Source organism: Acidovorax sp. 106 (assembly GCF_003663825.1).
GTDB lineage: Bacteria > Pseudomonadota > Gammaproteobacteria > Burkholderiales > Burkholderiaceae_C > Acidovorax.
This window is the reverse complement of sequence record NZ_RCCC01000001.1, coordinates 1977082-2034331: the sequence shown is the minus strand read 5'-3', so window position 1 is coordinate 2034331 and position 57250 is coordinate 1977082. Positions and strand designations below refer to the sequence as shown.

General features: G+C 65.6%; 49 protein-coding genes (2 of these 49 running past the window's edge). 24 read left to right on the top strand and 25 right to left on the bottom strand.

Annotation, left to right across the window (positions count from 1 at the left end; all coding sequences use genetic code 11):
- Nucleotides 1-932 carry the 5' portion of a DNA repair protein RadA gene (gene radA / locus C8C98_RS09015; protein ID WP_121453997.1) on the bottom strand. 451 nt of this gene lie to the left of the window's left edge, so only the first 932 of its 1383 coding nucleotides appear in the window; the start codon lies at nt 930-932; the stop codon falls past the left edge of the window.
- A gap of 133 nt (nt 933-1065) precedes the next feature.
- Between radA and C8C98_RS09010 the strand changes: the two genes are divergently transcribed.
- The 3 genes from C8C98_RS09010 (at nt 1066) to C8C98_RS09000 (ending at nt 3614) form a co-directional block, all read left to right on the top strand.
- The gene (locus C8C98_RS09010; protein WP_121453996.1) at nt 1066-1896 is read left to right on the top strand and encodes an aldolase/citrate lyase family protein; all 831 of its coding nucleotides are present in this window, start codon (nt 1066-1068) and stop codon (nt 1894-1896) included.
- Between the two features lie 47 nt (nt 1897-1943).
- Nucleotides 1944-2921, top strand: coding sequence for a 2-dehydropantoate 2-reductase (locus C8C98_RS09005; RefSeq protein ID WP_121453995.1), 978 nt, complete (start codon nt 1944-1946; stop codon nt 2919-2921).
- Between the two features lie 69 nt (nt 2922-2990).
- Nucleotides 2991-3614 (top strand): glutathione S-transferase family protein, encoded by a 624-nt coding sequence (locus C8C98_RS09000; protein WP_121453994.1) that lies wholly within the window; start codon nt 2991-2993, stop codon nt 3612-3614.
- 205 nt (nt 3615-3819) lie between these two features.
- Here C8C98_RS09000 and C8C98_RS08995 read toward each other — a convergent pair whose 3' ends face one another.
- Complete coding sequence (locus tag C8C98_RS08995; protein WP_121453993.1) at nt 3820-5400, bottom strand: ABC transporter substrate-binding protein; 1581 nt, start codon at nt 5398-5400, stop codon at nt 3820-3822.
- A gap of 74 nt (nt 5401-5474) precedes the next feature.
- Complete coding sequence (locus tag C8C98_RS08990; protein ID WP_121453992.1) at nt 5475-6083, bottom strand: LysE/ArgO family amino acid transporter; 609 nt, start codon at nt 6081-6083, stop codon at nt 5475-5477.
- A gap of 77 nt (nt 6084-6160) precedes the next feature.
- On the opposite strand from C8C98_RS08990, the gene C8C98_RS08985 reads away from it, so the two are divergent.
- On the top strand, nt 6161-7051 hold the full coding sequence (locus C8C98_RS08985; RefSeq protein WP_121453991.1) for a LysR family transcriptional regulator ArgP: 891 nt from the start codon (nt 6161-6163) through the stop codon (nt 7049-7051).
- A 22-nt stretch (nt 7052-7073) separates the two neighbouring features.
- On the opposite strand, the gene C8C98_RS08980 is transcribed toward C8C98_RS08985, so the two are convergent.
- Nucleotides 7074-7880, bottom strand: a complete 807-nt coding sequence (locus C8C98_RS08980) for a siderophore-interacting protein (protein ID WP_121453990.1) — start codon at nt 7878-7880, stop codon at nt 7074-7076.
- Between the two features lie 91 nt (nt 7881-7971).
- Between C8C98_RS08980 and C8C98_RS08975 the strand changes: the two genes are divergently transcribed.
- Nucleotides 7972-8406, top strand: coding sequence for a MarR family winged helix-turn-helix transcriptional regulator (locus tag C8C98_RS08975; protein ID WP_121456157.1), 435 nt, complete (start codon nt 7972-7974; stop codon nt 8404-8406).
- A 30-nt stretch (nt 8407-8436) separates the two neighbouring features.
- Here the strand turns inward: C8C98_RS08975 and C8C98_RS08970 are convergent, their stop codons facing one another.
- A complete protein-coding gene (locus C8C98_RS08970; RefSeq protein ID WP_199726649.1) occupies nt 8437-10281 on the bottom strand; it encodes an ABC transporter ATP-binding protein in 1845 nt (614 codons plus the stop codon).
- A 338-nt stretch (nt 10282-10619) separates the two neighbouring features.
- Here C8C98_RS08970 and C8C98_RS08965 point away from each other — a divergent pair, with 338 nt between their 5' ends.
- From C8C98_RS08965 to C8C98_RS08945, 5 genes are all read left to right on the top strand, one after another.
- Nucleotides 10620-11993 carry a sigma-70 family RNA polymerase sigma factor gene (locus C8C98_RS08965; protein ID WP_121453988.1) on the top strand — a complete coding sequence of 458 codons (1374 nt, stop codon included), beginning with the start codon at nt 10620-10622 and terminating at the stop codon, nt 11991-11993.
- 217 nt (nt 11994-12210) lie between these two features.
- Nucleotides 12211-14592 (top strand): TonB-dependent receptor, encoded by a 2382-nt coding sequence (locus C8C98_RS08960; protein WP_233574500.1) that lies wholly within the window; start codon nt 12211-12213, stop codon nt 14590-14592.
- A gap of 462 nt (nt 14593-15054) precedes the next feature.
- On the top strand, nt 15055-15357 hold the full coding sequence (locus C8C98_RS08955) for an iron uptake protein (RefSeq protein ID WP_121453987.1): 303 nt from the start codon (nt 15055-15057) through the stop codon (nt 15355-15357).
- Between the two features lie 14 nt (nt 15358-15371).
- Complete coding sequence (locus C8C98_RS08950) at nt 15372-17072, top strand: PepSY domain-containing protein (protein WP_121453986.1); 1701 nt, start codon at nt 15372-15374, stop codon at nt 17070-17072.
- A complete protein-coding gene (locus C8C98_RS08945) occupies nt 17065-17388 on the top strand; it encodes a DUF3325 domain-containing protein (RefSeq protein ID WP_121453985.1) in 324 nt (107 codons plus the stop codon). The genes C8C98_RS08950 and C8C98_RS08945 overlap by 8 nt, the downstream gene beginning before the upstream one ends.
- Before the next feature lie 107 nt (nt 17389-17495).
- Here C8C98_RS08945 and C8C98_RS08940 read toward each other — a convergent pair whose 3' ends face one another.
- The 3 genes from C8C98_RS08940 to alr all read right to left on the bottom strand — a co-directional run bounded on the left by C8C98_RS08940 (nt 17496) and on the right by alr (nt 21452).
- Entirely contained in the window at nt 17496-18248 is a 753-nt protein-coding gene (locus tag C8C98_RS08940; RefSeq protein ID WP_121453984.1) for a hypothetical protein, read from the bottom strand.
- Between the two features lie 182 nt (nt 18249-18430).
- Nucleotides 18431-20155 carry a methyl-accepting chemotaxis protein gene (locus C8C98_RS22175; protein ID WP_121453983.1) on the bottom strand — a complete coding sequence of 575 codons (1725 nt, stop codon included), beginning with the start codon at nt 20153-20155 and terminating at the stop codon, nt 18431-18433.
- 190 nt (nt 20156-20345) lie between these two features.
- Nucleotides 20346-21452: an alanine racemase gene (gene alr, locus C8C98_RS08930; protein WP_121453982.1), complete on the bottom strand. Its 1107-nt coding sequence runs from the start codon at nt 21450-21452 to the stop codon at nt 20346-20348.
- Nucleotides 21453-21588: 136 nt separating this feature from the next.
- On the opposite strand from alr, the gene lplT reads away from it, so the two are divergent.
- From lplT to C8C98_RS08915, 3 genes are all read left to right on the top strand, one after another.
- The gene (gene lplT / locus C8C98_RS08925; protein WP_121453981.1) at nt 21589-22893 is read left to right on the top strand and encodes a lysophospholipid transporter LplT; all 1305 of its coding nucleotides are present in this window, start codon (nt 21589-21591) and stop codon (nt 22891-22893) included.
- 140 nt (nt 22894-23033) lie between these two features.
- Complete coding sequence (locus C8C98_RS08920; RefSeq protein WP_121453980.1) at nt 23034-23918, top strand: DMT family transporter; 885 nt, start codon at nt 23034-23036, stop codon at nt 23916-23918.
- Between the two features lie 103 nt (nt 23919-24021).
- The gene (locus C8C98_RS08915) at nt 24022-24510 is read left to right on the top strand and encodes a glutathione peroxidase (protein WP_121453979.1); all 489 of its coding nucleotides are present in this window, start codon (nt 24022-24024) and stop codon (nt 24508-24510) included.
- 15 nt (nt 24511-24525) lie between these two features.
- On the opposite strand, the gene C8C98_RS08910 is transcribed toward C8C98_RS08915, so the two are convergent.
- The 10 genes from C8C98_RS08910 to C8C98_RS08865 all read right to left on the bottom strand — a co-directional run bounded on the left by C8C98_RS08910 (nt 24526) and on the right by C8C98_RS08865 (nt 34120).
- Nucleotides 24526-25239 (bottom strand): YafY family protein, encoded by a 714-nt coding sequence (locus tag C8C98_RS08910; RefSeq protein WP_121453978.1) that lies wholly within the window; start codon nt 25237-25239, stop codon nt 24526-24528.
- Between the two features lie 71 nt (nt 25240-25310).
- A complete protein-coding gene (locus C8C98_RS08905) occupies nt 25311-25706 on the bottom strand; it encodes a DUF3592 domain-containing protein (protein WP_158236356.1) in 396 nt (131 codons plus the stop codon).
- Nucleotides 25707-26065: 359 nt separating this feature from the next.
- Nucleotides 26066-26566, bottom strand: a complete 501-nt coding sequence (locus tag C8C98_RS08900; RefSeq protein ID WP_121453976.1) for a GyrI-like domain-containing protein — start codon at nt 26564-26566, stop codon at nt 26066-26068.
- 158 nt (nt 26567-26724) lie between these two features.
- Nucleotides 26725-27642 carry a ProQ/FINO family protein gene (locus C8C98_RS08895; protein ID WP_121453975.1) on the bottom strand — a complete coding sequence of 306 codons (918 nt, stop codon included), beginning with the start codon at nt 27640-27642 and terminating at the stop codon, nt 26725-26727.
- A gap of 242 nt (nt 27643-27884) precedes the next feature.
- Nucleotides 27885-29156: a glycolate oxidase subunit GlcF gene (gene glcF / locus C8C98_RS08890; RefSeq protein ID WP_121453974.1), complete on the bottom strand. Its 1272-nt coding sequence runs from the start codon at nt 29154-29156 to the stop codon at nt 27885-27887.
- 75 nt (nt 29157-29231) lie between these two features.
- On the bottom strand, nt 29232-30059 hold the full coding sequence (locus C8C98_RS08885; RefSeq protein WP_121453973.1) for a YoaK family protein: 828 nt from the start codon (nt 30057-30059) through the stop codon (nt 29232-29234).
- A gap of 11 nt (nt 30060-30070) precedes the next feature.
- On the bottom strand, nt 30071-31198 hold the full coding sequence (gene glcE / locus C8C98_RS08880) for a glycolate oxidase subunit GlcE (RefSeq protein ID WP_199726575.1): 1128 nt from the start codon (nt 31196-31198) through the stop codon (nt 30071-30073).
- A gap of 228 nt (nt 31199-31426) precedes the next feature.
- Nucleotides 31427-32974: an ammonium transporter gene (gene amt / locus C8C98_RS08875; protein ID WP_121453972.1), complete on the bottom strand. Its 1548-nt coding sequence runs from the start codon at nt 32972-32974 to the stop codon at nt 31427-31429.
- A gap of 31 nt (nt 32975-33005) precedes the next feature.
- Nucleotides 33006-33344: a P-II family nitrogen regulator gene (gene glnK / locus C8C98_RS08870; protein ID WP_099658948.1), complete on the bottom strand. Its 339-nt coding sequence runs from the start codon at nt 33342-33344 to the stop codon at nt 33006-33008.
- A gap of 44 nt (nt 33345-33388) precedes the next feature.
- On the bottom strand, nt 33389-34120 hold the full coding sequence (locus C8C98_RS08865; protein WP_121453971.1) for a TorF family putative porin: 732 nt from the start codon (nt 34118-34120) through the stop codon (nt 33389-33391).
- 213 nt (nt 34121-34333) lie between these two features.
- On the opposite strand from C8C98_RS08865, the gene C8C98_RS08860 reads away from it, so the two are divergent.
- A complete protein-coding gene (locus C8C98_RS08860) occupies nt 34334-35878 on the top strand; it encodes a YifB family Mg chelatase-like AAA ATPase (RefSeq protein WP_121453970.1) in 1545 nt (514 codons plus the stop codon).
- 30 nt (nt 35879-35908) lie between these two features.
- Here C8C98_RS08860 and C8C98_RS08855 read toward each other — a convergent pair whose 3' ends face one another.
- Nucleotides 35909-36715 (bottom strand): SDR family NAD(P)-dependent oxidoreductase, encoded by an 807-nt coding sequence (locus C8C98_RS08855; protein ID WP_121453969.1) that lies wholly within the window; start codon nt 36713-36715, stop codon nt 35909-35911.
- Nucleotides 36716-36836: 121 nt separating this feature from the next.
- On the opposite strand from C8C98_RS08855, the gene C8C98_RS08850 reads away from it, so the two are divergent.
- Nucleotides 36837-37739, top strand: coding sequence for a LysR family transcriptional regulator (locus C8C98_RS08850; RefSeq protein WP_121453968.1), 903 nt, complete (start codon nt 36837-36839; stop codon nt 37737-37739).
- A 155-nt stretch (nt 37740-37894) separates the two neighbouring features.
- The gene (locus C8C98_RS08845) at nt 37895-38422 is read left to right on the top strand and encodes a MarR family winged helix-turn-helix transcriptional regulator (protein ID WP_121453967.1); all 528 of its coding nucleotides are present in this window, start codon (nt 37895-37897) and stop codon (nt 38420-38422) included.
- Nucleotides 38423-38705: 283 nt separating this feature from the next.
- On the opposite strand, the gene C8C98_RS08840 is transcribed toward C8C98_RS08845, so the two are convergent.
- From C8C98_RS08840 to C8C98_RS08830, 3 genes are all read right to left on the bottom strand, one after another.
- Nucleotides 38706-40280 (bottom strand): acyl CoA:acetate/3-ketoacid CoA transferase, encoded by a 1575-nt coding sequence (locus tag C8C98_RS08840; protein WP_121453966.1) that lies wholly within the window; start codon nt 40278-40280, stop codon nt 38706-38708.
- A gap of 82 nt (nt 40281-40362) precedes the next feature.
- Nucleotides 40363-41616 (bottom strand): thiolase family protein, encoded by a 1254-nt coding sequence (locus C8C98_RS08835; RefSeq protein ID WP_121453965.1) that lies wholly within the window; start codon nt 41614-41616, stop codon nt 40363-40365.
- 2 nt (nt 41617-41618) lie between these two features.
- On the bottom strand, nt 41619-42833 hold the full coding sequence (locus C8C98_RS08830) for a thiolase family protein (protein WP_121453964.1): 1215 nt from the start codon (nt 42831-42833) through the stop codon (nt 41619-41621).
- 160 nt (nt 42834-42993) lie between these two features.
- Between C8C98_RS08830 and C8C98_RS08825 the strand changes: the two genes are divergently transcribed.
- The 7 genes from C8C98_RS08825 (at nt 42994) to C8C98_RS08790 (ending at nt 53699) form a co-directional block, all read left to right on the top strand.
- Nucleotides 42994-43782 carry a crotonase/enoyl-CoA hydratase family protein gene (locus tag C8C98_RS08825; protein ID WP_121453963.1) on the top strand — a complete coding sequence of 263 codons (789 nt, stop codon included), beginning with the start codon at nt 42994-42996 and terminating at the stop codon, nt 43780-43782.
- A 44-nt stretch (nt 43783-43826) separates the two neighbouring features.
- Entirely contained in the window at nt 43827-45695 is a 1869-nt protein-coding gene (locus C8C98_RS08820; RefSeq protein ID WP_121453962.1) for a feruloyl-CoA synthase, read from the top strand.
- A 23-nt stretch (nt 45696-45718) separates the two neighbouring features.
- Nucleotides 45719-46504, top strand: coding sequence for an SDR family NAD(P)-dependent oxidoreductase (locus tag C8C98_RS08815; protein WP_121453961.1), 786 nt, complete (start codon nt 45719-45721; stop codon nt 46502-46504).
- A gap of 69 nt (nt 46505-46573) precedes the next feature.
- Nucleotides 46574-47563 (top strand): Bug family tripartite tricarboxylate transporter substrate binding protein, encoded by a 990-nt coding sequence (locus C8C98_RS08810; RefSeq protein ID WP_121453960.1) that lies wholly within the window; start codon nt 46574-46576, stop codon nt 47561-47563.
- 357 nt (nt 47564-47920) lie between these two features.
- Complete coding sequence (locus tag C8C98_RS08800; RefSeq protein WP_121453958.1) at nt 47921-49708, top strand: acyl-CoA dehydrogenase family protein; 1788 nt, start codon at nt 47921-47923, stop codon at nt 49706-49708.
- Nucleotides 49709-49833: 125 nt separating this feature from the next.
- The gene (locus tag C8C98_RS08795) at nt 49834-51600 is read left to right on the top strand and encodes a tannase/feruloyl esterase family alpha/beta hydrolase (RefSeq protein ID WP_121453957.1); all 1767 of its coding nucleotides are present in this window, start codon (nt 49834-49836) and stop codon (nt 51598-51600) included.
- A 317-nt stretch (nt 51601-51917) separates the two neighbouring features.
- On the top strand, nt 51918-53699 hold the full coding sequence (locus tag C8C98_RS08790) for a tannase/feruloyl esterase family alpha/beta hydrolase (RefSeq protein ID WP_233574499.1): 1782 nt from the start codon (nt 51918-51920) through the stop codon (nt 53697-53699).
- Between the two features lie 181 nt (nt 53700-53880).
- On the opposite strand, the gene C8C98_RS08785 is transcribed toward C8C98_RS08790, so the two are convergent.
- The 3 genes from C8C98_RS08785 to pobA form a co-directional block, all read right to left on the bottom strand.
- The gene (locus tag C8C98_RS08785; protein ID WP_121453955.1) at nt 53881-54921 is read right to left on the bottom strand and encodes a hypothetical protein; all 1041 of its coding nucleotides are present in this window, start codon (nt 54919-54921) and stop codon (nt 53881-53883) included.
- 332 nt (nt 54922-55253) lie between these two features.
- Nucleotides 55254-55421, bottom strand: coding sequence for a hypothetical protein (locus C8C98_RS21895; RefSeq protein ID WP_199726574.1), 168 nt, complete (start codon nt 55419-55421; stop codon nt 55254-55256).
- A gap of 260 nt (nt 55422-55681) precedes the next feature.
- Nucleotides 55682-56854, bottom strand: coding sequence for a 4-hydroxybenzoate 3-monooxygenase (gene pobA, locus C8C98_RS08780; RefSeq protein ID WP_121456154.1), 1173 nt, complete (start codon nt 56852-56854; stop codon nt 55682-55684).
- A gap of 103 nt (nt 56855-56957) precedes the next feature.
- Between pobA and C8C98_RS08775 the strand changes: the two genes are divergently transcribed.
- Nucleotides 56958-57250: the beginning of a helix-turn-helix domain-containing protein gene (locus tag C8C98_RS08775; RefSeq protein ID WP_121453954.1), read on the top strand. It continues 604 nt past the right edge of the window; the window shows 293 of its 897 coding nt (coding positions 1-293); it begins with the start codon at nt 56958-56960; its stop codon lies off the right edge, out of view.

Here is a 57250-nt window from a genome sequence, read left to right as displayed (position 1 = left end):
AGCAGCGGGCGCGTGCCCTCCAGCGTCACCATCACGCAGCTGCCCGGCACGGGCTCGCTGTGCTGGCTCAAAAAGATGGCGCTGGGGTTGCTCACGCCCTTGAGGCCCTTTTCCGTCATGGCAAACACGCCGATCTCATTCACCGCGCCAAAGCGGTTCTTGATGGCCCGCACCAGGCGAAACTGGCTGTGCGTGTCGCCTTCAAAGTACAGCACCGTGTCCACCATGTGCTCCAGCACACGCGGGCCAGCCAGCGCGCCCTCTTTGGTGACGTGGCCGACCAAAATGACCGCAATGCCAGTGCCCTTGGCCATGCGCGTGAGGTGCGCCGCGCATTCGCGCACCTGGGCGACCGAGCCCGGCGCGCTGGTGAGTTGGTCGGAATAGGTCGTCTGGATGGAGTCGATGACGACCACGGACGGTTGCGTGGCCTCGACCGTGGCCAGAATCTTTTCCAACTGGATCTCGGCCAGCAGCTGCACCTGGCTGCCCTCAATGCCCAGGCGGCGCGAGCGCAGTGCCACCTGGGCGCCGCTTTCTTCACCTGTCACATACAACGTGGGCAGGCCCGCGCGCTGCAGTGCGTCCATGGCCTGCAGCAGCAGGGTCGATTTGCCAATGCCCGGATCGCCCCCGATGAGCACCACGCCACCTTCCACAATGCCGCCGCCCAGCACACGGTCCAGCTCGTCAATGCCGCTGGGGGTGCGCGCCACATCCTGGGCCTCGATGGCAGCCAATGGCGTCACAGCCTGCGCGCTGGCCAGGCCGGCGTAGCCTTGCGGTGTGCTCAGCCGGTTTTTGCCAGCGCCCGCCTCTGCCACGGTTTCCACCAGCGTGTTCCAGGCGCCGCAAGATGGGCATTTGCCCAGCCAGCGCGGGCTGGTGCCGCCGCATTCGGAGCAGGTGAAGGTGGTTTTGTCTTTGGCCATGGCGGGTGTCTGTGAAATGCCCCGGCGCGCAGCAGAACTCTGGCCACGGGGAAAGCGACTATAGCGACCCGCCTGCAACCCCCGACAACTGCCCGTACGATGGTGGGCTTGGCACCGCCGCACGGAGTTGACATTGCAGACCCCCATCAACCGTTTCAAACAGGCCATGGCCCAAGGCCAGGCGCAGATCGGGCTGTGGCTCGGGTTGGCCGACGCCTACAGCGCTGAAATCCTCGCGGGCACCGGCTACGACTGGCTGCTGGTCGACGGCGAGCACGCGCCCAACGATGTGCGCAGCATCCTGCACCAGCTGCAAGCCATTGCCAGCGCGGCCAGTGCATTGCCACCGGGCGCGCCAGCGCCCCACCCCATCGCCCGCGTGCCCGTGGGCGACACCGCGCTCATCAAGCAGTACCTGGACCTGGGCGCGCAGACGCTGCTGGTGCCCATGGTGGACACCCCAGAGCAGGCCCAGGGGCTGGTGCGCGCCACGCGCTATGCGCCCGAGGGCGTGCGAGGCATGGGCAGCGCCCTGGCCCGCGCGTCGCGCTGGCAGGCCTACCCCCAGTACGTGCGCGAGGCCAACCAGCAAGTCTGCTTGCTGGTCCAAGCCGAGACGGTGCAAGCCATGGCCCACCTCGATGCCATCGCCGCCACGCCCGGCGTGGACGGCGTGTTCATCGGCCCGGCTGATCTATCGGCCTCCATGGGCCACCCCGGCAACCCGGGGCACCCAGACGTGCAGGCCGCCATCCACGACGGCATTGCACGCATCCTGCGCGCGGGCAAGGCACCGGGCATTCTGGCCACCACCGAACCCCAGGCGCGCCAATGGCTGGCGGCCGGTGCGCTGTTTGTAGCGGTGGGCGTGGACACCATGCTGCTGGCCAGCGCTGCGCAAGACTTGCTGGCACGCTTTCGCACAGAAGCCCCCACCCCGGTGATCCGCCCAGCGGGCTACTGACACCGCCACGCATTCAAAACACAACGGAACACAAAGGCTCTATCACCATGAAAGCATGTATTTACGGCGCCGGCGCCATTGGCGGCTGGATGGGCATAGCCCTGGCGCAGGCGGGCTGCCAGCTCAGCCTGGTGGCCCGCGGCGCCACGCTGGTAGCTTTGCAGGCCGAGGGCTTGCGCCTGCGGCGCCCTGATGGATCGGTGGCGCAAACGGCCGTGACCGCCCACGCCGACCCCGCCGCGCTGGGCGTGCAAGACCTGGTCGTGCTGGCTGTCAAGGCGCCCGGCCTGCCCGATGTGGCGCGCGCCATCGCCCCGCTGATCGGGCCAGACACCATCGTGCTCACCGCCATGAACGGCGTGCCGTGGTGGTTTCTGGACGGGTTTGGCGGCGCCGCCGAGGGGCATGCGCTCCAATCCGTGGACGCAGGCGGCGTGATCGCCAGCGCCATCCCGGGGCGCAACGTGCTGGGCAGCGTGGTGCACACCAGCTGCTCGCTGGAAGCCCCGGGCTTCGTCCGGCAGCACTTCGGCAACCGCCTCATCGTGGGCGAGCCCAACGGCAGCCGCAGCCCACGCCTGCAGGCGCTGGCCGACACGCTCCAGCGCGGCGGCATCGATGTGGAGGTGAGCGACTGCATCCAAAAGGACATCTGGTTCAAGCTGTGGGGCAACCTGACCATGAACCCCATCAGCGCCCTCACCGGCGCCACCACCGACCGCATCCTCGACGACGACCTGGTGCGCGACTTTGTCAGCGCCGTGATGCTCGAAGCCAAGGCCATTGGCAACAAGCTGGGCCTGCCGATTGACCAGCAGCCTGAAGACCGCCACGCCGTCACCCGCAAGCTGGGCGCGTTCAAGACCTCGATGCTGCAGGACGTGGAAGCGAACAAGCCCCTGGAGATCGACGCCCTGGTGGGCGCCGTGCGCGAGCTGGGGCAGATCACCAGCACCCCCACGCCCCACACCGACGCCCTGCTGGGCCTGGTGAGGCTGATGGCGCGCACACGCGGCCTGTACTGATTTTTCAACCAAAACAGCCTCTAGCGCTTACAAATCAAGCGCAGCAAGCTATCAACTTAATAGCAACCTATGACCACACTCACGCTCTACTACACCCCCGGCACCTGCGCACAAGCCGTGCGCATCGCTTTGGAGGAGGCCGGTGCCGCGCACCAACTGGTGCGCGTGGACTTTGCAGCGGGCCAGCAGCGCACGCCCGAGTACCTCGCCATCAACCCCAAGGGCCGGGTGCCTGCCCTGGTCACGCCCCAAGGCACCTTGACCGAAACGCCCGCGCTGCTGGCCTATGTGGCGCAAAGCTATCCGGCAGCGCAGCTGGCACCCACCGACGCCTACGGCTTTGCGCGCCTGCAAGAGTTCCACAGCTACCTCGCGTCCACCGTGCACATCGCCCACGCCCACCGCCCCCGCGCCAGCCGCTGGGCCGACGAGCCCGAGGCCCAGGCCGCCATGCAGCGCAAGGTGGCACAGAACATGACGGAGTGCTTCAACTTCATCGAAACCCACTATCTGGCGCATACGGATCAAGGCCCCTGGGTGATGGGCGAGCAGTACACCGTGGCCGACGGGTATCTGTTCACCATCGGCACCTGGCTGCAAAGTGATGGGGTGGACATTGCCCAGTTCCCCAAGGTGTTTGCGCACACGCAGCGCATGCTGCAGCGGCCTGCCGTGCAGCGCGCACTGGCCTGAGTTTTTGCTGGGTCACTACATCAACGCCGTCTGGATGCGCGGCGTTTGAAACTGGCGGGGCCGAGGCGAGGGCCGCCGCACAAGGGCCGCCATGCTGCGTAGGCAGCGCATGCGCGTGCATGCGCTGGCGGCGTCCCCCTTCCCGAATGGCGCAGCAATTCGAGAGAAGGGGGAAGGCACGAAGTGCCTCAGGGGGTTGTCACTCTCAATTCACCTTCAAATAGCGCCAGTCAATCCGGTTGTCCGCACGGTGGATGATGTCCACCTTCTTCGTCGCGGCCCACGGGATCACTTGGTTATACAGCGGGATGTGCGAGACCAGCTCATGCTCCTTGATCAGCGCTTGCTCGATCAATTGGTTGCGCGTGGTGGCATCGGTTTCCTTCTTCACGCGCTCGACCAGGGCGTCAATTTGCGGATCAGAGAAACGGCCCAGGTTGAAGTTGCCATCGCCGCCCGCACCGGTCGTGCGCACCAGCGACTGCAGGCTGTAGAACGCGTCGAACGTGGGCACGCCCCAGCCCAGCAGGTAGATGCTGGCTTCGTTGCGCTGGATCATCGGAAAGTACGTGGCAAACGGCAGTGAACGCAGCTTGGCCTTCACGCCCACCTTGGCCCACTGCGAGGTGATGGCCTGGCACAGCTGCTCGTCGTTGATGTAGCGGCCTGCGCTGCACGCAAAGTCCACTTCAAACCCGTTGGGATAGCCCGCATCGGCCAGCAGCTTTTGTGCGGCCTTGGCGTCGTAGGGCCAGCGTACGTCGGCCTTCTTGGTCCAGCCATTGACCTGGTTGGCAATCAGCGTGCCGGTGGGCTGGGCCAGTCCGCGCAGCACCACGCGCTGTATGGACTGGATATCGATCGCCTGGTACAGCGCCTTGCGCACGCGCAGGTCCTTGAGCGGGTTCTTGCCCTTCACGTCCGAGCCGGGCAGCTCATCGCGGAACTGGTCGAGGCCCAAAAAGATGGTGCGGTACTCCGGCCCTTCCAGCACCTGCAGGTTGGGCGTCTGCTTGATGCGCGAGAGGTCTTGCAGGCTGGGGTCGATCACAAAATCCACCTCACCCGACAACAGCGCCGCCGTGCGCGTGGCGTCTGCCTTGATGGGGGTGTAGATGATCTCGGTCAGGTTGGTGGGGTACTTGCCCTTGCCCCACCAGTTGGGGTTGGGCTCCAGCACCACGCGCTGGTCGGGTGCCCACTGCTTGAGCTGGTAGGGGCCGGTGCCCAGCGCGTTGCGGTGGGCATAGGTCTCGTCCTTGGTCTTGATGTCCTTGGGCTCGACCGACTTGTTCTTTTCGGCCCAGGCTTTGCTCATGATGCGCAGCTCGGTCAGCTGGTTCACCAGCACCGGGTTGGGCAGCTCAGAAATGATGTCAATGGTGTAGGCATCGACCTTCTCCACGCGGTCAATGCCCTGGGCGTACACGGCGTAGTTGGAGCTTTTGGCCTTGGCCCGCTCCAGCGAGAATTTGGCGTCGTCGGCCGTGAACTCGCTGCCGTCGCTGAACTTCACGCCCTTGCGCAGCGTCAGGCGCAGCTGCGTGGGCTTGATGAGCTTCCACTCGGTGGCGAGCGACGGCTCGGGCTTGAAGGTCTTGCTGTTGTATTCGACCAGCGTGTCATACACCGCGCCGTGCATGGTGTTATTGGGGCCCACGTTCTGGGCATGGATATCCCAGGTGGAAATGTCTACCGAGCGGGACCAGCGGAAGGTGGCGGACTGTGCGGCCAGGGGCAGGGCAGCGGCCACGGCAGCCGCGAGCATCAGGGTTTTGAAACGCATGGGGAATCACTCCAGATCAGTCAATTCCCCCACTATGAACCAAACCGCCGGGCGTTGTAACGAACTTATCGTTCTTAGCTTAGACCCATGGCCACCGCCAAAGCCATCATGCAAGCCGCAGTGACGCCATCGAGCACCCGCCACGCCTGGGGCGAGGCAAACAGCGGGGCCAGCCAGCGCGCACCAAAGCCAATGGCGGTGAACCACAGGGCACTGGCCAACGCGCCCCCGGTGGCAAAGGCCGCCCGCCCCCACATGGGGTAAGGGCTTGCCATGGTGCCCAGCAGTACCACGGTGTCCAGGTACACATGGGGGTTGAGCCAGGTCAGCGCCAGCAGCGTGAGCACCGTACTGCGCAGCGGGTTGCCCGGCCCGCCCGCTGCCACCAGCAGCTGCCCTGGCCGCAGCGCCCGTGCCCCGGCCTGCAAGGCATAGGCCAGCAAGAAGGCCGCCCCTGCCCAGCGCATCCATTGTCCCCACTCGGGCCGCGCTAGCAACACGCCGCCCATGCCCCACACCCCGGCCTGCAGCAGCACGGCGTCTGACAACGCACACAGCACCACCACCGGCAGCACATGTTCGCGGCGCAAGCCCTGGCGCAGCACAAACGCGTTTTGCGCGCCAATGGCCATGATGAGCATGGCGGTGGAACTGAAGCCGTGGACAAAAGCAGTGGTGGTCATGGCGGCCGATTCTCGGCATCACGCACCAGTCACGCCAGCTATACTTTTTAACGATCCGTCAATTTGGCTAACCACCCATGCAACTCGACTCTGCCCAGCTCAACGCCTTTGCCACGGTGATCGACGAGGGCAGCTTTGAGCGCGCCGCCGCCGTGCTGCATGTCACCCGCTCGGCCGTGTCGCAGCGCGTCAAGCTGCTGGAAGAACGCGTGGGCCAGGTGCTGGTGCGCCGCGCCACGCCCTGCACCCCCACCGATGCCGGGCAGGCCCTGTACCGCCATGCCCGCGAAGTGGCCCTGAGCGAGGCCGACGCGCTGGCCACCATTGGCGGCGGCCAGCGCAGCGCCACGCGCCTGGCCATCGGCGTCAATGCAGACTCGCTGGCCACCTGGTTCCCTGCGGCCATGGCTCAAGCGGCCGAGGGTCAGCCCATCACCTTCGACATCCATGTGGAAGACCAGGACCACTCGGCCAACCTGCTGCGCGAAGGCCGGGTGATGGCCGCCGTGACGGCCGACCCCCAGCCCGTGCAGGGCTGCAAGGTGCTGCCCCTGGGCACCCTGCGCTACCGCGCGCTGGCCAGCCCGGCCTTTGTGCAACGGCACTTTGCAACGGGCGTGACGGCGGCAACCCTAGCGCTGGCGCCCATGCTGGTGTTCAACCGCAAAGACGCATTGCAAGAGCGCTTTGTACGCCGCATCACCCGCCGCGCCCTCACTCCGCCCGTGCACTGGCTGCCCGAGGCGCACGCCTTCGTCAAAGCCACCGAGGCCGGGCTGGGCTGGGGCATGACGCCAGACCCCATGGTCGACAGCCACCTGCGCGCGGGCACGCTGGTCGAGCTGATTCCGGGCAAGCCCGTGGACGTGGCGCTGTACTGGCAATACTGGCGGCTGAACGTGCAGGCCCTGGCCCACATGACCGCCGCCGTACAGGCCCAGGCGCGCAGCGCGCTGCCTGCACGCTGAAGCGTTCAGCTTCCCTGCCGGTTCAAGCCGTCAGGTTCTCGTGGTGGTCGGCCTCGCCGCGCTTCCAGTACGCGGCGATGCGCATGCGCTTGGCGTCCACACCCGGCTTGGAGGCCAGCACGCCACGCAGCGCGGCCATGTCGTGGTGCTCGCCTGCCGCCCAGATGTAGCCGGTGCCTGCGGGCACGGCCAGCGCCTGCGCAGCCTCGGTCAGCGAATTCACCCATTGCACGTCCAGCTGCGCTGCCGATGCCAACGTGCGCTGGTCTTGCGGGTTGCGCAGCTGCACACGCACCACGGCGCGGGTGGCGGCGGGTAGCTCGGCCAAGCGGCGGGCCATGGCGGGCAACGCGGTTTCATCGCCCAGCAGCCAGTGCCAGTCAAACCCCACCGGGATCACCAGGCTGCCGCGCGGCCCCGCAATGCCCGCCCACTGGCCCACCTGCACAGCGGCCGCCCAGTCTGATGCGGGGCCGGCATCGTGCAAGGCCACCTCGATATCGAGCGTGCCCTGCACCGCATCAAAGTGGGCGGGTGTGTAGTCGCGCAGCACCGGGCGGGGTTCGCTGAACTGCGGCCGCCCGTCCACCAGCTGCGGCAGGCTCGCGCGTTCTTGCCCCGGCGCGGGCAAGATGAGTTTCACATGGTCGTCAAACCCGGCGCTCACAAAATCGGCCATGTCGGGGCCTGCCAGCGTCAGCCGCACAAAGCCGGGGCTGATTTGCGTACGGCGCACCACCTGCACATGCCGCCCCTTGAGGGGGTGGCGCACACGCTGCACGACCAAAGGGTCGACCACGTCTGCGGTGGCAGGAGTCGATAGAGTCAAAGAGGGATCAGAATGCTGGGTCACGATTTAAAATTGTTGATTAAGTCAACCAAATATCATGCATTTGGTTGACTTTGTCAACAACAAAACTATGCCCACGAACCGCCCCGCCCAGATTTTTGAAGCCATGCACGACCTGGTGCATGTGTACCGCGCCCGCATGATGGAGGGGGTGGCCTCCATCCACCCCGAGCTGACGCACAACGAGGTGCGCGCCCTCATGTTCGTGGGGCGCCACCCCGGCGCCACGCAAAAAGAACTGGTGCAACACGCCAGCGCCGACAAAGCCCAGATCGCCCGCCTGGTGGCCCTGCTGCTGGACAAAGGCTGGCTGCAATGCGCCCCGCACGAGCACGACAAACGCAGCCGCTGCCTGCACCTGAGCCCCCAGGGCCAGGCCCTGTTCAACGCCGTGCGCCAGGCCCGCAGCACCGTGGCTGCGGACCTGCTCCAGCCCGTGCCCGCCGCAGCGCAGGCCCAGTTGATGGAACTGCTGGAGCAGTTGCGGGGGCAGTTGGAACGCTAGCCCCTACTGCCCGCTGGGCACTTCAGCGCCTCACTCCTCGCCGCGCTGCGCCTCTCCCAAGAACCCGCCACTCTGGTGCGCCCACAGGCGGGCGTAGATGCCGCCCTGGGTCAGCAGTTGGGCGTGGGTGCCTTCTTCGACGATGCGGCCTGCGTCCATTACGATGAGGCGGTCCATCGCTGCGATGGTGGACAGGCGGTGGGCGATGGCGATGACGGTTTTGCCCTGCATCAGGCCGTCCAGGCTTTGCTGGATGGCGGCTTCGACCTCAGAGTCGAGGGCGCTGGTGGCTTCGTCCAGCAGCAGGATGGGCGCGTCTTTGAGCATGACGCGGGCGATGGCCACGCGCTGGCGCTGGCCGCCCGAGAGCTTGACGCCGCGCTCGCCCACATGGGCCTCATAGCCCCGGCGGCCTTGGGGGTCGGTCAGGGTGTCGATGAAGGCGGCGGCCTCGGCGCGTTCGGCGGCGGCGTGCAGGTCGGCCTCGGTGGCGTCGGGGCGACCGTACAGGATGTTGTCGCGCATGGAGCGGTGCAGCAGCGAGGTGTCTTGCGTGACCATGCCGATGGCGTGGCGCAGGCTGTCTTGCGTGACGTGGGCGATGTCCTGCCCGTCGATCAGCACGCGCCCGCCTTGCAGGTCATGAAAGCGCAGCAGCAGGTTGACCAGCGTGGACTTGCCCGCGCCCGAGCGGCCGATGAGGCCGATGCGTTCACCGGGACGGATGGTGAGGTTGAGCGCGTCGATGACGGGGCGCCCTCCCTCTTGATAGGCAAAGCGGGCTTGCTCAAAGCGCACCTCGCCCTGTGTGACCTGCAGGGGCTTGGCGCCGGGGGCGTCCAGCACGGCGCGGGGGCGGGTCAGGGTGTTGATGCCGTCCTGGATGGTGCCCACGCTTTCAAACAGGCGCGTCACTTCCCACATCACCCAATGCGCATGGCCCGCCACGCGCAGGGACATGGCCGTGACGGCGGCCACGGCGCCTGCGCCCACCTGGCCTTGTGTCCACAGCCACAAGGCGGTGCCGCAGGCGCCCAGGATCATGCCCACCACCAGCACTTGGTTAACGATTTCAAACAGGCTGACCAGGCGCATCTGCGCGTAGCCGGTGAGCTTGAAGGCGTCCATGGCGGCGCGGGCAAATTCGGCCTCGCGGTGGGTGTGCGAGAAGAGCTTGACGGTGGCGATGTTGGTGTAGGCGTCGGTGATGCGCCCGGTCATGAGGGCGCGGGCATCGGCCTGGGCACGACTGACCCGGCCCAGGCGCGGCACAAAGTACCAACAGGCCAGGCCGTAGCACACCATCCAGGCACCAAAGGGCAACAACAGCCGCGCATCAAAGCCCCCTGCCAGCAGCAAGATGGTGACGAGGTACACGCCCATGCCCACGACCACGTCGGTGGTGGTGAAGAGCATGTCGCGCACGGCCAGGGCGGTCTGCATGATTTTGGTGGTGATGCGGCCCGCAAACTCGTCGGCATAAAAGGCCATGCTCTGGCCCAGCATCAGGCGGTGAAAGTTCCAGCGCAGGCGCAGCGGCAGGTTGATGGCCAGGGCCTGGTGCTTGACGCTGGTTTGCAGCGCCACCAGCACGATGCTGGCGACCATGGCGGCAGCCACCCACAGCATGGCATTGCCCCGCTGGGCCCACAGCGTGGCGGGCGTGGCGCCGGCAATCCAGTCCACCACGCGGCCCAGCACGGCAAACAGCAGCGCTTCGTACACGGCAATCAGGGCCGACAGGCCCGCCATGGCCAGCACGTAGCCGCGCACACCGCGCGCGCAGGCCCAGACAAAGGCCACAAAGCCCTTGGGCGGCAGGGTGGGCTCGTGGGCCGGGTAGGAAAGAACGCGTTTCTCGAAAAATTTGAACAGCACAGGCAAGGGTCTCCAGAGGCCGCGATGTTAGGGGCGGCGGTATGACATTGCAGCCGCTACGGCATGCGCCATGGCAGCAAGCCCGCACCAACCCCTGCACCTTGCGCCAGCCACGGCTGCACACTCACTACAAAATCAATAGCATCTTGCGCAATCTCCATGCTCCATGGCGGCCAATTTGAGCTGAAATTTTCGGGCTGCAGCGGCATCTGACCAGCACCAGATGCAAGCGCTCGCGCAGGTGAGTGTCCGGGCGAACACCGCACCCGAGCAAGGCGTCGGCACGCCCAATGAACAAGAATGATTCTTGTTTATGAAGATAGAATGACACACCTATGTCCCTGCCCGCCCGCTTCACGCAGTCGCTGCTCAACGAGTTTGAACCGGCGTATGCGCACCTGCTGCGGGTGGCGCGGCGCAGCACCGGCTGTGCGGAAACCGCACGCGATCTGGTGCATGACGCCTGGGTGCGGCTGGCCGAGCAGAAGCGTGGCATGCCTGCCCCGATGGCAGACGCGCCGCAGGGCGCACCGCCCCAGGCGCTGCGCAACCCGACCGCCTACCTGACCACGCTGGCCCAGCACCTGGCCATGGACCAGCACCGCAAAGACCGACTGCAGGCGGACTATCTGTACGACGCTGCCACGCGCCAGCACCAGTCGCCGCGGCGGGTGCCCGATGCGGCCGAGCACCTGATGTACCGCCAGGCCCTGCAGGCGCTGGAGCAGGCGCTGGCCACGCTGCCCGAACGCGCCCGCACGGCCTTTGTGGCGCACCGGGTGCATGGCGAGGCGCAGGCCGACATTGCACTGCGCCTGGGCGTGGCGCTGAACACTGTAGAGCGCGACCTGATGCTGGCCCACGCCTGCGTGGAGGACGCCTTGCACCGCTGGCGCGGATCGCCCCCCGCAGGTGCCGGAGCGACCAGTGCCAACGCTACAGGTCGCGCAATGCACCGGCGGCGCAGCCTGACGGCCCTGCTGGGCCTGGCCGGGCTGGGCTGCAGCGGCACGCTGGCCTGGCAGCTGTGGCAAGCGCAGCGTGCGGATGCCGCCCAGTGGCAAGCCGCACAGCGCAGTGGACGCGGGCAGTTGCCGCGCTATACCTTGCCTGACGGCAGCACGCTGCAATTGGACGCCTTGAGCCACACCTCGGTCACGCTCACCGCCCGCACGCGCACGGTAGCGCTGCACGAGGGCGCCGCATTTTTTGCAGTGACGCGCGATGCCGAACGCCCCTTTGTGGTCGATGCCGGGCCCGTGCGCGTGACGGTGCTGGGCACGCGCTTTGGGGTGGAGCGCCTGCCCGGCACCGGTGGCGTGCTGGTGCAGGTGGAATCGGGCCGTGTGCAGGTGCAGCCCGGCCCAGGCTGGGCTGCCGAAGTCTTGGTTGCTGACGAAGCCCTGCGCATTGCGCCCGATGGGCTGGCGCGGCGCGAGCTGGCCACCGATGCCGTCGCCCCCTGGCGCCGGGGCGAGCTGGTATTTACCGACACGCCCCTGGGCCAGGCGCTGGAGCGGCTGCAGCGCTATTCGCCCGCGCACTTGTCGGCCACGGGTGCGGCAGCCCATTTGCCCGTGAGCGGGCTGGTGCGCATTGCCAACGCGCAGGCCTGGCTGCGCGCACTGCCCCAGGCGCTGCCCGTGCGGCTGCACCCCCAAGGCGACGGCGGCATGCGCGTAGAGATGGCGACAGGCGCCCCTGCCTGAACCCGCCCAAAGCCCTTCGTGGCTTACGCCGCAGCGCACGCGCACAGGCGTTGCGCGGCTTTCTTCAGATTTTTTTCAGGGTTTTGCAACGCCATCCGTCAAACACACAGACGGCTGCAAACCCGTGCGCTGGAGCACAGGCCACCCACGGGCTCAGCCGCAGAGCGGCGCGCCATGGCGCGCCGTCTTTCTCGTTGCACCCCCTCAAGGACTTTCGATGCAGGTTTCCAAGTTTCACGCTTCCCGCCCACGCACGCTGGTGCTGGCCCTGTCGGGCTTGGCGCTGGCCATGCAGGTGCAGGTGGCATCCGCACAGCCAACCCGTTTTGACATTGCCGCCCAGCCGCTGGCCACGGCGCTGGAGCAGCTGGCCCGGCAAGCCCAGCTGCAGTTGGTCTTCTCTCCCTCGCTGGCGCAGGGCCGCCAAGCACCAGCTGTGCAGGGCACACGTGATGTGCAGCAGGCGCTGGATGCGCTGCTGCAAGGCTCGGGGCTGTCTGGCAGGGTGGGCAATGGCACGGTGACGGTGGCGCGCATCGCCGCCGAAACCAAAACCCTGTCGGAGGTCACCGTGGTGTCCAACCAACTGGGAGAGGTGACCGAGCACTCGGGCTCGTACACGCCGGGCGCTATCGCCACGGCCACGCGCTTGGTGCTGACCCCGCGCGAGACGCCCCAGTCCGTCAGCGTGGTCACGCGCCAGAAGATGGACGACTTTCAGCTCACCTCTATCGACCAGGTGATGGCCCACACGCCCGGCGTGAGCACGGTGACCTATGACAGCGAGCGCACCGAGTACTACGCACGCGGCTTTGCCATACAAAACTTTCAGTACGACGGCATTCCGATGATGCGCGACTCGTCTTACTCGGCGGGCAACACGCTCAGCGACATGGTGATGTACGACCGCGTGGAGGTGCTCAAGGGCGCCACCGGTCTGCTCACGGGCAGCGGCACGCCGGGCGCCACCATCAACCTGGTGCGCAAAAAGCCCACGCGCGACTTTCAAGGGCACGTCACGGCCAGCGCGGGCCGCTGGAGCCAGTACCGCAGTGAGCTGGACCTGAGCGGCCCCGTCAACGAAAGCGGCAGCGTGCGCGCACGGGGCGTGGCCGCCTACCAGGACGGCAAAAGCCATCTGGACCACTACCAGCGCCAGACCGGCGTGTTCTACGGTGTGCTGGAGGCCGACCTGGCCCCGCGCACGCTACTGACCCTGGGGATGGATGCGCAAAACAACAGCCCCGAGGGATCGACCTGGGGCGGCATTCCGCTGCTCAACGCGCAGGGCGACTTCAACCGGATGCCACGCGACTTCAACAACGGCGCACGCTGGAGCCATTGGGACCAGTACACCCGCACCGGCTTTGCCACGCTGGAGCACACGTTTGACAACGGCTGGGTGGCCAAGGCGCAGTTCAACCACCAGATCAACGGCTACAACGCCAACCTGGGCGCAGCAGCCAGCGGTTTCCCCGATCCAGCCACCGGCACCGGTGTGAGCATGTGGGCGGGCCAGTACATTGGCCGCACCACCAGCAACGCGGGCGATGTGTATGCCAGCGGCCCGTTTGAGCTGGCGGGGCGCGAGCACGAACTGGTGCTGGGCGGCAGCATCGCCAACCGCCGCTGGAAGAGCAAGGCCTGGTGGGAGGGCAATGGCTACGACCTCGACGTATATGACTACTATCACTGGGCGGGCAATGTGCCAGCCCCTGCCTGGAACGCGACCCCAGAAGACACCGACGACGAAACCACCCGCGAGCGCGGCCTGTACGCCGCCGCGCGCTGGAACCTGGCCAGCGACTGGAAGCTGATCACCGGCGGGCGCTGGTCCCGCTACACCAACCGAGAGGCTGGACAGCGCGAGTCGGGCGTGCTGGTGCCCTACCTGGGCACGGTGGTCAACCTGAACGACACCTATTCGCTGTACGCCAGCTACACCGGCATCTTCACGCCGCAGTCGTTGCAAGACGTTCAAGGCCGCACGCTCGACCCGCTGCGTGGCAAGAACTACGAGCTGGGTGCCAAGATGGCCTTGCTGGACGGGCGCATGAATGCCTCTGTCGCCGTGTTCAAGCTGGAGCAAGACAACTTTGGCGTGGAAAGCGGCGGCAAGACGCCCAGCGGCGGCACGGCCTACCGCGCCGTGCAAGGCATGAAAACGCGCGGCTGGGAGCTGGAGGTGTCGGGCCAGATCACCCCCGCCTGGCAACTGCAGGCAGGCCTGTCGCACAGCGTGTCCCACAACCAGGGCAAGCGGGAGTCCACGCTCACGCCGTCCAACCAATTCAGCCTGTACACCAGCTACAAACTCAGCGGCAGCCTGGCGGGCCTGACACTGGGCGGCGGCACGCGCTGGCAGGACAAGACCTGGGGCGACATCAGCACCCCCAGTGGCGGCACCATGCAGCACACCGTCAAGGGCTACTGGCTGGTGGACCTGATGGCGCGCTACGACTTCAGCAAACAGCTGTCGGCGTCGGTCACGGTGAACAACGTACTGGACAAGAAGTACTACACCATCTTCAGCTGGTACAGCACCTACACCTGGGGGGCGCCGCGCAGTGTCAACCTGAGCATGACGTACCGGTTCTGAGCCCCGTCAGCCCCGCTTGGCCATCGACTGATATTATTTTGATAGCAGGCAGCGCCCGCTCCAATTGCCCTGGCGGCCACTTTGCCTGAATAGGTACGTATCTCAGATGGCTCAGAGGCTTCTCACACCCTCTCCCCTTGCGGGAGAGGGCCGGGGAGAGGGGTGAAACGGGCGCGGCGCTTATGCAGGCCCCCTCTCCCCAACCCTCTCCCACGAGGGGAGAGGGAGCCATACCCCGCGCAACGACTGATGTTCCTCTCTGCGGTATGCACCGAATCAAGCCATTTCGATACTGAATTTACCCAGTGCGAACGGCCCGGGCAGCGGGGTCAGGATCGCGCACAGGTATCGCCACCGGGGTGCTTATCCGCGCTGGCGGGCAGGGTTGCGGCTTGGCGAGAGCCGGGCATAAATAGATAATCGCTAATCATTCTCATTAATTTTCACCCGCTGACCCACACCATGAGCACCGGAACTCTTTCCAACCCTCGCAGACATGTGCTGCTGCGCATTGCGGCCGCCGTGCTGGGGGGCTACGCCTTTTGCTGGGGCTTTGTGGCCCTGGGCATGGCCGGCCTGTTTGCGCTGGGCATGTCGTTCCACGACGCAGAGCACCTGTGCGCCATGCTGGCCTTTTTGCTGTACGTCACGGTGTTTTGCTGGGCCTTTGCGACCCGCAGCTTGGCGCGCGCTTGGGCGGTGCTGGCGGGCGGAGCGGCGCTGATGGCGGGTGCAGCGTCGCTGCTGCAGATGACTTTGGTCTGATCAGGGAGATCACGATGTTTCAAAACGCTCGCCAGGCGCTGACCTGGCTGCACACCTGGTTCGGGCTGGCGCTCGGGTTTGTGTTGATGGTGGTGTTCTTCTTTGGTGCACTGTCGGTGTTCGACCGCGAGATCGACCGCTGGGCCATTCCGCAGTCGCGCTTTGCGCCGCAGCCCATGCCCTCGTTCGACAAGGTGCTGCGCCCAGTGTTTGACAGCATGCAGCCCACGCCCGAGAGCGTGGAGGCCCTGCGCGCCAAAACCGGCCTGCCCATGCCCGAGCGGTTTGAGACCATGCAGCGCATGGGTGCCTACACCACCCACCGCGACCCGGTGCTGAGCCTGTTTACTGCCCACGAGCCGCCTGGCATCAAGGACCACGACGACGTGGCCTGGGGCCAGCGCACCATCGACCCACGCACCGGCGCATCGCTGCCTGACGACCGGCTCAAGGTGGGCAGCCAGTTCTTCTACCCGCTGCACTACAGCCTGAACCTGAATTGGTACAACCTGGGCACCTGGATCGTGGGCTTTGCGGCGCTGATGATGCTGGTGGCACTGGTCAGCGGCGTGGTCATGCACCGCAAGTTCTTCCGCGAGTTTTTCACCTTCCGCCCCAAAAAGAGCACGCAGCGCAGCGCGCTCGATCTGCACAACATGACGGGCGTGCTGGCGCTGCCGTTTCACTTCTTCTTTGCCTTCACCGGGCTGGTGATTTTTGCGGGCGTTTACTTCCCGGTGGCGCACACGCAGCTCAACCCGCTGCACGAGCTGCACGAAAAGCTCGAAGCCGCCGAGACGGGCCTGCCGCACGAGCGCGCTGGCGTGCCCGCACCGCTGGCCTCGGTCGATGCGATGGTGGCCGAAGCCCAGCGCCGCTGGGCTGCGCAGGGCATGGCGGGCGATGTGGGCTTTTTGGCGTTGCAGCATGTGGGCGATGCCAATGGCTACGTGAGCGTGTACCGCGCAGGCACCGACCGCATTGCGCTGGTGGGCAACGGCATCCACTTCAAAGCCAGCACGGGCGCGCTGCTGCGCGAAGACCCGCCGCACAGCGCCGTCAACAGCGTCAACGAGTTCCTCACCGGGCTGCACCTGCAGCACTTCAGGCACTGGCTGCTGCGCTGGATGTATGTGCTGGGCGGGCTGATGGGCTGCGTGTGCATTGCCACGGGCTTTGTGTTCTTTGTGGAAAAGCGCAAGAAGCAACACGCCAAGCAAAGCAGCCAGGGCGCCCGCGCGGTGGACGCGCTGGCCACCACCACCGTCACCGGCATGGTGCTGGCCGCGCTGGGCATTTTGATTGCCAACCGATTGCTGCCTGACGCGGTGCCCGCTGGCTGGCCCAACCGTGGCAGCCTGGAGCAATACGCCTTCTGGGCCACCTGGGCGCTGGCGCTGGGCCACGCCTTTTGGCGCAGTGCGCCGGTGGCGCAGGGCCGCATGTCACCCGCGTGGCGCGAGCAGTGCTGGGCCATTGCCGGGCTGGCCGTGTGCGCCGTGGTGCTGAACTGGGTGACTACAGGCGACCACCTCATCAAGACCCTGGGCGCGGGCTACTGGCCCGTGGCGGGCGTGGACCTGTTCATCTTGGCTGGCGCGGCCGTGGCCCTGCTCGCGGCGCGCAAGCTCACCCAGCGTGCGCAAGGCGCACCGGCCACCCCGGCCCGCTCAACAACGATGAGTGCCAACACGACGGAGACCGTCCATGCCTGATGCCGTGATGTTTGCCGCAGCCCTGGCGGCCAGTGTGTTGGGCATGGCCTGGCTGGCCCTGGCCATGGAAACCCACTGGGAGCAGGTGCGCGGCACCGCCCCACTGCCCGCCCGCAGCGCACGCACCGTACGCGCGCTGCGCCTGCTGGGCGCAGCGGGCCTGGCCACCTCGCTGGCGCTGTGCCTGGCGGTGGACCATGCCTCGATGGCCGCGCTGGTGTGGGTGATGGGCTTGGCCGCCAGCGCGCTGGCCGTGGCATTTACGTTGAGCTGGCGCCCGCGCTGGCTCGCGGTGCTGATGCCCTGGGTGCGCTGAGCCCCGGGGTATTCATTCGCTCTAATTTTTATGCTTTTTATGGCTCTAGCGCTTGATGGATAAGCGCTAGCAGCTATATATTCAATAGCACACTACAAACTTCGCCATCACTTGCCCTGCAGCACCCGCAGCGCTTCGGGCAGCGAATCCACCTGGGGCATGAAATGGTCGATGGTGGCGCCCAGCAGCACAGCGCACAGCAGCGCGCCCAAGAGGGGCTTCCAGGTCAGGCGCACGGCGGCCGTGATCCAGCCTTCGCGCTCCACCCCAGTGGCCACGCGCACAGCGGCCACCGAGAAGGCCAGCTCCACAGCCACGGCCAGCAACACATCCCAGCTGAAGAACAGCATGGCCAGTGCACCGGCACCGGCCAGCACGGCGGCGCCAATCAGGAAGATGGCGACCACCGGGATAACCACCACCGCGCCTTCGTCGGCGCTGCCCAGCCCGTCCAGTGCACCACTGGCCAACTCGCCCAGGCTTTTGCCCGCGTCCGCACCATCGGCCACATCGCCCAAGCTGGGGACATCCGGCATGCGCGTGCCACCACTGCGCGGCACGGCACGGGCCAGATCGGCCACGTCCAGCGCCACATCCAGGGCATCCACCCCATCCACGTCAGCGCTCTCTTCCTCGTCGCCCAGCAACCGGGAGGCCCACCAGCGCAGCACCAGCAAATAGATGCCGTACCCCACCGTGAGCGTGATGGCGTAGCGCACCGAAAGCATGTGCACGCCCGCCAGCTTCTGCACCCATGCGGCCAGCAGCATGCCCAGCAGCGTCAGGCTGCCAATACACAGGCCATGCCAGCGCAGGCTGTGACGCTGCTGCAGATCATGGGCGACATCGCGCGCAGTCATGCGCACAGAGGTCCAGCGGCGGCGTGATGGCTTGGGAGGGGAAGAGGGATGAGACGCCATGACAACACGATGGTTTGCAAAATGGCCGCCATATTGCCCGAAGCACTGAACGGGCACCAGAAAAACAAAGGCCCGGCCATGCCGCCGGGCCTAGGGTGGCGGCTACGAAAGCACCACGGCGATCAGAAGCTTTCCCAGTCGCCTTTGTCCGCTGCGGGCTGGGCGGGCGCCTGCCCCATCTTGGGGCTGCTGGCCCTGGCCGCCAACTGGCGCGCAGGTGCAGCCTTGGCGGTGGCCTTGATGGCGGCCGGAACAGCCACAGCGCGTGGAGCAACGCTTTGCACGGCGGCTGCCTGATAGCTGCTGCCAGCCAGCTTGAACACCGCCACCGCCTGCTGCAGTTGCTGCGCCTGGGTGCTCAGGCTGTTGGCTGCGGCCGCGCTCTCTTCCACCAGCGCAGCGTTCTGCTGCGTGACCTGGTCCATCTGCGACACCGCCTCGCCCACCTGGGCCACGCCTTGGCTTTGCTCGTTGCTCGCGGCACTCACCTCCGCAATCAGGTCCGTGACGCGGCGAATGGCCAAGACCACCTCGGTCATGGTCGTGCCCGCCTGGTCCGCCAAGGTGGTTCCCCGCGCTACTTCGGTCACGCTGTTGTCGATCAGTATCTTGATGTCCTTGGCCGCACTGGCGCTGCGCTGGGCCAGGTTGCGGACCTCGCTGGCCACCACGGCAAAACCTCGGCCTTGCTCGCCCGCACGGGCGGCTTCCACAGCAGCGTTCAGCGCCAGGATGTTGGTTTGAAAGGCAATGCCGTCAATGACGCTGATGATGTCCGCGATCTTCTTGGAGCTTTCGTTGATGACCTTCATGGTGTTGACCACCTGGCCCACCACGTCGCCGCCCTGCACCGCCACGGTGGAGGCGTTCACGGCCAGCTGATTGGCTTGGCGGGCGCTGTCTGCGTTTTGCTTGACGGTGCTGGCCAGCTCTTCCATCGACGCTGCCGTTTCTTCCAGCGCACTGGCCTGCTGTTCGGTGCGGCTGGACAGGTCGCTGTTGCCTTGTGCAATCTCGGAGCTGGCCGTGGCAACGCCATCGGCCCCGCTGCGCACGGTGGCCACCACAGAGGCCAGGTTGCTTTGCATGGCCGCGAGCGCTTGCATCAGCTCGCCCACTTCATCCCGCCCTTGCACTGCAATGGGATAAGTCAGATCGCCCCGCGCCGCGGCATTGACGGCCTCTTGCGCTTGCTGCATGGAGCTGCGCACGCTGCTGATGATGGCCCAGCCGAGCGCCACGATCAATCCAATGCTCAGCACAATCGACGCGGTGGAAATCCATTGGAATGTATGGAAGCGCGAGACCTGCGCGTCGTACACGGCCTTGGCTTCATCCACCTGCAGTTGAAACAGAAGGTCTGCAAACTTCTGCATTTCCATCGACAACGGGCTGATCTGTTCCAAGTAGATTTTCTGCGCCGTGTCCCGATCACCTGACTTGAGGGCTGCCACTGCGGGGGTCAACCCCTGGCGAACATAGGCTGCGCGCTTTTCTGCATACCCATCGGCCAAACGCTTTTCCTCAGGGGTGAGCTGCGTGTTCATGTACGCGGCCCAGATCACCGACACTTTCTGCACGTTGGACTCCAGTTCGGCGCTGCGCCTCTGGACGTTGTCTGGCTCGGGATGCAACAGCATGTCCATGACCAGGATGCGATTGCGGGGCACCAAGTAACCCAGATCACCTAATTGTTCGAGAGGCAGCACACGGTCTTGATACACCGTGTTCATGGAGGCATTGGCCTTTTGCAGGGCAAATCGGCTCAGCCCTCCCAAAGCAATTAACAGCATTGCCACACATGCAATCAAGGCCATCAGCCGTGTCGATATCTTTATATTTCGCATCAAAAAATTAATCCCTGTGAATGAAGGGATTAATTTTAAAATGTAACCAAATTGTCACATTTCACAACACGCGATGCCCACCATCGCAGGACAAGAAGGCAGCAAAAAGCACCAAGATGACGACACTTGGTTGAGAGACATCATCACATCGGCCGCCTGCGTGCTGTAGGCGGCCTTTGCGCCATCCGCCTCAGTCCACCACCACCGGCACCCGCTGCGCCAGCGCGGTCAGCAACTCCCAACTCACGGTGCCTGCGGCGCGGGCCACTTCGTCGACGGGCAGCACCTCGCCATTGCTGGCGCGGCCCCACAGCGTGACTTCGCTGCCCAGGCCCACAGGCACACCGGCCTGCTGCAGGGGGGTCAGGTCCACGGTGACCATGTCCATGCTCACGCGGCCCACCAGGCGGGTGCGCACGCCGTTGACCAACACGGGCGTGCCGGTATCGCAGTGGCGGGGGTAGCCGTCGGCATAGCCGCAGGCGGCCACTCCGATGGTGAGCGGCCCCTCGGCCGTGAAGCGCGAGCCGTAGCCCACGGTGTCGCCCGCCTGCAGCTGCTGGGTGGCCAGCAGGCGGGTGGAAAGCGTCATGGTGGGCTGCAGGCCCCAGTGGGCAGAGGTGTGTTCAGGGTGGTCGGGCGCGCTGCCGTACACCACGATGCCCGCGCGCACCCAGTCGGCCCGCACCCCGGCATCGGTGGCATGGCGCAGGATGGCGGCGCTGTTGCTCAGGCTGCGCTCGCCGGGCAGGTCTTGCGTGGCGGTGTTGAAGGCGGCCATCTGGTGGGCGATGCCGCGCGGGCCGTCGGCGTCGCTGAAGTGGGTCATGTACGAGATTTCGTCCACCTGCGGCAGCGCGTTCAGCCGCGCCCAGGCTGCGCGGTAGCGGGCGGGCGTGAAGCCCAGGCGGTTCATGCCCGAGTTCATCTTAAGGAACACGCGGTGCGGCACCTGCGTCTTGTGGGCGGCCAGCCAGTCGATCTGCTCGTCGCAGTGCACGGCGTGCCACAGGCCCAGGCGCGAGCAGATCTCCAGGTCGCGCGGCTCGAACACGCCTTCGAGCAGCAGGATGGGGCCACGCCAGCCCAGGGCGCGCACGCGCTCGGCCTCGGACAGGTCCAGCAGGGCAAAGCCATCGGCGCCACGCAGGCCCTCAAACACGCGCTCAATGCCGTGACCGTAGGCGTTGGCCTTGACCACGGCCCAGACATTGGCGTCTGGCACGGCCTGGCGCACGCGCTGGAGGTTGTGTTGCAAAGCGGCGGTGTGGACGTGGGCTTGTATGGGGCGTGGCATGGGGTTAAACCGGGTGATCAGCCTCGGATTCTGGCACCGCCACCGTTTACCCGCGTGATATAACCGCCGGTCACTTGCCACGGTTTTCCACATTTAACAGGGCATCAGCCCAGCTGATACCCGCACAAGCCCATCGATGAAGCGCGGTTTCTACACGATCATGTCGGCGCAGTTTTTCAGCTCGCTGGCCGACAACGCTCTCTTCGTGGCCGCCGTGGAGCTGCTGCGCACCGATGGCGCCCCCGAGTGGCAACGCGCCGCGCTGGTGCCGATGTTTGCGCTGTTTTATGTGGTGCTGGCACCGTTTGTGGGCGCCTTTGCCGACGCGCTGCCCAAAGGCCGGGTCATGTTCATCAGCAATGCCATCAAGGTGGTGGGCTGCCTGATGATGCTGTTTGGCTCGCACCCGCTCATGGCCTATGCCGTGGTGGGGCTGGGGGCGGCGGCCTACTCGCCCGCCAAGTACGGCATCCTGACCGAGCTGTTGCCCGCGTCGCAATTGGTCAAAGCCAACGGCTGGATCGAGGGGCTGACGATTGCATCGATCATTCTGGGCGTGCTGCTGGGCGGGCAACTGGTGGGGCAGCACCTGTCGGTGATGCTGCTCAGCATCGACATCCCTTTCATCAATACGGGGGTGGACACCCCTGCCGAGTCGGCCATTGCAACGCTGATCCTGGTTTACGTGGTAGCGGCCTGGTTCAACACCCGCATCCCGCACACCGGGGTGGAAATGCGCCCCCTGCGCACCGACCCCTCGCGCAACGTGCTGGCCAACGCGCTGGCGCTGCTACCCGACTTCTGGGCCTGCAACAGCCGCCTGTGGCGCGACAAGCTGGGGCAGATTTCGCTGTCCACCACCACCCTCTTCTGGGGCGCTGGCGGCAACCTCAAGTTCATCGTGCTGGCCTGGGCCGCTGTGGCGCTGGGCTACAACACCACGCAGGCCTCGGCCCTGACCGGGGTGGTGGCCATCGGCACGGCCGTGGGCGCGGTGGTGGCGTCCATGCGCATGCGGCTGGATGCTGCGACCAAGGTGATCCCGCTGGGCATTGCCATGGGGCTGCTGCTCATCCTCATGGTGTTCATCAACAACATCTGGCTGGCCATTCCGTTCCTGATTTTGCTGGGCGGCCTGGGCGGCTACCTTGTGGTGCCCATGAACGCTCTGCTGCAGCACCGGGGCCACAACCTGATGGGCGCCGGGCGCTCGATTGCCGTGCAGAACTTCAACGAGCAGGCCTGCATCCTGGGCCTGGGCGCGTTCTACAGCCTGTCGCTCAAGCTGGGGCTGTCGGTGTTTGGTGCCATCACGGCGTTTGGCCTGGTGGTGGCGGGCACCATGTGGCTGATTCGCCGCTGGCACATCAGCAACTGCACCCGCCACCGTGAAGAGGTGGAGCACCTGCTGCACATTGCACGGCAAGACCACCACCACTGAGCCCCTGTTCCAAGCCACCCATGGTCGCACAGGCGCGGTGGGTGATGCTCCGGGGACCTGCGCCACGCTGCCCAAGCCCTCAATCACTCCTTTTTTGATAGCTGCTAGCGCTTATTGAACAAGCGCTAGAACCCGATTTAATGCCTAGTTTTTTGCCTGTACTGGCGCTGGTGTTCAACGCCTTTGTCTGGGGCGTTTCGTGGTGGCCGTTTCGGCAACTGCACGGCGCCGGGTTGCACCCCTTGTGGGCCACGGCGCTGATGTACGCATTGGCCGTGGGGGGCCTGCTGCTGGTGCGCCCCGGCCTGCTCACGCGCACCTTGCAGCACCCGGCCCTGTGGCTCTTGGCGCTGTCGTCAGGCCTGACCAATGTGGCCTTCAACTGGGCCGTGACGGTGGGTGACGTGGTGCGGGTGGTGCTGCTGTTTTATCTGATGCCCGCCTGGTCGGTGCTGCTGGCCTGGCGCGTGCTGGGCGAGCGCCCCACGCGCATGGCCGTGGTGCGGCTGGTACTTGCGTTTGCGGGCGTGGCCCTGGTGCTGGTGCCTGCAGATGCCTCGATCGAGCGCCTGGTGGGCCACCTGTCGGGGGCCGACCTGCTGGCGCTGGCTGGGGGCTTTTGCTTTGCATTGACCAATGTCACGCTGCGCCGCCTGCACCAGTTGCCCAGCGAATGCCGGATGCTGGCCATGTTTGGCGGCGGCGCCCTCATGGCCACGGCCAGCGCCTGCGCGGGCTTGCTGGCGGGCTTTGTCACCCCCGTGCCAGCGCTGGCCACGGGCTGGGTGACGGTGGCATTGGTGCTGGCTGCGGCCTTTTTGCTGAGCAACTACGCGCTGCAGTTTGGCGCCACGCGGCTGGCGGCGGGCACCACGGCGCTCATCATGCTGTCGGAGGTGGTGTTTGCCAGCGTGTCGTCGGTGCTGCTGACGGACACCGCGCTGGACACGCGCACCGTGCTGGGCGGTGCCATGATCGTGTCGGCCGCGTTGCTGGCCACCGTGCCGTGGAGGCAAAAGCGCTGACGAACAGGCGCAGACAAAAATGGACTGACAGACCCGCGCCGCCGCACACGCAGCTACCATGGGCGCGGTCACCCCCATCACCCCACCGAAGGAGCCCCTACCTATGCCCCCAGACATCTACACCTTCGACGCCCAGGATATTCGCGGCCAGCGCGTGGCGCTGGAACAGTTCAGGGGCCAGGTGCTGCTCATCGTCAACACGGCCAGCGCCTGTGGTTTCACGCCGCAGTTTGCGGGCTTGCAGGCACTGCACCAGCAGTACGCGGGCCAGGGGCTGGTGGTGCTGGGGTTTCCCTGCAACCAGTTTGGCAAGCAAGACCCCGGCAGCAACGAAGAGATTGCAGGCTTTTGCCAGCTGAACTACGGCGTGGACTTTCCCATGATGGCCAAGATCGACGTGAACGGCGAACAAGCCGCGCCGCTGTACCGCTGGCTGACCGAGCAGGCGCCCGGCATTCTGGGCACCAAAGCCATCAAGTGGAACTTCACCAAATTCCTCGTGGGCAAAGACGGGCAGGTAGTGCGCCGCTATGCCCCGCAGGACGCGCCCGCCAAGCTGGCGCAAGACATCGAGGCGGCGCTGCGCGCCTAAAGCCCCGCCACATCATCACTGCTGCGGCGCCTCGGCGGCCCAGCAGGCGCGCTCTTCCTCCACCTGGCGCAGCAGGTCGGCCAGCGTTCTGCCAGGCTCTTGCCGAAAGCGCTCGGGCAGCACCTTGAAGGCCGCAATGCGGTCAATGCGAAAGCCCCGAAAGTCACTGCGCAGCTCGCACCAGGCCGACAAGGTCCACACCTTGCCCCAGTAAAAGCAGCCCAGCGGCCGCAGCCTGCGCAGGCTGGGGCGGCCCTGCACATCGGCGTAGTCGATCTCCACCACGTGGCAGCTTTGCACCGCCTCGCGCAAGGCTTGCAGTGTGGCTTGTGCGCGGGCATCGAGCCCCACCATGGGTGCGTACAGCGCCTGGGCCTCGGCCGCAAGCCGGGCCGCCGGGGGCAGCACCGACAAGATCTTGCCCAGCGCCCCCTCCACCTCGCGCGCAAGGCCTGGGTCCAGCCACACTTGCGCCAGGCGGGCGGCCGCCACCAGCGCATTGGCCTCGCCCTGGCTGAACATGAGCGGGGGCAGCTCAAACCCCGCCCCCAGGCGGTACCCCACACCGGCCTCGCCCTCAATGGGCACGCCCTGGTGCTGCAGGTCGGCCACGTCGCGGTAAATCGTGCGCTGCGACACTTCCAGCCGCTCCGCCAGGAATGCCGCCGTCGATAGCCGCCGCCCCCGGATGAGCTGCACGATCTGGAACAGGCGGTCAGCGCGGCGCATAGAGCCTCCGCGCATTCACTGCCTCAGCACAACGGTAGTGGCCAGCCAGAGGCAAGCCGCCGTTTGGCCGGTCAGAGCAGCAGCAACCCGCCCACGGCAATGGCCACGCCCAACAACATGGGCCACCAAGCGGGGTCGTCCTTTTCAAAGACGAACTCGTAGGGGTTGCGCTCATCGTAGAACACCTTGACCGGTTTGCCCGCCTGGAAGTCGTCCAGCGCCTCCTTGGGGAAAGAGCTGGATTTGTGGATCTTCTGCCCCGATGCCGTCGTGAAATCGAACTCTGCCGTGTAGGTGGTCGAGCCCTTGCGCGACCGCTCGGTGTATTTGCTGATCGGCTCGACCACCGCCGCTACGCCCCGCTTGTGCAAGGACTTGTTTTTGGAATAGTCCTGGTAGCCAAAAATCAGAAATGCCGCTCCGATCCCGACGCAGGCAATCTTCTTGAAGCCGCTGCTCAATTCCATGTTTTTCCCTCTCTCTTGTTGTGGCAGACCGCCATGGAGGGGCATGGGTGGCACAAGCGCAGCGCGGATGGCAGCGGCCCACCACGGCCCAGCCAGCGGTCGGCCGCCATTGTCCACGCATGGCATAGGGGTACAACGGTGACAGCACCGCAAGAGCCACCTTAGAAAAGGCATAGCCTTGAGTGTTCCGCATGGCGATTACGCTCTTTCCCATTAGCTTTTCAGCTATATTTTTCATAGCAAAAACACACATTGATAGCCGCAACAACGCCTGGCCTGCAGTTGTAACGAATGTTGTCTGACAACAAGCCCCTGGGAACACATCCAACGCTCCCAGGGGGCGAAAGGCACGAAAGCGCTTAACGGGGAACGGCCCCGGACTCATAAACCCCAATGTGAATGGCTACCTGATACGGGCCGCTGTAGGCCTCGAAGTCGGTACCAAAGCGGCGTTGTACCTGGGGGTTGGCTGCAAAGTAGTGCCATACCGCCGTCCAGGCGTCGATCACCAACTGGGGCATGTGGCCATCGGATTCGAACACCAGGTAGGTGCCAGCCTCGATGTCCACCGCGCTCGCGCCGGGCATGGCTTGGTGGTCAGCGGGGGCAGCAACCCCTGCCAGCACGTCAAATTCACCGTGCTGGTCTGAGGCGTAGTGGCTGTACACCCCGAACACGCGGCCATCGTCGCCTGGAGGGGGCAGCTTGTGCTCCCAGCTTTCGCTGAAAAAGCGATCCCACAGCGCGCCGATGCGCGCGGTGGCGGGGTCGGCTTCGGCCGGGTTGGAGGTACGGGTGCGAATGCCCACCGCGCGGAATGCAGGCACAGACACCGCCCAAGGCGTGATGGCACACAACATGCAAACTCCTGTATGTTTAAACAGGGTTTGGATACTGCCTTGGGGCTACTGACACCGTTATGTCAGCAGGGTGGCAGGCGCCCCCGGCCTGCCGTGCTGAGCCCTGACACGCCCCGGCGCGGGCCAGGGTCGGTGCATCAGGTCAATCAATCAATCAGTCAGTCGGCAGCGCCGCCGTCTGCCTGCGGGGCCACCTTGGCCGCCGCCAGCTTGCGGGCGCGCTCCAGCTGCTGGCCGGTGCTGCGCGGGTCCATGCCGTACATGTCGGCAAACTGCTCCAGCGTGCTGCCGCTGGCCTCAAAGGCGCGCAGCAGGGCTTCGGCCTTGGCGTTGCGGGCGGCCCATTCGGCAAAGGCTTCTTCGAGGATGGCATTGGCAGCATCGTCGCGGCCCACCACCAGCTCGGTGTAGGCCTCGCGGGTCAGGCCCGAAGCCTCGAACGCGGCGATCATGCGGTTGCGCAGCTTGGGCAGCAGGTCTTCGGTGGGGCGGCCCTTTTGGTTCTTGCGGCGGCGGTACACCTCCAGCAGGGCGTGGTGCACATGCTCGGGCGCCATGGCTTCCACGGGCTGGCCTTGCAGGTCGTGGCGCTGCTCGCCAGCGGCCACGGTTTGCAGGTAGCGGGTCGAGCGGGTGTGGATGCCCAGGGCCACCTTGAGCGCTTCGCGCTCGAACGCATCGGGGTGGGCCGCCAGCAGGTCTTGGAAGATGCCGCGCTTGAGGGGGCGGAACACCGCGCCAAACAGGTGCGGGTACAGGCCAGCCAACTGCTCCAGCGCAGGGTGCACGCGCTGCGGGGCAGGCACCTGGGCCGCAGCGGGCGCACCGTCGGGCTTGCGGCCCGCACGGTCCTTGCCGCCACGGCGACCCCGGTTGCCACGATCGCGCGTGGCACGCGCTGCGTTGTCGGCTTGGCCAGGGTGGTCGGCAGTAGGGGCCAATGCGGCCCCTTCTGGGGTCGTTGCAACGGAGGGCTCGGCAGTCGCAGCTGCGCCTGCACTGGCTGCCCCAGCATGGGCTGCCCCAGCATCAGCGGGCAGGTGGGCGGCAACGACTTCAGGCACGGATTCGGTCATGGCGGTCAATGTCCTCGGGGGACGAGGGGAACAACAAACCCTCCATCATGCCACTGATGGACTCCAGAGCCTGCTTGAAGGGCCTGTCTGAAGGGGCTGTTGTGCGGCTTTTCGGGCGACAACGGCAGGGCTGTGGGGGAGTGCCAGCCGCCAGAGGCTGGCGGAATTTGCGGCTCCGGCGGCGAGATGCGCTCGGCCAGTTGCCGTCGTTCGCGATCCCGCTCGCGCACGCCCTGCCACCGCTATGTGGTGGGGCGTGCGACCAGCGCCTCATCCAGCACCTCCACCCAGTGCCGCACAGGCGTTCCGGTACCGCTTTGCAGGTGGGTGATGCAGCCAATGTTGGCCGACAGGATCACATCGGGCGGCTGCTCGCCAAAGGCTTCGGCCAGCACGCCCAGTTTGCGGTCGCGCAGCTGGTGCGACAGGTCCGGCTGCAGCACCGAGTACGTACCCGCCGAGCCGCAGCACAGGTGCGCCTCGTTGCGCGCCGTGCGCAGTTTGAAGCCCAGCTGGTTCAGGTGCGCTTCCACCCCGCCGCGCAGTTTTTGGCCGTGCTGCAGGGTGCAGGGTGGGTGGTAGGCGTACAGGGTGTCGGGTTGGCGCGTGGCGTCCACGCGGCCCTGCAGCTTGGCGGCCAGCTCGGGCAGCATGGCGGGCAGCAGTTCCGACAAATCGCGCGTGAGGGCGCTGATGCGCTGGGCCTTGGCTGCGTATTGCGCATCGTCCTTCAAGGTGTGGGCGTATTCCTTCACCGTCACGCCGCAGCCCGAGGCGTTCATCACGATGGACTCCACCCCGCCCTGCTCCACGAGCGGCCACCAGGCGTCGATGTTGGCGCGCATCTGGACCTTGCCGCCTTCCTGGTCGTTGAGGTGGAACTTGACCGCGCCGCAGCACCCGGCCTGGGCCACCACCACGGTTTGCACGCCCACAGCATCGAGCACGCGGGCGGTGGCGGTGTTGATGTTCGGCATCATGCTGGGCTGCACGCAGCCCGCCAGCAGGATCACCTTGCGGGCGTGCTCGCGCGTGGGCCAGGCACCGGCGCTGCGCGGCGTGGTCACCTTTTCCTTGAGCACCGTGGGCAGGACACCGCGCAGGGCCTGTCCCACCTTCATGGCTGGGGCGAACAGGGGCGATGGCAGCCCCTCCTTCAGCGCCCAGCGCAGGGCCTTTTCACCCACGGGGCGGGGCACTTTTTCGTCCACGATCTTGCGGCCAATGTCCACCAGGTGGCCATATTGCACGCCGCTGGGGCAGGTGCTTTCGCAGTTGCGGCAGGTCAGGCAGCGGTCCAGGTGGCGCTGTGTGGCGCGGGTCGGTTCAGCGCCTTCGAGCACCTGCTTGATAAGGTAGATGCGGCCACGCGGGCCATCCAGCTCGTCGCCCAGCAGCTGGTACGTGGGGCAGGTGGCGGTGCAAAAGCCGCAGTGCACGCATTTGCGCAAAATGGCTTCGGCCTCCAAGCCATCAGCGCGGGCGGCGTATTCAGGGGCGAGTTGGGTCTGCATAGTGCATGCCTGGGGTAAAAATCAAAAAAGGGGTGGCGTTGGCACGCGCTTTTCTCGCGGTGTTATCGCGTTGTGTTATCGGGTTTCGTGCGGGTCCGGCTGGGGGCCAGATGGGGCCGGGGGCGGCACAGCCCTGGGGCTGGCGCGCAACCCTTTGAGCAGCTGCCGTAGGCGCACACGGTCGGCCCACAGCGGCGGCAGTGACAGCGTGAGCAACACCAGCGCCAGCGGCACCACAAAGATGAAGCCCACATGCTTGAACCCGGCCGCCCCCACCAACCCACCGACGAGGAACAAGCCCATCAGCCCCGCCAGCAGCCACAGCCGCTCGCGGTTGGCGTGCACATGGCGATCGGGCGTGGTGCCACTGCGGTTCCAGTACAGCATCTTGCCCATCTCGATGCCCAGGTCGGTCACCACGCCCGTCATGTGGGTGGTGCGGATCTGGGCCGACGACATCTTGGTGACCACCGCGTTCTGCAGCCCCATCAGGTAGGCCAGCAGCAGCACCGTGAGCGGCACCGAAAACGGCGTGCGCCAACCCAAGGTGATGGCGCCCATGAGGCCAAACAGCAGCAACAGCAGGGCTTCGAGCAGCAGCGGCAGCGCATAGGTGCCGCGCAGGCGGTGGTGGCGCGCCCAGTTGACCAGGATGGCCGTGCTGCCAGCGCCGGACATGAACGCCCACAGCGCGCCCACAGCGCCCAGCACCAGCTTCATGTTGCCCAGCACCAGGTTGTCGGCCAGCGACGAGAGAAAGCCCGTCATGTGCGAGGTATACATGTGCACCACCAGAAAGCCCCCCGCATTCACCGCCCCGGCGTTGAACGCCAGCAGCAGGCCCAACACCCGATTGGTGGTGACGGTGCGGTGGTGGCCCGTGAGGTGGCGCAGGCGGCGCATGGGCGGCGGCCTTACCAGTCGGCGGCCATGCGGCCGGGGTTGAAGATGCCTGCGGGGTCGAACGCCTGCTTGAGCCGAGCATGGATCTGCGCCAGCGCGGCAGACTTCGGATCAAATTGGCCGCTAGCGCTCAAGGGATGAGCGCTAGCAGCTACAAATAAAGTAGCACTTCCACCCATCGCTTGGGCCGCCGCGCGCAGGGCATCGCCCGCATTGGCCGGGGCCTGCACCCAGCGCAGCGCGCCGTGCCATTCGACCAATGGCTGGGCAGCAGCGGGCAGGGTCAGCACCGGTGCCGTGGCAGGCAGCGACAAGCGCCACAACGCCAGGCCAGGCTGCTGGGCGCGTGCAGCAAACCAGGGCAGGGTGTGATTGCGGCAGGCGACCCAATCTGGCGCCGTGGTGGCGTTGTCCAGCCGCGTGCCGCCCATGGCTTTGCACGCGGCCTCTACGGCCGCCACAGCGCCACACAGGCGCACATACAGGGTGCCCAAGCCCGCGTCTGCGTTCTGCACCCAGCAGCTGGCGTTCAGCGGCAGGGGCTGGCCGCCCCAGGCGTGCAGCTTGCGCAGCGCATCGGCCTGGTTGCATTCAAAGCGCAGCGTGGCCTCGGCCGGGGCCACAGGCAGCACCTTGAGGCTGACCTCCGTCAGCAGCCCCAGCGTGCCCCAGGCCCCCGCCATCAGGCGCGAGACGTCGTACCCGGCCACGTTCTTCATCACCTGCCCGCCAAAGGTAAGTGACTCGGCCCGCCCGTTGATAAGACCCACGCCCAGCACATAGTCGCGCACCGCGCCCACGCTGGCCCGTGCGGGCCCTGACAGGCCCGCAGCCACCATGCCGCCTACGGTGGCGCCAGGGGCAAAGTGCGGGGGTTCAAAGGGCAGGCATTGGCCTTTGTCGGCCAGCGCAGCCTCCAGCTCGGCCAGGGGCGTGCCCGCACGGGCCGTCACCACCAGCTCGCTCGGCTCGTAGCTGGTGATGCCCCTGAGGGTGCGGGTATCGAGCACCTCGCCATGCAGCGCCCGGCCATGAAAATCTTTGGTGCCCCCACCCCGGATGCGCAAGGGGGTGTGGTCTGCGGCAGCGGCGCGCACGCGCTCGGCAATCTGGGCAAGGGCTTGGTCCATGGCCTGCATCGTAGCGGGTGCGGCTTGGCACGGGCGCCCCGCGTGGCGTGAATTTTTTGAACAGGGCCCGTGCAGGTTCTTTGCGATGGGCACCCGCCGGGCATGGGCAAACGCACCGGTGCGCCCATAAAAAAAGGGCCCACCGACAGGGTGGGCCCAACTCTTGAGGAGACTCTCGCTAGAAAAACATTGGGGCGGCGGCGGCACCACCAGATACCGCTACCGGTGGTCCCCCAATCAACGGTTGTAGGCCGTTTCGCCGTGGGACGTGATGTCCAGACCTTCGCGTTCGTCTTCTTCCGACACGCGCAGGCCCACCACCAGGTCCACCACCTTGAAGGCAATGAACGACACCACGCCAGACCACACGATGGTCAGCAGCACGGCCTTGGTTTGCGTCCACACCTGGGCGGCGATGGAGTAGTCGGCAGAAGTGACCATGGAAGCCGTGACCCAGTCGGCCACGTAGCCGGGGCCACCCAGGGCGGGGGAGTTGAACACGCCCGTCAGCAGCGCACCCACGATACCGCCCACACCGTGCACGCCGAATACGTCCAGCGAGTCGTCAGCGCCCAGCATCTTCTTGAGGCCATGCACACCCCACAGGCAAGCAAAGCCGCCCACCAGGCCGATGACCAAGGCGCCGCCGATACCGACGTTGCCCGCTGCAGGCGTGACCGCCACCAGGCCAGCCACTGCACCCGAGGCCGCACCCAGCATGGAGGCCTTGCCGCGCATCAGCGCTTCACCCGTGCACCAGGCCAGCACCGCAGCAGCCGTAGCCACCAGCGTGTTGATGAAGGCCAGGGCGGCAAAGCCGTTGGCTTCCAGGGCAGAGCCTGCGTTGAAACCGAACCAGCCCACCCACAGCAGGGAAGCACCCACCATGGTCAGCGTCAGGCTGTGAGGGGCCATGGCTTCCTTGCCGTAGCCAATGCGCTTGCCCACCATGAAGGCACCCACCAAGCCAGCGACCGCTGCGTTGATGTGCACCACGGTGCCGCCCGCAAAGTCCAGCGCACCCCACTGCCAGATTTGACCGGCCTTGCCGTTCATTGAGTCCACGACGTCCTTGGCGGTGTAGGCGTCAGGGCCCATCCAGAACCACACCATGTGAGCGATGGGCAGGTAGCTGAAAGTGAACCACAGCACCATGAACAGCAGCACGGCGGAGAACTTGATGCGCTCGGCAAAGGCACCCACGATCAGTGCGCAAGTGATGCCAGCGAACGTGGCCTGGAAGGCTGCGAACGTGATTTCAGGAATCACAACGCCCTTGCTGAACGTGGCGGCATTGGCAAAGGTGCCAGCGGCGTTGTCCCAGATACCCTTCATGAACAGGCGATCAAAGCCGCCGATGAAGGCACCACCTTCGGTGAAGGCCAGGCTGTAGCCATAGATGAACCACAGCACCGTGATGAGCGAGAACGTGACCATGATCTGCATGAGCACGGACAGCATGTTCTTGCTGCGCACCAAGCCACCATAGAACAGGGCCAGGCCAGGCAGCACCATCAGGATCACCAAGATGGTGGAGACCATCATCCAGGCCGTGTCGCCCTTGTTGGGCACAGGGGCTGCGGGTGCAGCGGCGTCAGCGGCGGGGGCTGCTGCAGCGGCCGCAGCAGGTGCGGCTGCGGCGGCAGGGGCCGGAGCGGCTTCAGCAGGGGCTGCGGCCGGGGCGGTGGCGGCAGCGGGTTCGGCGGCAGGTGCCTGGGCCAGCGACAAGGTGCCGGCGGACAACAGGCTCAATCCCAGAACGAAAGAAGCAAGCAGTTTTTTCATGGCGTTTTTCTCTGTGTGATGCGGCGGGCCCTTACAGGGCTTCCTTGCCGGTTTCGCCCGTGCGGATGCGCACCACCTGCTCCAGGTGGGTCACGAAGATCTTGCCGTCACCAATCTTGCCGGTGCGGGCAGCGCCTTCGATGGCTTCGATCACACGGTCCACCAGGTCGTCGGCCACAGCGGCTTCGATCTTGACCTTGGGAAGAAAGTCCACGACGTACTCAGCGCCACGGTACAGCTCGGTGTGGCCCTTTTGGCGCCCAAAGCCCTTGACCTCGGTCACCGTAATGCCTTGCACCCCCATGTCCGACAGGGCTTCACGCACCTCGTCGAGCTTGAAGGGTTTGATGATGGCTGTCACCATTTTCATGTTCATGTCCTCCGCCAACGGGCACGCACGGTGCCCGTTGAGATTTACAGGGTTTTGGTAAGCGTGACGATCACGCGCGACTTGTTGACCGGACCAAAGACGTCCTTCTTGTTGGCCCCCACCACCGCAGCGCCCAGCGACAGGCCGCTGCCAAAATCATAGGCGCCGCCGACGCTGTAGTCCATGTAGTTAGGCACGCCCGTGTCCTTGATGTCGCTGGCAAAGCGGGTGAAACCCACCGATGCCTTCAAAGTGACCTTGGGCATCACTTCCTGGGCAAACGCGAAGTTCAGGTAGCCGGTGTTGGTGCCCTTGCGGCCCGTGCCCAGCTTGTTGCCTGCAAAGCCAAAGTAGTCCTTGGAGATGGTGTGCGAATACTTGGCGGTCAGCGGGCCGTAGGTGGCGGCGCCGTACAGCTCGGTGGTGTTGCCCAGCGAGTTACCGGGGTAGGCGTAGGTCAGTGCGCCCACGTCCAGGTCCACCGCGCCGGCCTTGAATTTGTAGCCACCGTAGAAATCCATCTCCAGCGAGTTGCTTGTGAGCCAATCCACGCTGGAATTCCAGTTACCCACGTAAAAGCCGGTTTCGCCAAAGGTATAGTCAAAACCACCTTGCAGCGCGGGCTTGACGGCCTTGACCTTGCTGGTGTCCTGGTCCTGACCACGGAACTTGTAGTTGGTGGTCAGGCTGACATTGCCAGTGAGTTGCGCGCTGGCCAACAGGGGCAGCGCAGCGGCGAGGGCAACGCCCAGGGTCTTGATGGAAGTGCGAATCATGTTTCCTCCGGTTGGACAAAGTAGGGACAAGGGCTTTAAGCACGGACCGTGCCACCGCCTGCTGCATTCCAAAATTGAATGCACCGCAATGCGCGCTGATCGGCTGCGCAAAGCGGTGCAAGCTTTTTTTGACGACGCACCCGACTGGTGCAATCACAAGCCGTTACATCCCATCGCTTTAGCAAGCGCACCCATCTGGGGAGAAAGTTACATATGAGTCTTGCCTTGGTGCAAAGCCGCGCCCTTCTGGGGCTGCAGGCCCCCGCCGTCACCGTCGAGGTGCATTTGGCCAACGGCCTGCCCAGCTTCACGCTGGTGGGCCTGGCCGATGTGGAGGTGAAAGAGGCCCGCGAGCGCGTGCGCTCGGCTTTGCAGAACGCGGGGCTGGAGTTTCCGCACAACAAACGCATCACCGTCAATTTGGCGCCCGCCGATTTGCCCAAGGATTCAGGCCGGTTTGACCTGCCCATCGCCCTGGGCATCCTGGCCGCCAGCGGGCAGGTGGATGCACAGCGCCTGCAGGGCTATGAATTTGCGGGTGAGCTGTCGCTGTCAGGCGAATTGCGCCCGGTGCGCGGCGCACTGGCCACCAGCCTGGCGCTGGCCGCGCAGCAGATCAGCGTGCAGATGGTGCTGCCCCCAGGCAGCGCCGAAGAAGCCGCCCTGGTGCCCGACGCGCAAGTGGTGCGCGCCCGCCATCTGCTGGACGTAGTGCGCGCCTTTTTGCCCCCCGGCAGCAGCGCTGGTGGTGATGCCGAGGTGGACAACGACGGCTGGAGCCCCCTGCAACCCACGCCACTGGGTGCCGCCGCCGCGGGCCCGGACATGGCCGACGTGAAAGGCCAGGCCGCCGCCAAGCGCGCACTGGAGATTGCCGCAGCCGGCGGGCACAGCGTGCTGATGCTGGGGCCCCCGGGCTCAGGCAAGTCGATGCTGGCCCAGCGCTTTGCCGGGCTGCTGCCGCCCATGACGGTGACCGAAGCCCTGGAAAGCGCCGCTGTGGCCAGCCTGGCCGGGCGCTTTGACCCCAGCCGCTGGGGCGTGCGCCCCACGGGCCAGCCGCACCACACGGCATCAGCGGTGGCGCTGGTGGGTGGAGGCTCGCCACCGAAGCCCGGCGAAATCTCCTTGGCCCACCAAGGCGTCTTGTTTTTAGACGAGCTGCCCGAGTTCCCCCGCGCCGCGCTCGAAGCCCTGCGCGAGCCGCTGGAGACGGGGCACATCACCATATCCAGGGCGGCACAGCGAGCGGATTTTCCGGCGCGCTTTCAGCTTGTGGCCGCGATGAACCCCTGCCCCTGCGGCTTTCTCGGCTCCAGCCAGCGCACCTGCCGCTGCACCCCCGACCAGGTCTCGCGCTACCAGGGCAAGCTCAGCGGCCCGCTGCTCGACCGCATTGACCTGCATGTGGAAGTGCCCGCCCTGCCTGCTGACCAGTTGCTCAAGGCCCCGCCGGGCGAAGACACCGCCGCCATCCGCGAGCGCGTGGTGCAAGCCAGGGGCCGCGCCATGGCCCGCCAGGGCAGCACCAACCAGGCACTGCAGGGCCAGGCCATTGACGAACACCTGCACCTGGATGACACCGCCGCCAAGTTCCTCAACACCACGGCCGCGCGCCTGGGTTGGTCCGCCCGCAGCACGCACCGAGCGCTGAAAGTGGCGCGCACCATTGCCGACCTGGCCGGGGCTGAGCGCACTGAGGTGAGCCATGTGGCCGAGGCGGTGCAGTACCGGCGCGGGCTGCACGCGCCGGGCTGAGGAACGGCAAGCACAGCCCCAAGGCACGCTTTACAGGAACATGCCGCCCGATGCTTCCACGCGCTGCGCATTCACCCAGCGTGTGGCGGGCTGCAGCAGGGCGGCCACCAGCGGGCCAATATCGTCGGGCACACCCACGCGGCCCAGGGCCGTTTGCGCGGCCACAAAGGCGTTGAGCTGAGCGTTGTCGCGCACGGCGCCGCCTCCAAAGTCGGTCTCAATGGCGCCCGGGGCCACCACATTCACAGCAATGCCGCGCGGGCCCAGCTCCTTGGCCAGGTAGCGGCTGAGCACCTCAATAGCGCCCTTCATGGCCGCATAGGCGGCGTAGCCCGGCAGCGCGAAGCGGGCCAGACCCGAGGACAAGTTCAGGATGCGCCCGCCGTCGTTCATCAGCGGCAGCAGGCGCTGGATGAGGAAAAAAACGCCCTTGAGGTGCACGTTCACCAGCGCATCGAACTGCGCTTCGGTCGTCTCGGTGATGGGGGCGTGCACGCCCATGCCCGCGTTGTTCACCAAAAAGTCAAAGCGCTCGCGCTGCCAGTGGGTCTGCAGCGCCTGCGTCAGTTGGGTGGCAAAGGCTTCAAAGCTGCGCACATCGCCCACGTCCAGCGGCAGGGCTACGGCGCGGCGGCCCAGGGCTTGGATCTCGTCCACCACGGCCTGGGCTTCGGCGGCCTGCTGGCGGTAGGTCAGCACCACGTCAATGCCCGTGCGGGCGGCGGCCAGTGCGGCGCTGCGGCCCAGGCCCCGGCTGCCGCCGGTGATGAGCACGATGGGGGTAGAAGGCAATGCGGAAGAAGTGGCGGTGGTGGTGTAGTTGGAGGTGGTGGTCATGCTGCAGTCCTGGGGTTGGGAGCCCAGTCACACCATGTGCTGGGCTAGAACGCACTTTATTGGCAGCGTTAGAACGAATAAATAGCGCAAAATCAGAATCATTGTTTTCAGAAAACGAACAATGAACCCCTTAGACCGCATGCAGATCTTTGCCCGCGTGGCGCAGCTGAGCAGCTTCACCCAGGCCGCGCAGGTGCTGGGTATCCCCAAAGCCAGCGCCTCCCTGGCCGTGCAGCAACTGGAGGCCCAGCTGGGCACGCGCCTGCTGCACCGCACCACGCGGCGCGTGCAGCTCACGCAAGACGGGCAAGCGTATTTCGAGCGCTGCAAGGATGTGCTGGACGACGTGGACGAGTTGCAAACCATGTTCCACCAACCCAACGGCACCGCCCTGCGCGGCCGGGTGCGCATCGACATGTCCACCGGCATTGCCCGCCACATGGTGCTGCCGCGCCTGCCCGAGCTGCTGCAGCGCCACCCGCAACTCGAAGTGGAAGTGAGCAGCACCGACCGCCGCGTGGACCTGGTGCGCGAGGGCTTTGACTGCGTGATCCGCGTGGGCCCGGTGGCCGAACCGGGCCTGGTGGCCCGCCCCCTGGGCCAGGTGCGCGTGGCCACCTGCGCCAGCCCCGCCTACCTCGCGCGCCTGGGCACGCCCCGCACGCTGCAAGACCTGGCCACCCACGAGCTGGTGCACTACGTGAGCACGCTGGGCACACGATCGGCCGGGTTTGAGGTGCAAGAAGGCGGCGCCACCCGCTTTTTGCCCATGGGCGGGCGCGTGACGGTGAACAGCGCCGAGGCCTATCTGGGCGCCTGCCTGGCCGGGCTGGGGCTGATCCAGGTGCCGCTGTTGGGTGCGCAAGAATTGGTAGAGCAAGGCCTACTGGTGCCCGTGCTGGCGCAGCACCCGCCGCCGCCCATGCCCGTCACGCTGCTGTATGCCCACCGCCGCCATCTGCCCCAGCGCGTGCGCGTGGTGATGGACTGGCTGGCTGCCGTAGTGCAGACCAAGCTGGACTGAAGTGTCCCAGTTCCGCGCGCTTTTAGCTATATTTTTAATAGCTGCTTGCGCCGTATCAAAAAGGCCTAGCGGCCATTTTCATTAGAATCTGCCGCACAGGCGCCTGACCATTGACTCAAGACCATTCCGCGTCCCAACCCGATCGCACCCTACCCATGTCCCGCCGCATTCGCCAACTGCCCCCGCCTCCCCTGCCTGCAGACTCAGCGCCCACTCCCTTGGATTCCGCTCCCGCGCCATCGGTGGACATGGTGGACACGCGCTTCCTGCGCACCCTGGTGGGCTACAACACTCGGCGCGCGTCGCTGTCGATCATTGCGGTGTTCATGGAACGCATGGCCGTTTACGACCTCAAGGTGGTGGACTTTTCGGTGCTCTCCCTGGCTGCGCACAACCCGGGCATTACCTCGCGCCAGCTGTGCGCCACGCTCAACGTGCTGCCGCCCAACCTGGTGGGCCTGATTGCCGCGCTGGAGCGGCGCGGCCTGATCGAGCGCCGGCCCCACCCGAGCGACGGGCGCGCCATGGGCGTGCACCTCACGGCCGCAGGGGCGGACCTGACCGCGCAGGCCGAGGACACCGCCGCGCAGCTGGAAGAAGACGCCACTGCCCGCCTGACGGCCACCGAGCGCAAGACACTGATACGGCTGCTGCAAAAGGTCTACCTGCCCAGCGGGACCTAGAGCGGCTCACCAAACTCCCCTGGCGTCGTTGTTTCGCCTTGTCGTACTACTCGCACTGCCTGCGGCGTAACGCCAGCCAGGGCCGCTGCGCTGAGTTCTGTGAGCCACTCTTTGTGGCCTGTTTACGATCTCGCAGGGGATAGTGAACAAGCTCTTTAGCTGAGCGCCGACGCAAGCCGGTGAGCCGCAGCACGGGCCACGGACGGTCGGCTCTACCCGCTCATCCCATAAAAAAAAGGGGCGCCCAGCGCCCCTTTTTGCTGCCTGCGGTTCGGACCCTCTCTCAGGCACTCTGTGCGGCCTGCGCCGCCATGGCCTGGGCCAGGCCGCCCCACTGGGCGCAAAAGAGCCCCGGGTCCATCGTCTTCACGTTGCGCATGATGGGCTTGAAGCCCATGTGCGCCAGCACGTCGCGCTCCAGGTCCACGCCGGGGGCGATCTCTGTCAGCTCCAGCCCCTCGGTGGTCAGGTGGAACACGGCGCGCTCGGTGACGAACAGCACGTTTTGCTCGCGCTGGGCGGCATCCAGCCCGTTGAAGGTGATCTGCTCGACCTTCTCGATGAACTTGCGCGAGCGGCCCTCTTTGACGATGGTGAGCTGGCCATCGGCCACCTTCACCTCCAGCCCGCCTGCGGTGAAGGTGCCGCAGAACACCAGCTTCTTGGTCGAGCGGGTGATGTTTACAAAGCCGCCGCAGCCCACCGGGCGGCCGTTGAATTTGCTCACATTCACGTTGCCATGGTTGTCGGCCTGCGCCAGGCCCAGGAAGCTGGCGTCCAGCCCGCCACCGTCATAGAAGTCGAACTGCAGCGACTGCTCGATGATCGCGTCGGCGTTGTAGGCCACGCCAAAGTCGCCCAGCTGCGCCGGAATGCCGCCCGTGATGCCGCTTTCAATGCTCAGCGTCAACTGGTCTGACACCCCCTCCTCGGCGGCCACCGATGGCACGCCCGCCGGAATGCCGATGCCTAAGTTGGTGATGGCGCCGGGCTTGAGTTCCATCGCCGTGCGCCGCGCAATCACCTTGCGCTCGTCCAGCGGCATGGGCTCCAGCGAATTCACGGGCACCCGCACGTCGCCGCTGAAGGCCGGGTTGAACTGCGTGGCAATGGTCTGCATGTGGTTCTCAGGCTGGCTGACCACGACGTAGTCCACCGACACGCCGGGCACCTTCACGGCCTTGGGGTGCAGGCTGCCGGCTTTGACGACGCGCTCCACCTGCACGATGACGATGCCGCCGCAGGCCTTGGCAGCGTGCGCAATGTTGATTTGCTCGAGCAGCATGCCTTCCTTGTCGAGCGTGATGTTGCCGTTCTCGTCGGCCAGCGTGCCGCGGATGATGGCCACGTCGATCTTGGGCGTGGGGTAGAACAGCCATTCTTCGCCGTTGAACTCAACGAGTTTGACCAGGTCTTCGGTGGACTTGCTGTTGAGCTTTCCGCCTTCAATGCGCGGGTCCACAAACGTGCCCAGGCCCACCTTGGTGAGCAAGCCAGGGCTGCGGCTGGCGATGTGGCGCGTGAGGTGCGACAGGCTGCCCTGCGGGAAGTTGTACGCCTCCACCTCGCCGTCGAACACCATCTTCATCATCTCGGCGCCGGTCTGGCCAAAGTGGCCCGCCACGGTGCGCTTGATCATGCCGGGGTGGGCAAAGTGGACCATGCCCGCGTCCTTGCTGTTGCCAACGGCGCCGCAAGCCCAGGTGGTCACGTTGCACGGGTGGCCGGTGTCCAGAAAGTTCTTTTCCACGCCCTTGAGCACTTCTTCAGGCAGGCTGGTCACGGCCAGGCCACCCAGGAAGATGGTCGCGTTGTCGGGAATGAGGGCGCCAGCTTGGGCGGCAGTGATGATCTGCATGGTGACCTTTGATTGAATACTATGATTTCGATAGCTGCTAGCGCTTATTCCATAAGCGATAGCGCCCTATTTCTCTTGAATATCAGGCGTCAGGGTTTTCGATGAGCAAGGCAATACCCTGCCCGCCGCCAATGCAGGCACTGGCGATGCCGTAACGCAGCCCACGGCGGCGCAGTTCGCGCGCCAGGGTCACCGTCAGGCGCACGCCGGTGGCGGCCAGCGGGTGGCCCAGGGCAATGGCGCCGCCGTTCACGTTGAGCTTGTTCAGGTCCAGCCCCAGCTCGCGCCCCACCGCCAGGGTCTGCGCGCCTTGGGCTTCGTTGATTTCAAACAGGCCAATGTCTTCGAGCGTGAGGCCGGTGCGCGCCAGCAGCGCGCGGATGGCGGGGGCCGGGCCAATGCCCATGAACTCGGGCGCCACGCCCACCGCAGCCACGCCACGCAGGCGCGCCAGGGGCTTGAGGCCGTGCTGCTGCACATAGCCGTCGCTGGCCACCACCGCGCCCACAGCGCCATCGACCAGGGCCGAGCTGTTGCCTGCCGTCTGCACACCGCCCGGATACACGCTGCGCAGCGTGGCCAGCGTCTCCACCGGCGAGGGGCGTGGGTGGGTGTCGCGGTCCAGCTGCGCCACCTTGCGCGCCAGCGTGATGCCGCGGCTGGCGTAGCCTTCCAGCTCAAACTTCTCGCTGACCACGGGCACGATCTCGCCCGCCAGAAAACCGTCGGCCTGTGCCTTGACGGCGCGGTCGAACGATTGCGAGGCATAGGCGTCCACGTCCGCGCGGGTGATGCCGTATTTTTTGGCCAGGTTCTCGGCCGTCTCAATCATCGTCACCGGGCCTGCGGTGTCGATCAGCGCCTCCATCAGGAAGTCCTTGAACTCCACCGGCGCGCCCAGCTTGAAACCGGTGCGGTGCGTGTAGGCCGCAATCGGGTTGCGCGTCATGGACTCGGTGCCCACGACCAGCGCCACGTCGGTGTAGCCCAGGGCAATCTGGTCGGCCGCCTGGCGGAACAGCTCAAAGCCCGTGCCGCAAATGCGTTGCACCAGGATGGCGGGCACGGCCTGCGGCACGCCCGCATACAGCCCGATGTGGCGTGGCAGCACGAAGGCGTCAAAGTCTGCCTGCGCCATGGAGCCGGTGATGACCGAGCCCACATCGGCGGCGGGCACGCCGCTGCGCGCAAGCACGGCGCGCGCGACCTTGATGCCCATGTCGGTGGGCGATACATGGCCCAGGGGGCCGCAGTAATCGACCATGGGCGTGCGCACGCCGTCCACCAGCCAGGCGTTCAGGGGGGCAGAGAAAGAGCTTGTCGAAGCGGTCGTCATGGTCAGGCCTTGGAAGTGGTTTTGCTGTCGGTCACACGCAGCACGGTGGCATAGCCCGTGTCGCCCGCCGCGCAGCCGGTGAACAGCCCCACGCCGCCGCCGCGCAACGCCAGTTCTTCAATCAGTTCGATGATGGCGCGCATGCCGGTAGGCGCCTGGGGGTGGCCCCAGATGATGGAGCTGCCGTAGTTGTTCATGCGCTCCCAGGCAAAGCCGGTGTCGCGCGCCAGGGCGATGTCGTTCACGGCGAAGGGGTTGTGCGTCTTGATGGCCGCCACGTCGCCAATGGACAAGCCCGCGTTTTTGAGGGCATTGAACGCTGCAGGCGATGGCGCCATGGGCATGAAGCCCGCCTCCACGCGCGACATGCCAAAGCCCAGGATCTCGACCTCTATGCCCGGATCGGTGGACACAGCACGGGCGCGTTCGCGCGTGGTGACGATAGCGCCCGCATTGCCATCGGCCGGATGCGTCTGCCCGCCGAAGGTGACGGTGCCGCCCTCTTTGACGGGCTTGAGCTTGGCCAGCCCTTCGGCAGTCGTAGGGAAGATGCCTTCGTCAGTGCTGAGCGTGCCGGTCTGCTTGCGGAACTTGGAGTCGGTGACGGGCACGTCAGCCATGTAGCGCTTTTGGAAAGCGCGGTCATCGGCCAGCGCCTGCTGGTACTGCGTGTAGCGGTGCAGCTTGAGTGCGTGCTGCTCTTCGGTGCTTATCCGATAGCGCGCCGCCACGTTCTCGCCAGTTTGCAGCATGGGGTTCTTGGCATACGGGTCGTGGCCCATGTTGTCGAGCACCCATTGTTCGGTGATGCCGTAGCCGCCTGTGCCGCTGGAGTCGGGGTAATACACGACAGGGCCGTTGGACTGGCGGTCGGCCATCACCAGCAGCGCGCTGGTGGCGGTGCCGCAGGCCACCTCTTGCGCGGCCATTTGCAGCGCACGCACGCTGGTGGCGCAGGCCTGCTGCACGGTGGGGCCGGCCACGCGGTCAATGCCCATCATGCCGGCGACCCAGGGCAGCCCGTAGAAACTGCCCTTTTGCGGATTGGTGATGCCGAGGATGGCCAGGTCCACCGCCGACAGGTCATAGCCGCGTGCGGCCAGCGCCTGCTTGCCCACGGTGGCGGCCAAAGGCAGGGCATTGAGGTTGGCGAGCGACCCTTGCCATTTGGCGAACGGGGACGACCAGTAGATACCGTAGGGGATAAAGGCGTTCATGGCAGTCTCTTGGCGACAGAGGTGCCGCCGTTTAGTTATTTATCATAATCAAATGGGGCCTCTCAAAGACTAGGGAAAGCCCCTAGCAAACAGGCCTCCCACTGCCTTGTTTTGGTTATTTTTGATAACCATAATTTGACCCATCTCAAAGATCAGCACCATGACCTCATCCACCGATATTTCCCTGGACATTTGCGGCGAGCGCGAGAACATCGCGGTCATCCGCCTCACCCGCCCGGCCAAGCGCAACGCGCTCAACGACGGCCTGATCCTGGCGCTGCGCGACGTGATGGACAACCTGCCCGCCACGGTGGGCGCCGCCGTGATCGATGGCGAAGGCGATCACTTCTGCTCGGGGCTGGACTTGTCTGAGCTCAAAGAGCGCGATGCCGGCCAGGGCCTGCACCACTCACGCATGTGGCATGCGGCGCTCGAACGCGTGCAGTTTGGCCCCGTGCCCGTGGTGGCAGCGCTGCATGGCGCCGTGGTGGGTGGCGGGCTGGAGCTGGCCAGCGCCTGCCACATTCGCGTAGCGGACGAGACCACCTTCTACGCGCTGCCCGAAGGCTCACGCGGCATCTTCGTGGGCGGCGGCGGCGCGGTGCGCATTCCGCGCCTGATCGGCACCGCCCGCATGACCGACATGATGATGACTGGCCGTGTCTACAACGCAGTGGACGGCGAACGCGTCGGTTTTGCGCAGTACCTGGTACCCACCGGCACCGCGTTTGACAAGGCGTTTGAGCTGGCCCAGCGCATTGCCGAAAACGCACCGCTGACCAACTACGCGCTGATGCACGCGCTGCCCCGCATTGCCGAGCAGCCCGCCGACCAGGGCCTGATGGCCGAAGCCATGATGGCCGCCATTGCCCAAAGTGCCCCCGAGGCCAAGGCCCGTGTGCGCGCCTTCCTGGACGGCAAGGCCGCCAAGGTCAAGAAACAAGACTGAGCCTCGTTCACTGAGCGCCAGCCACTGCACCGAGACAAGCATCCATGACGGCAAACCCACCCTCCCCCCGCTTTCGCCCGCTGCGCTTTGGCGTGACCGAGGTCACCACCCGCGCCGGCGCCAACGGCGTGGTCTATGTGCGCGCCACCCAGGACCTGCAGCCCCACCCCGCGCGGCTGACCGACCGCCTGGCGCACTGGGCGCAAGTCAGCCCCGACCGCACGTGGATGGCGCAGCGCGTGAAAAACAGCGACGGCAGCCTGGGTGAGTGGCACCACATCAGCTACCGCGAGGCGTGGCAGTCCGCGCGCCGCATTGCCCAGGCGCTGCTGGCGCGCAACCTGAGTGCGGACCGCCCCGTGGTCATGCTCAGCGAAAACGACCTGGAACATGCCCTGCTGGCGCTGGGCTGCCTGGTGGCGGGCGTGCCGCAGTGCACCGTCTCGCCCGCCTACTCCACCATCAGCAAGGACTACGACAAGCTGCGCCACGCGGTCGACACGCTCACGCCCGGCCTGGTGTTTGCCAGCAGCGGCGACCGCTTTGCCGCCGCTATCGAGGCCACCGTGGGCGCCGATGTGGAAGTGGCGCTGATCGAGGGCACGCTGCCAGGCCGAAGCACCACACCCTTCAGCGCGCTGCTGGGCACCGAAGCCACACCCGCCGTGGATGCTGTGCACGCCGCCATCACGGGTGACACCATTGCCAAGTTCATGTTCACCTCGGGCTCGACCAAGGCGCCCAAGGCCGTGATCATCACGCACGGCATGTGGGCCGCCAACCTGCAGCAGATGAACCAGTCCATGCCCGTGCTGGCCGAGGAAGACCTGGTGCTGGTGGACTGGCTGCCGTGGAACCACACGTTTGGCGGCAACCACAACTTCGGCACCATCATTTACAACGGCGGCACGCTCTACCTGGACGAAGGCCGCCCCACGCCTGCCGGCATGGCCGAGACCATTCGCAACCTGCGCGAGATTGCGCCCACGGTGTACTTCAACGTGCCCACGGGCTTTGAGGTGATTGCCCACACCATGAAGACGGACGAGCAGCTGCGCAAGAACCTGCTCAGCCGCGTGAAGATGTTTTTCTTCGCCGCCGCCGCGCTGTCGCAGCCCATCTGGGACTCTCTGTTTGAAAGCGCCGAGCGCGAGGTGGGCGAGCGCATCGTGATGAACACCGGCCTGGGCATGACCGAAGGCTGCCCCTTTTGCCTGGCGGTGAACAGCCCCCACGTGCAGGCGGGCGATATCGGCGTGCCCACCCCCGGCTTGGAACTCAAGCTGGTGCCCATCGACGGCAAGATCGAGGTGCGCTACCGCGGCCCCAACATCACGCAAGGCTACTGGCGCAACGCCGAAGCCACCCGCGAGGCCTTTGACGAAGAGGGCTTTTACTGCTCGGGCGACGCTGTGAAATGGATCGACGAAAACGACCTGCACAAGGGCCTGAAGTTTGACGGCCGCATTGCCGAAGACTTCAAGCTCAGCACTGGCACGTTCGTGAGCGTGGGCCCCATGCGCGCCAAGCTCATCGCCGCCTGCGCGCCCTATGTGCAAGACGCCGTCATCACCGGCATCAACCTCAAGGAAGTGGGCGCCCTGCTGATTCCTACCCCGAGCATCCGCGCCCTGGGCGGCCTGCCCGACAGCGCACCGCTGCAGCAGGTGCTGCAAAGTGCGCCCGTGCAACAGCACTTTCAGAAGGTGATCAACCAGCTGGCTGCGCAGTCCACCGGCAGCGCCAGCCGGGTAGCACGCGCCCACCTGATGGCCGAGCCCCCCTCGCTGGACAAGGGCGAGATCACCGACAAGGGCTCCATCAACCAGCGCGCCGTGCTCAAGCACCGCGCCGACCTGGTGAATGCGCTGCATGACGGCAGCCTGCCATTCACCCTCGTTCCCCAGCATTGAGACCAAAGACAAGGACACATTCCATGCAGATTCAAGGACAAGCCGCCCTCGTCACCGGCGGCGCATCGGGCCTCGGCGAGGCCACCGCGCGCGAGCTGGCCCGCCTGGGCGCCAAGGTCGCCGTGCTCGACCGCAATGCCGAACTGGCCGCCAAGGTGGCCGCAGCCCTCAACGAAGAGTTTGGCAACGGCTGCGCCGTGGCCTGCCCCTGCGACATCACCGACCCCGCCAGCGTCACCGCAGCCATTGAGCAGGCCGCTGCAGCCCACGGCCCGGCGCGCATCCTCATGAACGTGGCGGGCATCGGCAGTGCCAAGCGCGTGGTGCAGCGCGACGGCAGCGCCGCGCCGCTGGAAGACTTTGTGCGCGTGGTGCAGATCAACCTGATCGGCACCTACAACGTGAGCCGCCTGTTTGCCGCCGCCTGCGCCAAGCTGCCCGTGCTGGACAACGGCGAGCGCGGCGTGATGATGTTCACCGCCTCGGTCGCAGCCTTTGATGGCCAGGTGGGCCAGCAGGCCTACAGCGCCTCCAAGGCGGGCCTGGCCGGCATGACGCTGCCCATGGCACGCGACTTGGCGCAGCACGCCATCCGCGTGTGCACCGTCGCCCCCGGCCTGTTTGCCACGCCGCTGATGCAAGAGCTGCCCGAGGCCGTGCAGCAGTCCCTCGCTGCTAGCATCCCGTTCCCGCCGCGCCTGGGCAAACCCCAAGAGTTTGCGGAGCTGGCCTGCCATATCGTGACCAACGGCCACCTCAATGGCGAGGTGATCCGCCTCGACGGCGCCCTGCGCATGGCGCCACGCTGAGCGCAAGCCGCCGCCCCTTTTCGATTTTTTCGCACGTCATTGCACCAAGACACACAACAGGAGACAACCATGACGACACGCCGCCAATTTGTGCAAGCCTTTGGCTCTGCCGCCGCCCTCGGGGCGCTGTACCCCTTGTCTGCTTCGGCCCAGCCGGTCGAGCAGGTCAAAGTGCTGTTCGGCTTTCCGGCCGGCAGCTCGGGCGACACCGTGGCCCGCCGCGTGGCCGAGAAGTTCCTCGGCACCGCGTATGCCAAGAACGCAGGGGTGGTAGAGAACAAGCCCGGCGCGGGCGGGCGCATTGCGCTGGAGGCGCTGAAGGCCGCCCCGGCAGACGGCAGCGTGCTGGCCGTGGCACAGGTCTCGGCCATTGCCAACTACCCGCACATCTACAGCAAGATGAACTACACGGACAAGGACTTTGCCCCCGTGTCCATCGGCGCCATCATGCACCACGGCCTGGCCGTGGGGCCCCTGGTGCCCGCCAGCGTGAAGACGGTGAAGGACTTCCTGGCCTGGGCCAAGGCCAACCCCAAGGAGGCCAGCTACGGCTCGCCCGGCGCAGGCTCCACGCCCCACTTTTTGGGCGCGCTGCTGGGCATCAACAGCGGGGTGGAACTGCGCCACGTGCCCTACCGTGGCTCCATCCCCGGCGTGACGGACGTGGTGGGCGGCCAAATCGCCGCCATGGTCACACCGCACGGCGACTTCATTGCCAACTACAAGGCGGGCAAGATCCGCATCCTGGCCACCTCGGGCCCCAAGCGCTCCATGTACGTGCCCGATGTGCCCACGTTTGCCGAACAGGGCTTCCCTGAGCTGACCACCGAAGAGTGGTTCGGCTTCTACGCCCCCGCCGCCACGCCCAAGCCCATCATTGCCGCCGCCAATGCAGCCATCAACGCAGCGCTGAAAGAAAAATCGGTGATCGACAGCCTGGCCATCGTCGGCCTGATTCCGCAAGGCTCCACCCCTGAAGAAATGGCCCGCTGGCAAAAGGCCGAGTACGACACCTGGGGCCCGCTGATCAAGAAGATCGGATTCACGGCAGAGTCTTGACTCCCCCCTGAGGCGCTGGCGCGCCTTCCCCCCTGAGGGGGGACGCCACCCGTGGCCTGGCAAAGCCAGCTCCACGGTGGCGCTAGCCTGGGCCGCGCCAGTGCTTGCGGTTGGGGGCACAACGCAGGGCGCAGCGCACTCCCTGCAGCGGTCCACCCCCTACCCGTTCGGGCTGAGCTTGCCGAAGCCAGGGCACGCCACCCAGTCCGTTCGGGCTGAGCGGGTCGAAGCCAAGGCGTCGCAGGTGCAGCCCTTCGGCAAGCTCAGGGCGAACGGCTTGGTGAAGTAAGTTCAAACAAAAACAGCCCCTAGCGCTTATCCATCAAGCGCAAGCAGCTATCAAATCAAGAGCAAACCATGCAAGCACGCCAGTCCCTCGCTGATATCCAGTTCCTGCTGAACGAGGTGCTGCAGGCGCCCGCGCAGTGGCAGGCGCTGGCGCCGTTTGCAGAGGCCGATGCCGAGCTGACCGCGCAGGTGCTGGAAGAAGCCGCCAAGTTTGTGGACACCGCCATCGCCCCGCTGCAGCGCGTGGGTGACGAGGTGGGCTGCCGCTTCAGCGCTGGCGCAGTCACCACCCCGCCCGGCTTTCGTGATGCGTACCAAGCCTTTTGGCAAGGCGGCTGGCCCGCGCTGGCCTGCGCCCCTGAAGACGGCGGCCAGGGCCTGCCCGCCGTGCTGGAAGGCGTGCTGTACGAATGGCTGGCCGGAGCCAACCACGGCTTCACCATGGCGCCCGGCCTGCTGCACGGCGCCTACGAATGCATCAAGCACCATGCCAGCGACGCACTCAAGGCCCAATACCTGGAGAAAGTCGCCACCGGCGAATGGCTGGCCACCATGTGCCTGACCGAAGCCCACGCGGGCAGCGACCTGGGCCAGGTGCGCACACGCGGTGTGCCCCAGCCCGATGGCAGCGTGCGGGTCAACGGCAGCAAAATCTTTATCTCGGGCGGTGAGCACGACCTGACGGACAACATCGTGCACTTGGTACTGGCCCGTTTGCCCGATGCTCCTGCGGGGCCCAAGGGCCTGTCGCTGTTCCTGGTGCCCAAGGTGCTTCCCCATGGCAATGACGATAGCGACGGCCACCGCGCCGGACCGCCCCAAGCAAGGCCAGCCCCCTCGGGGGGCAGCGAACCACACGCAGTGGGGAGCGTGGGGGCGCTGAATGCTGTGGTGTGCGAGCGCATCGAAGAAAAAATGGGCCTGCACGGCAGCTCCACCTGTGTGATGCGCTTTGACGACGCTACCGGCTGGCTGGTGGGCGAACCGAACAAGGGGCTGAATGCGATGTTCGTGATGATGAACGCCGCCCGCCTGCACGTGGGCCTGCAAGGCATTGGCCTGCTGGAAGCCGCCTGGCAAAAGGCCAGCGCCTACGCGGCCGAGCGCCGCCAGATGCGCGCCCCCGGCGCGAGCGATACCAGCCTCATTCAAGACCACCCCGCCATCCGCCGCACGCTGCAAACCCAGCGCGCCTGGATCGACGGCGGCCGCGTGCTGGCCTACCACACCGCCTTGCAGCTCGATGTGGCCAAGCACAGCACCAATGCCGACGAGCGCGCCGCCGCCCAGCGCTGGTGCGCCTTGGTCACGCCCGTGCTCAAAGCCGCTTTTACCGACCAGGGCTTTCACGGCGCCAGCGCCTGCCTGCAGGTGTTTGGTGGCCACGGCTACGTGAGCGAATGGGGCATTGAGCAGATCGTGCGCGACGCCCGCGTGGCCATGATCTACGAGGGCACGAACGAAATCCAGGCCATCGACCTGCTGGTGCGCAAGGTGCTGGCCGATGGCGGCGCGAGCATGCAGGCCCTGCTGGCCACCCTGCCCGCCACGCCCCGCCGCAACGCCCTGGCGCAAACCACGCACGACCTGGTGGCCGCAGTGGCAGCGCACGCTGACCAGCCCGAGCTGCCCTACTGGGTGGCCGACGACTACCTGCGCGCCACCGCGCTGGTGCTGCTGGAATGGGCCTGGGGCCGCATCACCGCCACACGGGGTAGCGCCACCGCGCGCTGGCAAGACCCGGCCCACGCCCTGCGCACCTGGGTGCTGCCCGAGTTCGACATGCGCCTGGCCATCGTGCGCCAGCGCCTGGGCGACGCGGCCACGCTTCAAGAGAAATTGGCATCTATCGCTTGATGGATAAGCGCAAGCAGCTATTGATTCAATAGCAAGACCAAGCCACACCCTTCCCCACCCACAGCGTGTTGAGGCCACGCTGCGGGCGACCTTGCGCCTCGAAAAAACCAACCGGAGACAACCGCATGAGCACCCCAAAAAACCGTGCCTTTGACGCTGCGCAGCCATCCACCGGCCGCCACCACCCACACCACCACACCCTGGCGCTCTCGGCCATCGCCGTCGCCCTGCTGGCGGGGTGCGGCGGCTCAGACGCAGGCTTGCCGCAGCTCACGGCCGCGCAGCCCGCCACCCTGCAGTCGTGCGCCACGCTGGCCAGCAGCCTGGCGCTGCCCGACACGCGCATCACATCGTCTGAACTGGTGGCCGAGGGTGGCCTCACGGCCACGGGCGTCACCACGCCCATCCCCGCGCACTGCCTCGTCAAAGGCAAGATGAAAGAGCGCACCGGCCCAGTGGACGGCGCGGCGTATGCCATCGGCTTTGAGATCCGCATGCCCGTCAACTGGAACGGCCGCTTCCTCTACCAGGCCAACGGCGGGCTCGATGGCTCGGTGGTCACCGCGCTGGGCTCCGTCAGCGGCGGCGCACCGGTGGCACCGGCACTGGTACAAGGCTTTGCCGTACTCAGCTCTGACGCAGGCCACGGCGCGCCCACGCCCTTCTTTGGGCTGGACCCGCAGGCCCGGCTGGACTACGGCTACCAGGCCGTGGGCACCCTCACGCCCATGGCCAAGAACCTGATCAAGAGCGCCTACGGCAAGGCGCCCGACCGCTCGTACCTGGCGGGCTGCTCCAACGGCGGGCGCCACGCCATGGTGGGCGCATCGCGCTATGCCGAGCAGTACGACGGCATCCTGGCGGGCAACCCCGGTTTTCACCTGCCCAAGGCCGCCACCACCCAGTTGTGGAAGGCCCAGCAATACGCCAAGGTGGCAGGCAAGGACGCCAGCGGCCAGCCCGACCTGACCACCGCCGTGACGCCCGCCGAGTTCAAGCTCATCAGCAGCAAGATCGTGGAGAAGTGCGACGCGCTGGACGGCGTGGCCGACGGCCAGGTCAACGACGTGGCAGCGTGCCAGACCGCCTTCAACCTGCAGACCGACGTGCCCACCTGCACCGGCTCGCGCGATGGATCGTGCATCTCTGCCGAACAAAAGGGCGTGCTCTCCAGCATCTTTGCAGGCCCCAAGAACAGCAAGGGCGAAGCGCTGTACACCGGCACCTGGTTTGACCCCGGCATTGCGGGCAGCAACTTCGCGTCGTGGCACTTTGGCTCGCCCGCCACGCGCGACGCGGGTGCCGTGGCCTTCATCTTCACCACACCGCCCAGCACCGTGGCCGCCTTCAGCGCCACCACCGGCCTGCAGTACGCGCTGAACTTCAGCATGGAGACGGACTACCCCAAGATGTTTGCCACCAACGCCACGTACACCGAGTCGCCTTGGTCCTATATGACACCGCCCAATGAGGCCGACCTGAGCCCCCTGAAGAACCGTGGCGCCAAGATGATCGTCTTCCACGGCGTGGCCGACGGCGTGTTCTCACCCGTAGACACCGCCCAATGGATGGACAAGCTGCAGGCCAACCACGGCAACGACGCCGCATCCTTTGCCCGCCTGTTCCTCATCCCCGGCATGAACCACTGCTCCGGCGGCCCCGCCACCGACCAGTTCGACATGCTGGCCCCGCTGGTGGCCTGGGTGGAACAAGGCAAGGCACCCGACAGCGTGACCGCCAAGGCACGCGGCGCAGGAGCCAATGTGGTCAACACTGAAGTGCCCAGCACCTGGTCTGCCAACCGCACCCGCCCGCTGTGCGTGTACCCCAAGGTGGCACGCTACAACGGCACGGGCGATGTAGAGAGCGCCAGCAGCTTTAGCTGCAAGTAAGCCCGGCGGCGCAGCGCGGTTAGCACACACCTACGCGCCAAGCACCACGCACCGCGCTCGCCCCACAACAAAAGGCCCTGGACTGGCACGCCCGTCCAGGGCCTTTGACTTTGGTCCTGCCCGCAGCGCCGGTCTGCCCAGGGTGAGGTTGATGAATAATGACGCCAGCTATGGATTCAATAGCAACCAAGCATCTGTTTTCATACGCATCCGCAGCATTCATCTCGTCCCTCTGCGGGCGCACTGAGCACCAGACTGCCGCAAGACTACCGCCGGATGACCGCCGAACTCCTCACCCAGCCGACCCCAACAACCGCATGAACCACTCCAATCAGCGCACGCCTTTATTGCCTTTGATGGGCCAGCCTGCCGCCACGTCTTCCAGCCGCAGCGCCGTGGGTGGCACCCTGGCCCTGTCGGGCATAGCGCTCAGCCTGCTGGCCATGGCCGCCCCGGCCCACGCTACGTTGCCCCAACTCTCGGCGGCGCAGCCCGCCACCTTGCAATCGTGTACTGACCTGGCCAGCCGCCTGAAGCTGCCCGACACACGCATCACATCGTCAGAGCTGGTGAAAGAAGGCAACCTCACCATCAAGGAGATGACCACGCCCGTGCCCGCGCACTGCCTTGTCAAAGGCAAGATGAAAGAGCGCACCAGCCCGGTGGACGGTGCCGCGTATGCCCTGGGCTTTGAAGTCCGAATGCCCGTCCACTGGAACGGCCGCTTTCTGTACCAGGCCAACGGCGGGCTAGACGGAGAAGTCGTCCCGGCCCTGGGCGCTGTCAGCGGTGGTGCCCCTGTGGCCCCTGCGCTGGTACAAGGCTTTGCCGTGCTCAGCTCTGACGCGGGCCACCCCACGCCCAGCCCCTTCTTTGGCGTAGACCCACAGGCCCGGCTGGACTACGGCTACCAGGCCGTGGGTACCCTCACGCCCATGGCCAAGAGCCTGATCAAAAGCGCCTATGGCAAAGGCCCTGACCGCTCGTACCTGGCCGGTTGCTCCAACGGCGGCCGCCACGCCATGGTGGGCGCATCGCGCTATGCAGACCAGTACGACGGCATTCTGGCGGGCAACCCCGGCGTGTATCTGCCCAAGGCGGCAGCCACCCAGTTGTGGAAGGCGCAGCAATACGCCAAGGTGGCCAGCAAAGACGCCAACGGCCAGCCCAACCTCAAATCTGCTGTCACCCCGGCAGAGTTCAAACTCATCAGCAGCAAGATCGTCGAGAAATGCGATGCGCTGGATGGCGTGGCCGACGGCCAGGTCAACGACGTTGCCGCCTGCCAGGGCGCCTTCAACCTGCAGCGCGACGTGCCCACCTGCACCGGCGCGCGCGATGGATCGTGCATCTCTGCAGATCAAAAAAGTGTGCTGTCCACCATCTTCGCCGGGCCCAAAAACAGCAAGGGCGAGGCGCTGTACCCCGGCACTTGGTGGGACCCCGGCGTGATGGGCAGCAACTTTGCCTGGTGGCACTTTGATGCGCCCCCAACGCGCAACGCAGGCTCGGTGGCCTTCATCTTCACCACACCACCCATCTCTGTGGCCGACTTCCGCGCCAAGACGGGCATGCAGTACGCGATGGAGTTTGACCTGGAAACCGACTTCCCCCGCATCTTCGCCACCACCGCGCTGTACCCCGAATCGCCCTGGGACTACATGACGCCACCCAACGCCACAGACCTGAGTGGCCTGAAGAACCGCGGCGGCAAGATGATCGTCTACCACGGCACGGCAGACTCGGTGTTCTCGCCCATCGACACCGCCCAGTGGATGGACCAGCTGCAAGCCCACCACGGCAACCAGGCAAACACCTTTGCGCGCCTGTTCATGGTGCCCGGCATGAACCACTGCTCCGGCGGCCCCGCCACCGACCAGTTCGACATGCTGGCCCCGCTGGTCGCCTGGGTGGAACAAGGCAAGGCGCCCGACACGGTGACGGCCAACGCCCGCGGCGCTGGGGCCAATGTGGTGAACACCGAACTGCCTACCAGCTGGTCCGCCAACCGCACTAGGCCGCTGTGCGTGTACCCGAAGGTTGCGCGCTACAACGGCACGGGGGATGTGGAGAGTGCTAGCAGTTTTAGCTGCAAGTGATGGCGGCTTGAAAGTGCGAAGCCCGGCTTGTGCCGGGCTTTTTTTGTATTAAACATGACTGGACGTACCCCTAGGCAGCCGCATCTAGATCGCCGGACTTGGAGCGCCATGATTTCTGCTGCTCTTAAGGTCGGATTGCCAAAACTGCTTCCCGAAAGACAGATTCTCCTCGTTAATATTCTTAGGGTGAAGATTTCAGTGCTTCCATCTTGCATAGAAGGATGTGGCGCACCGTCGAAAACGCGAGGTGAGAAAGCTCACCAAAAGAATGTTTCCCGGCTCGCCGCGCAGTGACCAATCCCTCATGGGTATACGCAGATCGAACTGCGTAGATCGCCGTAACTTTGCGATTGCACTCTTCCTCGCTGCTAAAAATCCCAGGCTTGGGCGCTAAGGCACTGTTTGGCCCGCAAAACTCCAAAACTAACCTTCTAACGGCGTTTGTGATTGATTCATTCTTGGCGGACCGAAGCACACTGCGGATACGCTCCAGATCCACCGCGCTATCTGCTTGGTACTCTGCCTCCGCATAGCTGACCAATTTGTCCACCGCCTCGCAAGTTCTTGCGCTGGAGACTGTCTGTGTCGCAAGCATCTCCAAGACGGATACAACTCGCAGAAATGAAGACACCCAGCTAGTTGAACGGGTCGCTTCAACATACATTGCGATCGCCAGCATGAGATCTTGATCAGCGGTCAAAGCGAAAGGAGTAACGCCGTCTTGCTGCAACCTACTGACGAACTCGTGGGCAGATCCTAAAAACTTCGGAACCATTGCTGACGTACCGTCGAGCACCACGTACTCATGCTCTGGATAGACGCTTGCACCGGTTGTTGGGATTACCTTCGGCTTGATTGCTTGTATTGGCCAGCCATGTTGGACGCACCTTTTGTCACCCTCTATAAGAGAAAAAGGGGCTTCGACAGGCTCGTGTAGCTCCAGAGGAAAAGAGAGCGCGTGCCGATCAACCAACGAACGATATGCCAACGCAGTCTGCAACTGCGCAAAGAACTGCCGTGCAGAATCCGAATCTTGTATTCCCCTAGCCTCGATGACAACCTCACCGTCTGCAAAGGAAGCGGTACAGGCTTTATCGAGAAATAAGAACTCGCGGGAATGCGGCGGTTCGGCATATCCGAATTGCAGTGCTAGGCGACAGGGCACGCGCAGCGTGAACTCAACAGGCGGAGTACCGCGTGAAATAGGATTCATGGCGTTCATGGTAGCAATGCGGCATAGCTGCAAGCGCACCTTAGATCATTGAACAGCGATGCACCACAGCCATCAAGACTTGGAGAGTGTGGTACCTGTAAACGCTCAAACATCATCCTGCTGCAACCATAGCAAGCGCTACAGCTACGCGTAAGTAAAGGATGCCAATGAGTGGACAGACCCCGACGCGCCACCGAGGCTCAGCCCCGAAGGCCCACGCAGTTCTCAGCCAGCCGAGCGCATTCTAAGACGAGCGAACACGCCAAGCCATTGGCCTGCAACTCTTGGCATGAGCCCGCGAATAAGCGAAGCTGTACACCCACCACCACAGGTGCTGCGCCTTACACATGCGTTCCAGCGCCAGGCGCCCGCTCCGCCGCCTCCTGCCTCAGCCGAGCCTCTTCCTTCGCCTTCTTCCCCTGGTCGTGATGCCACTTGATGGCGTAGAACATGCACGTGCCAAACACGATCACCTTGAAGGTGATGAAAACGACTGGGACCCAATCCATGGTTTGATTTTTCCTGGCGGTTGATTGGCACTTGCTACGGTGAAGTGCGCCGCTTCCAAACGCTGTGTTGGCGGCTGCAGTTCAAGCAACGCCGCATCTGGCGCCTGCAGGACTTGGCCCAGGGTCTGAAAGCTGGGGACGATGTTACCCAGCCCACAGCCCGGGCGAACGCATCAGCTGGGCGCAAATGTGCCCATAGCAGATGGGCGCCGCCTGGGGGCACCGCCTTGATAGCCCTGCCACCAGGCGCTGCCGGGTGCTCAGAACGGCAGGCCGACGTAGTTCTCGGCCAGCGAGCCCTGCGCCCTCTCGGACGAGAACAGATACGCCAGGTCCGTGTCTTGCAGCTTCTGGTCATACGCCAGCGAATCGGGGAAGGTGTGCAGCATGGTCGTCATCCACCATGAGAAGCGCTGGGCCTTCCACACGCGGGCAAGGGCCTTTTCGGAGTATTTGTCCAGGCCGGTGCTGTCGCCGTTTTGGTAGTGCGCCACCATGGCGTGGTACAGGTAGTAGATGTCAGACGCCGCGCTGTTCAGGCCCCGTGCGCCAGTGGGCGGCACGATGTGGGCGGCGTCGCCCGCCAGGAACAGGTTGCCGTAGCGCATGGGCTCGGCCACGAAGGAGCGCAGTGGCGCGATGGACTTTTCGATGGAGGGGCCGGTGATGAGCTGAGCGGCCACCTCGGCGGGCAGGCGGCGTTTCAGCTCGGCCCAGAAGGCTTCGTCGGACCAGTCTTCCACGTTGTCGGTCAGCGGCACCTGAATGTAGTAGCGGCTCAGCACCTGCGAGCGCAGTGAGCACAGCGCAAAGCCGCGTTCGTGCTTGGCGTAGATCAGCTCGGGCGAGACGGGCTTGGTGCGCGAGAGCACGCCCAGCCAGCCGAAGGGATACACCTTCTCGTATTCCTTGAGCACATCGCGGGGGATGGACTTGCGGCTGACGCCGTGGAAGCCGTCGGCGCCGATGACAAAGTCGCAGTCAATGCGCACCACCTCGTCGCCCTTGCGGTAGGTCACGTACGGGTTGGCGCTTTTCAGGTCGTGCGGCTGCACGTCTTCGGCGTTGTGGATGACGATGCCCTTCATGCGGTCGCGTGCTTCGTACAGGTCGCGCGTCAGCTCGGTCTGGCCGTAGACGACCACCGAGCTGCCGCCGCTGTACTTGTGCAAATCGACCCGGTCCATTTGGCCGTCGTGGGCGATGATGAAGCCGTCGTGGATCTCGCCCTCGCGGTCCATGCGCTCGCCGCACTGGGCCTCGCGCATGAGTGCGGCAAAGCCGTGCTCCAGCACGCCGGCGCGGATGCGGCCCAGCACGTATTCGCGGCTTTGGCGCTCCAGCACCACGGTTTCAATGCCTTTGAGGTGCAGCAGTTGCGAGAGCATCAGCCCCGAGGGGCCGCCGCCGATGATGCAGACTTGGGTTTTCATGTTGTCTCCAGATGTGGTTGATTCATTCATGACGTCGGTCAAAACGACCACCCAAAGATACGTGGCACAGTGCCTGCGTTGAATGGACGGATGAATCCAGAACATGCACTTTTCGAACATCGGCACCATCCAGTCGTACAGCCTGTTTGGCGAGTCGCAGCACCTGCCCGATGTGCTGCACTGCGAGACGATTGCCGAGCGGTCGGTGCTGCACGACTGGGAGCTGGCACCGCACCGCCATGCACGGCTGCACCAGGTGTTGCTGGTGGAATCGGGCGGCGGCACGGCGCACCTGGACGATGCGCGCTACCCGCTGCGGCCCGGCACGCTTATCAACGTGCCGCCGGGACATGTGCATGCGTTTCGGTTTCAGCAGCACACGCAGGGCTGGGTGAC

Excerpts from the sequence above, each read along its gene's own strand:
- C8C98_RS08895 (WP_121453975.1), bottom strand. The coding sequence starts at position 27,642 with ATGACCGAATCCGTGCCTGAAGTCGTTGCCGCCCACCTGCCCGCTGAT.
- C8C98_RS08795 (WP_121453957.1), top strand. The coding sequence starts at position 49,834 with ATGAGCACCCCAAAAAACCGTGCCTTTGACGCTGCGCAGCCATCCACC.
- C8C98_RS08815 (WP_121453961.1), top strand. The coding sequence starts at position 45,719 with ATGCAGATTCAAGGACAAGCCGCCCTCGTCACCGGCGGCGCATCGGGC.
- C8C98_RS08985 (WP_121453991.1), top strand. The coding sequence starts at position 6,161 with ATGCAACTCGACTCTGCCCAGCTCAACGCCTTTGCCACGGTGATCGAC.
- C8C98_RS08905 (WP_158236356.1), bottom strand. The coding sequence starts at position 25,706 with ATGGAATTGAGCAGCGGCTTCAAGAAGATTGCCTGCGTCGGGATCGGA.
- C8C98_RS08855 (WP_121453969.1), bottom strand. The coding sequence starts at position 36,715 with ATGACCACCACCTCCAACTACACCACCACCGCCACTTCTTCCGCATTG.
- C8C98_RS08975 (WP_121456157.1), top strand. The coding sequence starts at position 7,972 with ATGCCCACGAACCGCCCCGCCCAGATTTTTGAAGCCATGCACGACCTG.
- glcF (WP_121453974.1), bottom strand. The coding sequence starts at position 29,156 with ATGCAGACCCAACTCGCCCCTGAATACGCCGCCCGCGCTGATGGCTTG.
- C8C98_RS21895 (WP_199726574.1), bottom strand. The coding sequence starts at position 55,421 with ATGGATTGGGTCCCAGTCGTTTTCATCACCTTCAAGGTGATCGTGTTT.
- glnK (WP_099658948.1), bottom strand. The coding sequence starts at position 33,344 with ATGAAAATGGTGACAGCCATCATCAAACCCTTCAAGCTCGACGAGGTG.
- C8C98_RS08950 (WP_121453986.1), top strand. The coding sequence starts at position 15,372 with ATGTTTCAAAACGCTCGCCAGGCGCTGACCTGGCTGCACACCTGGTTC.
- pobA (WP_121456154.1), bottom strand. The coding sequence starts at position 56,854 with ATGAAAACCCAAGTCTGCATCATCGGCGGCGGCCCCTCGGGGCTGATG.
- C8C98_RS08825 (WP_121453963.1), top strand. The coding sequence starts at position 42,994 with ATGACCTCATCCACCGATATTTCCCTGGACATTTGCGGCGAGCGCGAG.
- C8C98_RS08885 (WP_121453973.1), bottom strand. The coding sequence starts at position 30,059 with ATGCGCCGCCTGCGCCACCTCACGGGCCACCACCGCACCGTCACCACC.
- C8C98_RS08900 (WP_121453976.1), bottom strand. The coding sequence starts at position 26,566 with ATGTTGTGTGCCATCACGCCTTGGGCGGTGTCTGTGCCTGCATTCCGC.
- C8C98_RS08800 (WP_121453958.1), top strand. The coding sequence starts at position 47,921 with ATGCAAGCACGCCAGTCCCTCGCTGATATCCAGTTCCTGCTGAACGAG.
- C8C98_RS09000 (WP_121453994.1), top strand. The coding sequence starts at position 2,991 with ATGACCACACTCACGCTCTACTACACCCCCGGCACCTGCGCACAAGCC.
- C8C98_RS08840 (WP_121453966.1), bottom strand. The coding sequence starts at position 40,280 with ATGCAGATCATCACTGCCGCCCAAGCTGGCGCCCTCATTCCCGACAAC.
- C8C98_RS08850 (WP_121453968.1), top strand. The coding sequence starts at position 36,837 with ATGAACCCCTTAGACCGCATGCAGATCTTTGCCCGCGTGGCGCAGCTG.
- C8C98_RS08915 (WP_121453979.1), top strand. The coding sequence starts at position 24,022 with ATGCCCCCAGACATCTACACCTTCGACGCCCAGGATATTCGCGGCCAG.
- C8C98_RS08830 (WP_121453964.1), bottom strand. The coding sequence starts at position 42,833 with ATGAACGCCTTTATCCCCTACGGTATCTACTGGTCGTCCCCGTTCGCC.
- C8C98_RS08990 (WP_121453992.1), bottom strand. The coding sequence starts at position 6,083 with ATGACCACCACTGCTTTTGTCCACGGCTTCAGTTCCACCGCCATGCTC.
- C8C98_RS08945 (WP_121453985.1), top strand. The coding sequence starts at position 17,065 with ATGCCTGATGCCGTGATGTTTGCCGCAGCCCTGGCGGCCAGTGTGTTG.
- C8C98_RS08790 (WP_233574499.1), top strand. The coding sequence starts at position 51,918 with ATGAACCACTCCAATCAGCGCACGCCTTTATTGCCTTTGATGGGCCAG.
- C8C98_RS08820 (WP_121453962.1), top strand. The coding sequence starts at position 43,827 with ATGACGGCAAACCCACCCTCCCCCCGCTTTCGCCCGCTGCGCTTTGGC.
- C8C98_RS08920 (WP_121453980.1), top strand. The coding sequence starts at position 23,034 with ATGCCTAGTTTTTTGCCTGTACTGGCGCTGGTGTTCAACGCCTTTGTC.
- C8C98_RS08995 (WP_121453993.1), bottom strand. The coding sequence starts at position 5,400 with ATGCGTTTCAAAACCCTGATGCTCGCGGCTGCCGTGGCCGCTGCCCTG.
- C8C98_RS08960 (WP_233574500.1), top strand. The coding sequence starts at position 12,211 with ATGCAGGTTTCCAAGTTTCACGCTTCCCGCCCACGCACGCTGGTGCTG.
- lplT (WP_121453981.1), top strand. The coding sequence starts at position 21,589 with ATGAAGCGCGGTTTCTACACGATCATGTCGGCGCAGTTTTTCAGCTCG.
- C8C98_RS22175 (WP_121453983.1), bottom strand. The coding sequence starts at position 20,155 with ATGCGAAATATAAAGATATCGACACGGCTGATGGCCTTGATTGCATGT.
- C8C98_RS08910 (WP_121453978.1), bottom strand. The coding sequence starts at position 25,239 with ATGCGCCGCGCTGACCGCCTGTTCCAGATCGTGCAGCTCATCCGGGGG.
- C8C98_RS08865 (WP_121453971.1), bottom strand. The coding sequence starts at position 34,120 with ATGATTCGCACTTCCATCAAGACCCTGGGCGTTGCCCTCGCCGCTGCG.
- C8C98_RS08955 (WP_121453987.1), top strand. The coding sequence starts at position 15,055 with ATGAGCACCGGAACTCTTTCCAACCCTCGCAGACATGTGCTGCTGCGC.
- alr (WP_121453982.1), bottom strand. The coding sequence starts at position 21,452 with ATGCCACGCCCCATACAAGCCCACGTCCACACCGCCGCTTTGCAACAC.
- C8C98_RS08835 (WP_121453965.1), bottom strand. The coding sequence starts at position 41,616 with ATGACGACCGCTTCGACAAGCTCTTTCTCTGCCCCCCTGAACGCCTGG.
- C8C98_RS08810 (WP_121453960.1), top strand. The coding sequence starts at position 46,574 with ATGACGACACGCCGCCAATTTGTGCAAGCCTTTGGCTCTGCCGCCGCC.
- C8C98_RS08940 (WP_121453984.1), bottom strand. The coding sequence starts at position 18,248 with ATGACTGCGCGCGATGTCGCCCATGATCTGCAGCAGCGTCACAGCCTG.
- C8C98_RS09005 (WP_121453995.1), top strand. The coding sequence starts at position 1,944 with ATGAAAGCATGTATTTACGGCGCCGGCGCCATTGGCGGCTGGATGGGC.
- C8C98_RS08860 (WP_121453970.1), top strand. The coding sequence starts at position 34,334 with ATGAGTCTTGCCTTGGTGCAAAGCCGCGCCCTTCTGGGGCTGCAGGCC.
- amt (WP_121453972.1), bottom strand. The coding sequence starts at position 32,974 with ATGAAAAAACTGCTTGCTTCTTTCGTTCTGGGATTGAGCCTGTTGTCC.
- glcE (WP_199726575.1), bottom strand. The coding sequence starts at position 31,198 with ATGCAGGCCATGGACCAAGCCCTTGCCCAGATTGCCGAGCGCGTGCGC.
- C8C98_RS08965 (WP_121453988.1), top strand. The coding sequence starts at position 10,620 with ATGTCCCTGCCCGCCCGCTTCACGCAGTCGCTGCTCAACGAGTTTGAA.
- C8C98_RS08845 (WP_121453967.1), top strand. The coding sequence starts at position 37,895 with ATGTCCCGCCGCATTCGCCAACTGCCCCCGCCTCCCCTGCCTGCAGAC.
- C8C98_RS08785 (WP_121453955.1), bottom strand. The coding sequence starts at position 54,921 with ATGAACGCCATGAATCCTATTTCACGCGGTACTCCGCCTGTTGAGTTC.